General features: G+C 58.6%; 77 protein-coding genes (1 of these 77 running past the window's edge). 23 read left to right on the top strand and 54 right to left on the bottom strand.

Features of this window, described 5'->3' with window-relative positions; all coding sequences use genetic code 11:
- From SB822_RS40290 to SB822_RS40170, 25 genes are all read right to left on the bottom strand, one after another.
- Positions 1-8: the 5' portion of a hypothetical protein gene (locus tag SB822_RS40290; protein WP_410857302.1), read on the bottom strand. The gene continues 367 nt to the left of window position 1, outside the view; 8 of the gene's 375 nt are visible here — the first part of the coding sequence; it begins with the start codon at positions 6-8; its stop codon lies off the left edge, out of view.
- 105 nt (positions 9-113) lie between these two features.
- The gene (locus SB822_RS40285; protein WP_410857301.1) at positions 114-2777 is read right to left on the bottom strand and encodes a DNA polymerase; all 2664 of its coding nucleotides are present in this window, start codon (positions 2775-2777) and stop codon (positions 114-116) included.
- 8 nt (positions 2778-2785) lie between these two features.
- Positions 2786-3298 carry a hypothetical protein gene (locus SB822_RS40280; RefSeq protein WP_410857300.1) on the bottom strand — a complete coding sequence of 171 codons (513 nt, stop codon included), beginning with the start codon at positions 3296-3298 and terminating at the stop codon, positions 2786-2788.
- A 19-nt stretch (positions 3299-3317) separates the two neighbouring features.
- Positions 3318-4619: an ATP-dependent RecD-like DNA helicase gene (locus SB822_RS40275; protein WP_410857299.1), complete on the bottom strand. Its 1302-nt coding sequence runs from the start codon at positions 4617-4619 to the stop codon at positions 3318-3320.
- Positions 4620-4698: 79 nt separating this feature from the next.
- Positions 4699-5064: a hypothetical protein gene (locus SB822_RS40270; RefSeq protein ID WP_410857298.1), complete on the bottom strand. Its 366-nt coding sequence runs from the start codon at positions 5062-5064 to the stop codon at positions 4699-4701.
- Between the two features lie 103 nt (positions 5065-5167).
- Complete coding sequence (locus SB822_RS40265; RefSeq protein WP_410857297.1) at positions 5168-5512, bottom strand: hypothetical protein; 345 nt, start codon at positions 5510-5512, stop codon at positions 5168-5170.
- A 94-nt stretch (positions 5513-5606) separates the two neighbouring features.
- On the bottom strand, positions 5607-7520 hold the full coding sequence (locus tag SB822_RS40260; protein ID WP_410857296.1) for a hypothetical protein: 1914 nt from the start codon (positions 7518-7520) through the stop codon (positions 5607-5609).
- 1 nt (position 7521) lies between these two features.
- Positions 7522-10017, bottom strand: coding sequence for an ATP-binding protein (locus SB822_RS40255; RefSeq protein ID WP_410857295.1), 2496 nt, complete (start codon positions 10015-10017; stop codon positions 7522-7524).
- A 5-nt stretch (positions 10018-10022) separates the two neighbouring features.
- Complete coding sequence (locus SB822_RS40250) at positions 10023-10325, bottom strand: hypothetical protein (RefSeq protein ID WP_410857294.1); 303 nt, start codon at positions 10323-10325, stop codon at positions 10023-10025.
- A gap of 284 nt (positions 10326-10609) precedes the next feature.
- Complete coding sequence (locus SB822_RS40245; protein ID WP_410857293.1) at positions 10610-10960, bottom strand: hypothetical protein; 351 nt, start codon at positions 10958-10960, stop codon at positions 10610-10612.
- Positions 10957-11430 (bottom strand): hypothetical protein, encoded by a 474-nt coding sequence (locus SB822_RS40240; protein WP_410857292.1) that lies wholly within the window; start codon positions 11428-11430, stop codon positions 10957-10959. Before SB822_RS40240 ends, SB822_RS40245 begins: the two co-directional genes overlap by 4 nt.
- 3 nt (positions 11431-11433) lie before the next feature.
- Positions 11434-12006 (bottom strand): hypothetical protein, encoded by a 573-nt coding sequence (locus SB822_RS40235; protein ID WP_410857291.1) that lies wholly within the window; start codon positions 12004-12006, stop codon positions 11434-11436.
- 1 nt (position 12007) lies between these two features.
- Positions 12008-12334: a hypothetical protein gene (locus SB822_RS40230; RefSeq protein ID WP_410857290.1), complete on the bottom strand. Its 327-nt coding sequence runs from the start codon at positions 12332-12334 to the stop codon at positions 12008-12010.
- Positions 12335-12715: 381 nt separating this feature from the next.
- On the bottom strand, positions 12716-12931 hold the full coding sequence (locus SB822_RS40225) for a hypothetical protein (protein WP_410857289.1): 216 nt from the start codon (positions 12929-12931) through the stop codon (positions 12716-12718).
- A gap of 214 nt (positions 12932-13145) precedes the next feature.
- Positions 13146-13682 carry a dCTP deaminase domain-containing protein gene (locus tag SB822_RS40220; RefSeq protein ID WP_410857288.1) on the bottom strand — a complete coding sequence of 179 codons (537 nt, stop codon included), beginning with the start codon at positions 13680-13682 and terminating at the stop codon, positions 13146-13148.
- A gap of 3 nt (positions 13683-13685) precedes the next feature.
- Positions 13686-14825 (bottom strand): DUF2201 family putative metallopeptidase, encoded by a 1140-nt coding sequence (locus SB822_RS40215; RefSeq protein ID WP_410857287.1) that lies wholly within the window; start codon positions 14823-14825, stop codon positions 13686-13688.
- 165 nt (positions 14826-14990) lie between these two features.
- Positions 14991-15209 carry a hypothetical protein gene (locus tag SB822_RS40210; RefSeq protein WP_410857286.1) on the bottom strand — a complete coding sequence of 73 codons (219 nt, stop codon included), beginning with the start codon at positions 15207-15209 and terminating at the stop codon, positions 14991-14993.
- 9 nt (positions 15210-15218) lie between these two features.
- Positions 15219-15410 carry a hypothetical protein gene (locus SB822_RS40205; RefSeq protein ID WP_410857285.1) on the bottom strand — a complete coding sequence of 64 codons (192 nt, stop codon included), beginning with the start codon at positions 15408-15410 and terminating at the stop codon, positions 15219-15221.
- The gene (locus SB822_RS40200; protein WP_410857284.1) at positions 15407-15610 is read right to left on the bottom strand and encodes a hypothetical protein; all 204 of its coding nucleotides are present in this window, start codon (positions 15608-15610) and stop codon (positions 15407-15409) included. The genes SB822_RS40205 and SB822_RS40200 overlap by 4 nt, the downstream gene beginning before the upstream one ends.
- Positions 15611-15618: 8 nt before the next feature.
- Positions 15619-16677, bottom strand: a complete 1059-nt coding sequence (locus SB822_RS40195) for a hypothetical protein (protein WP_410857283.1) — start codon at positions 16675-16677, stop codon at positions 15619-15621.
- Between the two features lie 11 nt (positions 16678-16688).
- On the bottom strand, positions 16689-17357 hold the full coding sequence (locus SB822_RS40190; protein WP_410857282.1) for a hypothetical protein: 669 nt from the start codon (positions 17355-17357) through the stop codon (positions 16689-16691).
- A 63-nt stretch (positions 17358-17420) separates the two neighbouring features.
- Positions 17421-17618, bottom strand: a complete 198-nt coding sequence (locus SB822_RS40185; RefSeq protein WP_410857281.1) for a hypothetical protein — start codon at positions 17616-17618, stop codon at positions 17421-17423.
- A complete protein-coding gene (locus SB822_RS40180; RefSeq protein WP_410857280.1) occupies positions 17615-17989 on the bottom strand; it encodes an HNH endonuclease signature motif containing protein in 375 nt (124 codons plus the stop codon). Before SB822_RS40180 ends, SB822_RS40185 begins: the two co-directional genes overlap by 4 nt.
- A gap of 1 nt (position 17990) precedes the next feature.
- Positions 17991-18341 (bottom strand): hypothetical protein, encoded by a 351-nt coding sequence (locus tag SB822_RS40175; RefSeq protein ID WP_410857279.1) that lies wholly within the window; start codon positions 18339-18341, stop codon positions 17991-17993.
- Positions 18338-18694, bottom strand: coding sequence for a hypothetical protein (locus SB822_RS40170; RefSeq protein WP_410857278.1), 357 nt, complete (start codon positions 18692-18694; stop codon positions 18338-18340). The genes SB822_RS40175 and SB822_RS40170 overlap by 4 nt, the downstream gene beginning before the upstream one ends.
- Between SB822_RS40170 and SB822_RS40165 the strand changes: the two genes are divergently transcribed.
- Positions 18693-18854 carry a hypothetical protein gene (locus SB822_RS40165; protein WP_410857277.1) on the top strand — a complete coding sequence of 54 codons (162 nt, stop codon included), beginning with the start codon at positions 18693-18695 and terminating at the stop codon, positions 18852-18854. The genes SB822_RS40170 and SB822_RS40165 overlap by 2 nt on opposite strands.
- Before the next feature lie 61 nt (positions 18855-18915).
- On the opposite strand, the gene SB822_RS40160 is transcribed toward SB822_RS40165, so the two are convergent.
- The 29 genes from SB822_RS40160 to SB822_RS40020 all read right to left on the bottom strand — a co-directional run bounded on the left by SB822_RS40160 (position 18916) and on the right by SB822_RS40020 (position 31646).
- The gene (locus SB822_RS40160; protein ID WP_410857276.1) at positions 18916-19155 is read right to left on the bottom strand and encodes a hypothetical protein; all 240 of its coding nucleotides are present in this window, start codon (positions 19153-19155) and stop codon (positions 18916-18918) included.
- Positions 19156-19273: 118 nt separating this feature from the next.
- Positions 19274-19660, bottom strand: coding sequence for a hypothetical protein (locus SB822_RS40155; protein ID WP_410857275.1), 387 nt, complete (start codon positions 19658-19660; stop codon positions 19274-19276).
- The gene (locus SB822_RS40150; RefSeq protein ID WP_410857274.1) at positions 19660-20412 is read right to left on the bottom strand and encodes an ATP-binding protein; all 753 of its coding nucleotides are present in this window, start codon (positions 20410-20412) and stop codon (positions 19660-19662) included. The genes SB822_RS40155 and SB822_RS40150 overlap by 1 nt, the downstream gene beginning before the upstream one ends.
- On the bottom strand, positions 20409-20726 hold the full coding sequence (locus tag SB822_RS40145) for a hypothetical protein (RefSeq protein ID WP_410857273.1): 318 nt from the start codon (positions 20724-20726) through the stop codon (positions 20409-20411). The genes SB822_RS40150 and SB822_RS40145 overlap by 4 nt, the downstream gene beginning before the upstream one ends.
- A 451-nt stretch (positions 20727-21177) precedes the next feature.
- Positions 21178-22371 (bottom strand): DNA-directed RNA polymerase, encoded by a 1194-nt coding sequence (locus SB822_RS40140; protein WP_410857272.1) that lies wholly within the window; start codon positions 22369-22371, stop codon positions 21178-21180.
- Between the two features lie 79 nt (positions 22372-22450).
- Positions 22451-22705, bottom strand: coding sequence for a hypothetical protein (locus SB822_RS40135; protein ID WP_410857271.1), 255 nt, complete (start codon positions 22703-22705; stop codon positions 22451-22453).
- Entirely contained in the window at positions 22702-22920 is a 219-nt protein-coding gene (locus SB822_RS40130; protein WP_410857270.1) for a hypothetical protein, read from the bottom strand. The genes SB822_RS40135 and SB822_RS40130 overlap by 4 nt, the downstream gene beginning before the upstream one ends.
- 211 nt (positions 22921-23131) lie before the next feature.
- Positions 23132-23734, bottom strand: coding sequence for a helix-turn-helix domain-containing protein (locus SB822_RS40125; protein ID WP_410857269.1), 603 nt, complete (start codon positions 23732-23734; stop codon positions 23132-23134).
- Positions 23731-23865 (bottom strand): hypothetical protein, encoded by a 135-nt coding sequence (locus SB822_RS40120; protein WP_410857268.1) that lies wholly within the window; start codon positions 23863-23865, stop codon positions 23731-23733. Before SB822_RS40120 ends, SB822_RS40125 begins: the two co-directional genes overlap by 4 nt.
- A gap of 1 nt (position 23866) precedes the next feature.
- Positions 23867-24175 (bottom strand): hypothetical protein, encoded by a 309-nt coding sequence (locus SB822_RS40115; protein ID WP_410857267.1) that lies wholly within the window; start codon positions 24173-24175, stop codon positions 23867-23869.
- Positions 24172-24819, bottom strand: coding sequence for an AAA family ATPase (locus SB822_RS40110; RefSeq protein WP_410857266.1), 648 nt, complete (start codon positions 24817-24819; stop codon positions 24172-24174). Before SB822_RS40110 ends, SB822_RS40115 begins: the two co-directional genes overlap by 4 nt.
- A 302-nt stretch (positions 24820-25121) precedes the next feature.
- Positions 25122-25946 carry a hypothetical protein gene (locus SB822_RS40105; protein WP_410857265.1) on the bottom strand — a complete coding sequence of 275 codons (825 nt, stop codon included), beginning with the start codon at positions 25944-25946 and terminating at the stop codon, positions 25122-25124.
- Position 25947: 1 nt separating this feature from the next.
- Entirely contained in the window at positions 25948-26178 is a 231-nt protein-coding gene (locus SB822_RS40100) for a hypothetical protein (RefSeq protein WP_410857264.1), read from the bottom strand.
- Positions 26175-26393 carry a hypothetical protein gene (locus SB822_RS40095; protein ID WP_410857263.1) on the bottom strand — a complete coding sequence of 73 codons (219 nt, stop codon included), beginning with the start codon at positions 26391-26393 and terminating at the stop codon, positions 26175-26177. The genes SB822_RS40100 and SB822_RS40095 overlap by 4 nt, the downstream gene beginning before the upstream one ends.
- Positions 26394-26395: 2 nt before the next feature.
- Positions 26396-26575 (bottom strand): hypothetical protein, encoded by a 180-nt coding sequence (locus SB822_RS40090; RefSeq protein ID WP_410857262.1) that lies wholly within the window; start codon positions 26573-26575, stop codon positions 26396-26398.
- Positions 26575-26964, bottom strand: a complete 390-nt coding sequence (locus SB822_RS40085; protein ID WP_410857261.1) for a hypothetical protein — start codon at positions 26962-26964, stop codon at positions 26575-26577. The genes SB822_RS40090 and SB822_RS40085 overlap by 1 nt, the downstream gene beginning before the upstream one ends.
- Positions 26961-27107, bottom strand: a complete 147-nt coding sequence (locus SB822_RS40080) for a hypothetical protein (RefSeq protein WP_410857260.1) — start codon at positions 27105-27107, stop codon at positions 26961-26963. The genes SB822_RS40085 and SB822_RS40080 overlap by 4 nt, the downstream gene beginning before the upstream one ends.
- On the bottom strand, positions 27104-27436 hold the full coding sequence (locus SB822_RS40075) for a DUF4326 domain-containing protein (RefSeq protein WP_410857259.1): 333 nt from the start codon (positions 27434-27436) through the stop codon (positions 27104-27106). The genes SB822_RS40080 and SB822_RS40075 overlap by 4 nt, the downstream gene beginning before the upstream one ends.
- Entirely contained in the window at positions 27426-27794 is a 369-nt protein-coding gene (locus SB822_RS40070) for a hypothetical protein (RefSeq protein ID WP_410857258.1), read from the bottom strand. Before SB822_RS40070 ends, SB822_RS40075 begins: the two co-directional genes overlap by 11 nt.
- Positions 27795-27809: 15 nt before the next feature.
- Positions 27810-28052 (bottom strand): hypothetical protein, encoded by a 243-nt coding sequence (locus SB822_RS40065; RefSeq protein ID WP_410857257.1) that lies wholly within the window; start codon positions 28050-28052, stop codon positions 27810-27812.
- Positions 28053-28065: 13 nt separating this feature from the next.
- Positions 28066-28362: a hypothetical protein gene (locus tag SB822_RS40060; RefSeq protein ID WP_410857256.1), complete on the bottom strand. Its 297-nt coding sequence runs from the start codon at positions 28360-28362 to the stop codon at positions 28066-28068.
- A 71-nt stretch (positions 28363-28433) separates the two neighbouring features.
- Positions 28434-28745 carry a hypothetical protein gene (locus SB822_RS40055; RefSeq protein ID WP_410857255.1) on the bottom strand — a complete coding sequence of 104 codons (312 nt, stop codon included), beginning with the start codon at positions 28743-28745 and terminating at the stop codon, positions 28434-28436.
- A 19-nt stretch (positions 28746-28764) separates the two neighbouring features.
- Complete coding sequence (locus SB822_RS40050) at positions 28765-29298, bottom strand: hypothetical protein (RefSeq protein WP_410857254.1); 534 nt, start codon at positions 29296-29298, stop codon at positions 28765-28767.
- Between the two features lie 150 nt (positions 29299-29448).
- Complete coding sequence (locus SB822_RS40045; RefSeq protein WP_410857253.1) at positions 29449-29853, bottom strand: hypothetical protein; 405 nt, start codon at positions 29851-29853, stop codon at positions 29449-29451.
- 122 nt (positions 29854-29975) lie between these two features.
- The gene (locus tag SB822_RS40040; RefSeq protein ID WP_410857252.1) at positions 29976-30308 is read right to left on the bottom strand and encodes a hypothetical protein; all 333 of its coding nucleotides are present in this window, start codon (positions 30306-30308) and stop codon (positions 29976-29978) included.
- Positions 30309-30388: 80 nt separating this feature from the next.
- On the bottom strand, positions 30389-30718 hold the full coding sequence (locus SB822_RS40035; RefSeq protein ID WP_410857251.1) for a hypothetical protein: 330 nt from the start codon (positions 30716-30718) through the stop codon (positions 30389-30391).
- Positions 30719-30729: 11 nt separating this feature from the next.
- Positions 30730-30954, bottom strand: a complete 225-nt coding sequence (locus tag SB822_RS40030) for a hypothetical protein (RefSeq protein ID WP_410857250.1) — start codon at positions 30952-30954, stop codon at positions 30730-30732.
- Between the two features lie 2 nt (positions 30955-30956).
- Positions 30957-31175 (bottom strand): hypothetical protein, encoded by a 219-nt coding sequence (locus tag SB822_RS40025; RefSeq protein ID WP_410857249.1) that lies wholly within the window; start codon positions 31173-31175, stop codon positions 30957-30959.
- 144 nt (positions 31176-31319) lie between these two features.
- On the bottom strand, positions 31320-31646 hold the full coding sequence (locus SB822_RS40020) for a hypothetical protein (RefSeq protein WP_410857248.1): 327 nt from the start codon (positions 31644-31646) through the stop codon (positions 31320-31322).
- An 837-nt stretch (positions 31647-32483) separates the two neighbouring features.
- On the opposite strand from SB822_RS40020, the gene SB822_RS40015 reads away from it, so the two are divergent.
- The 22 genes from SB822_RS40015 (at position 32484) to SB822_RS39910 (ending at position 52354) form a co-directional block, all read left to right on the top strand.
- Positions 32484-33305: a Gp49 family protein gene (locus SB822_RS40015; protein ID WP_410857247.1), complete on the top strand. Its 822-nt coding sequence runs from the start codon at positions 32484-32486 to the stop codon at positions 33303-33305.
- A gap of 80 nt (positions 33306-33385) precedes the next feature.
- A complete protein-coding gene (locus SB822_RS40010) occupies positions 33386-34063 on the top strand; it encodes a hypothetical protein (protein ID WP_410857246.1) in 678 nt (225 codons plus the stop codon).
- Positions 34063-35664, top strand: coding sequence for a hypothetical protein (locus SB822_RS40005; RefSeq protein WP_410857245.1), 1602 nt, complete (start codon positions 34063-34065; stop codon positions 35662-35664). The genes SB822_RS40010 and SB822_RS40005 overlap by 1 nt, the downstream gene beginning before the upstream one ends.
- Before the next feature lie 6 nt (positions 35665-35670).
- Entirely contained in the window at positions 35671-36375 is a 705-nt protein-coding gene (locus tag SB822_RS40000; RefSeq protein WP_410857244.1) for a hypothetical protein, read from the top strand.
- 2 nt (positions 36376-36377) lie between these two features.
- Positions 36378-39617 carry a hypothetical protein gene (locus SB822_RS39995; RefSeq protein ID WP_410857243.1) on the top strand — a complete coding sequence of 1080 codons (3240 nt, stop codon included), beginning with the start codon at positions 36378-36380 and terminating at the stop codon, positions 39615-39617.
- A 9-nt stretch (positions 39618-39626) separates the two neighbouring features.
- Entirely contained in the window at positions 39627-40694 is a 1068-nt protein-coding gene (locus tag SB822_RS39990; protein ID WP_410857242.1) for a hypothetical protein, read from the top strand.
- 12 nt (positions 40695-40706) lie between these two features.
- Positions 40707-41774: a hypothetical protein gene (locus SB822_RS39985; RefSeq protein WP_410857241.1), complete on the top strand. Its 1068-nt coding sequence runs from the start codon at positions 40707-40709 to the stop codon at positions 41772-41774.
- 13 nt (positions 41775-41787) lie between these two features.
- Entirely contained in the window at positions 41788-41979 is a 192-nt protein-coding gene (locus SB822_RS39980) for a hypothetical protein (protein ID WP_410857240.1), read from the top strand.
- A gap of 12 nt (positions 41980-41991) precedes the next feature.
- A complete protein-coding gene (locus SB822_RS39975; RefSeq protein WP_410857239.1) occupies positions 41992-42309 on the top strand; it encodes a hypothetical protein in 318 nt (105 codons plus the stop codon).
- A gap of 7 nt (positions 42310-42316) precedes the next feature.
- Positions 42317-43924, top strand: a complete 1608-nt coding sequence (locus SB822_RS39970; RefSeq protein ID WP_410857238.1) for a hypothetical protein — start codon at positions 42317-42319, stop codon at positions 43922-43924.
- Positions 43921-44337, top strand: coding sequence for a hypothetical protein (locus SB822_RS39965; RefSeq protein WP_410857237.1), 417 nt, complete (start codon positions 43921-43923; stop codon positions 44335-44337). The genes SB822_RS39970 and SB822_RS39965 overlap by 4 nt, the downstream gene beginning before the upstream one ends.
- Complete coding sequence (locus tag SB822_RS39960) at positions 44334-44519, top strand: hypothetical protein (protein ID WP_410857236.1); 186 nt, start codon at positions 44334-44336, stop codon at positions 44517-44519. The genes SB822_RS39965 and SB822_RS39960 overlap by 4 nt, the downstream gene beginning before the upstream one ends.
- An 18-nt stretch (positions 44520-44537) precedes the next feature.
- Complete coding sequence (locus tag SB822_RS39955; protein ID WP_410857235.1) at positions 44538-45158, top strand: hypothetical protein; 621 nt, start codon at positions 44538-44540, stop codon at positions 45156-45158.
- Positions 45159-45175: 17 nt separating this feature from the next.
- Positions 45176-45337 (top strand): hypothetical protein, encoded by a 162-nt coding sequence (locus SB822_RS39950; RefSeq protein ID WP_410857234.1) that lies wholly within the window; start codon positions 45176-45178, stop codon positions 45335-45337.
- A 113-nt stretch (positions 45338-45450) separates the two neighbouring features.
- On the top strand, positions 45451-45786 hold the full coding sequence (locus tag SB822_RS39945; protein WP_410857233.1) for a hypothetical protein: 336 nt from the start codon (positions 45451-45453) through the stop codon (positions 45784-45786).
- Entirely contained in the window at positions 45768-46031 is a 264-nt protein-coding gene (locus SB822_RS39940) for a hypothetical protein (protein WP_410857232.1), read from the top strand. Before SB822_RS39945 ends, SB822_RS39940 begins: the two co-directional genes overlap by 19 nt.
- The gene (locus SB822_RS39935) at positions 46015-46629 is read left to right on the top strand and encodes a glycoside hydrolase family 108 protein (protein ID WP_410857231.1); all 615 of its coding nucleotides are present in this window, start codon (positions 46015-46017) and stop codon (positions 46627-46629) included. The genes SB822_RS39940 and SB822_RS39935 overlap by 17 nt, the downstream gene beginning before the upstream one ends.
- Positions 46616-47146, top strand: coding sequence for a hypothetical protein (locus SB822_RS39930; RefSeq protein ID WP_410857230.1), 531 nt, complete (start codon positions 46616-46618; stop codon positions 47144-47146). The genes SB822_RS39935 and SB822_RS39930 overlap by 14 nt, the downstream gene beginning before the upstream one ends.
- Positions 47146-49458 (top strand): hypothetical protein, encoded by a 2313-nt coding sequence (locus SB822_RS39925; RefSeq protein WP_410857229.1) that lies wholly within the window; start codon positions 47146-47148, stop codon positions 49456-49458. The genes SB822_RS39930 and SB822_RS39925 overlap by 1 nt, the downstream gene beginning before the upstream one ends.
- A 10-nt stretch (positions 49459-49468) precedes the next feature.
- Positions 49469-49813, top strand: a complete 345-nt coding sequence (locus SB822_RS39920) for a hypothetical protein (RefSeq protein ID WP_410857228.1) — start codon at positions 49469-49471, stop codon at positions 49811-49813.
- Positions 49810-51102, top strand: a complete 1293-nt coding sequence (locus tag SB822_RS39915; RefSeq protein WP_410857227.1) for a hypothetical protein — start codon at positions 49810-49812, stop codon at positions 51100-51102. The genes SB822_RS39920 and SB822_RS39915 overlap by 4 nt, the downstream gene beginning before the upstream one ends.
- Positions 51103-51115: 13 nt before the next feature.
- Positions 51116-52354 carry a N4-gp56 family major capsid protein gene (locus SB822_RS39910; RefSeq protein WP_410857226.1) on the top strand — a complete coding sequence of 413 codons (1239 nt, stop codon included), beginning with the start codon at positions 51116-51118 and terminating at the stop codon, positions 52352-52354.
- Positions 52355-52580 lie beyond the last annotated feature (226 nt).

Here is a 52580-nt window from a genome sequence, read left to right as displayed (position 1 = left end):
TTGTTCATGATCTGTCCCGTAGGAAAGGAGAGGGCAGCCAGTGTAACTGGCTTCCTCTAAGTTATATCTAATAAATGGATATTAACCGACCAGGCTACATAACTACAAGTAGTTTACGCAGCAGCCAGAGCAGTCTCGATTGTCTCGACCAGAACGGCCTCTGACGCCCCATTGGGGAGGGTGATTTCCGAGTCCCAGGAGGGATAGAAGATGGACAACTCTCCCCCCAACTTAACTTCAGGGTGCTCGATGTCCGGGTGATCCTGCCATTGCACTGCCTTCACCAGGTGTTCGTTGGTGTAGAGGAGCGCATCGATGTCGTCCCGGATCAGGTAATAGCCGGCATCGTGGATCTGGGCGCAGGGCCGGATGTCCAGCCGGTGCTTCGACTGACGCACCTTCTGCATGAATTCCATGTTGGCCCGCGAGTTCAGCAGGCACCAGCTCTGCCCGAGGGCATTGCCAGCCGTCCGGCCTTCGGCTTCCGCTTCATGCGGCGTCTTGCTGGTGCCACGGATAACCTGAGCCAGGAGGGGCGTACGGACCCGCAGACCAAATGCTGCCGTGACATACCCGTCCTTCGAGGCCTGGTCGAGCTTGGCCTGCACCCAGTCGATCGACACCTTGTAGAGCGCCTTGTACTTGCCCTCGATCATCTGGGCCTTCTCCATCGAAAAGCCACAGTTGGTCATGAGCGTTTTCCAGGTGCCCTGGTAGGTCAGGGCGAACGTCGGCGCCTTCGATTCCTGCCGCAGGTCTTTGTACTTGGTCTCGATCGAATTGATCGACACCACGGTATTCACGATGCCCACCATCTGGTCACCGAAATACGCGTAGGACCGCAGACAGTGACCGTCGTAGCCGTCGGTGTAGACCTTCAGCTTCTCCGGATCCTTGGTGGTGAGCGCCGAGATCCGGTCCTCGAGCGATGCGAAGTCCAGCCCCGAGAACAGCCAGCCCGGCGGGGCCATGAAGCAATACTTGATCAGCTTGCCGAGCGACAGCTTGCCCTTCTTGGTGAACTGCGCCAGGAAGGGGTACATGGCAAGCAGTGCCGCCGAGATGAGCATCGCCACATTGGCCGGCAGGTTCTGCATGTTCGGGTTATTCGATGCCAGGCGGCCAGAGACCGTGCCGCCAAGAATGTAGTTGCCGAACAGGTAGTGCCAGCCGTCCGGTCCCAGCTGGGCATTCTTCATCGCCGGGATGAATGTGCCCAGGATCTTGTCGACGGCCGCATGGTCAATGAGTGCCGCCAGCAGATCCAGCACGTCTTGATCCTTCGTGTGGTTCTGCAGTTTCTCCAGCGTGTCACCATCAGCCGATGGCTGCCCGGTGTTCGTGTAGGAAATGACGGGCAGGCCCAGCATCGTGTACAGCAGATCCTGCATCTGCGGATAGCTGCGTGGATTAAACACGACATCATCGGGCACTTCGGCCAGTGTGATGCGCTTCTTCTTCCACTCGGCGTGCTTCTTCTCGATGTACTTTTCCTTCAGACGGTACTCGAAGCGCTGGATGCACTGGGTCTGCTTGATGCGGCCGACGGCATCATCATAGACAGCCTGAAGGGCTGCCTCGACTTCCAGCACCCGCCCCATGTTCAGCGGCATGCCGGTGAGCTGCATCTGCACGATGTCGAGCGTGGCCGGCTGGAACAGCGACTGATACACGTCCAGTTGCTGGTCGGCCACCATCGTGGCGTAGTGCTTGTCGTGCACATGCCAGGTCGAGAGCGAGTCGATCAGGTTGTACTTGAGCAGCACTGGCAGCGGAATCTTGCAGATGTCCTCGATGTCGGTCTGGGCATAGTTGCCGGCGAACTCCTGTGCTTGCACCTTCAGGCCCAGCTCATTGCCAGCGCACGAGTTGGTCGCCAGGTAGGTGATCAGTTTCGTGCAGTCCCACTCGCCTTCACCGAGCATCACTTCGAGCCCATTGAGCAGGCCTTCCGTGTCGCAGATGTGGCCCATGAAGAGCTGGTAGATCAGCACATAGGCGTCGTAGGCGATGTTGTGGAAGAGCTTCTTCCTGCGCAGCTGGATGAAGAACGCACGCAGTAGCTCACGCCGGTGCTCGTTCCTCGCCTGCATGCCGTAGGGCGCCTCGGTGGCACCCTCGATGGGGACATAATCGACCGGGAAGGCAATCCCTTCCCCCTGGTTCCAGGCGAAGCTGATCGTGCCGATTCCCGCGTCGTAGTGCTTCAGGCTGAACGCCTCGATGTCGATGGAGAGCGGTACGTCCATCTCCAGCAGCTTCACGAGCCAGGCCTCGATCTCGGCATCGGTCGTCGGATAGTCCGCAAATCGGATGATGCCGTGCCCGGGATCCTGGTAGGCATTCGTGGCGTGCGCGACGATCGCTTCCATGGCCCGTGCGATCTTCGTCTTGACACCTGCCGGATCGTAGAAGATCTGCCGGTAGCCGGGAGCGAAGATCACCTTCTGTTTGCCGAACTTCGAGTCGAGCACGTAGCCCAGATTCGCATCGACCTTGGCCACCCCCGTGAGCACCTTGAAGTAGCCGCTGTCGGTGCAGAGCACGTACTGCACCTTGTAGTCGTCGAGCGCCGGCTGCACACATTCCGTGATGTACTGCTTCATCTCGGTGACGGACGTTTTCTTGCCGTTGAAATGCAGGTCGAGCACCATGCAGTCCTCGGCGTCGACACCCGACTCCGTGAAGTACGCCTGGCGGATGTCGTCCTTGCGGATCTGACCCACCAGCAGGCACAACGGATATTCGGGTTGCTCGGCGTAAAAGTGATGGCGCATCTTCGTTCTCAGTAAATCAGTCGGGTCATTGCGTACATCTCGATCTTCGGCAGGATCTTCGCGTACTGCCTGAAGTCCCGGTCCGATCGCAGGAAGAACTGGGTGTTGAACTTGCGCGACATGCCCTGAAATACCGGAACCAGGGGGACCAGGCACTCCGGCAGGGCATCCCTGGTTTCCTGCAGCTGGTCCGGACCCAGCATCACGTGGCTCAACAGCCGGAACAGCATCTGGCCGATCTGGTCCTTGTCGAGGTTGACGGCCTTTCGATCCTTTAGCCATCGCTCCATCTCCTCGTTAAGGGACCAGGCCAGCATCGGGTAGGACTTGTAGAGCATCCGGGATTCGCTGTGTTGGTAGGTCTCCCCGGCGAACATGAAACCCCGTGTCATGTTGTCTTTCAGGATTTCTTCGTTCTGCTCAACCAGCCGGTCGATGCCTGCTTTCAGGCGCCGCTCTTCCGGCTCGAACAGCTTCGTCTTGATCGCGTCGATAAAGCGATAGATCTGGTCATCAGCCATGGTTTCCTCACTGGCTCGGCTACTGCGTCAGGCCGCCGTACTTGGTAGCCAGATCGCCGTAGAGCACCACACGCTGCCTGGCACGACTAAATGCCACGTACAGCAGCCGTGCGGCCATGTTGGGGTTGTGACAGGAGCTCAGGTCGCCGAGGTCGATGAACACCGTGTCGTAGGTGCTGCCCTGTGCCTTGTGCACGGTGGCCGCATCACGCTGGCGCAGATCCGGGAAGTTGCCCTTCAGGTGGTAAAAGCGTTCCCAGTTTTTCTGCGACTTGTACCACTTGAGGAGCTGGTTGAAGTGGTCCCGGTCGACGGGCAGCTGCACGTTGAGGTACGCGCTGCCATAGCGGTTCTTCAGCGTCACTTCGCGCACTTCGAGCTCGACGTTGGCACCGAGCGGAACCATCTCGGTATCGCCCGACTGGTAGGCAATCTCCAGTTCCTCCTCGACCTTCATCATGCCATTGTTCAGACGAATGGCGGAATTGTTGATGAGGAATTCACCCTGCACGAAGTGCTCGGGCAGCTGGCGCAGCGACCGGATGTGATCGTTGTACTGGACGACCCGCTTGTTGGTGTAGGCGAGGATCCGCTTCTCATGCGTCTGCTGCGTGAAGTTGAGGCCTACCTCGTACTCCATCTGCTCGTCGGAGAGGTGATCGATGACACCCGGCACGATCCGGATCGGCAGGAATTCACCCGTCTCGACGGTGTTGCGCAGTTGCTGGTTGATCGCCTGCAGGTGCGGGTTGTTGGTGCGCATCGGCTCGGTGAGCTCGAAGAAGGGCAGCTCATCCAGGTAGATGGGTGAGACCGTCTCCATCACGGGGCCAAGCTGGCAGTGGTCGCCGACGTAGACGATCTTGCAGTTCTTCGTGCCATCGAGAATGTGCATGCGCAGCGTGGTGTCCGTCATGCCCGCTTCGTCGATGAAGATGATCTTCTTCTCGTGTACCTTCCAGCCCTTGCCCTTGGTGATGTAGGTCTTGCCGCTGATGAAGTCTTCCTTCAGCGTCAGGTTCATGAACGAGTGCACGGTTTCCGCCGGGCGGCCCGTGGCTTCCGCCAGCACTTCAGCCGCCTTGTTGGTGGTGGCCGTCATCTGCACTTCGGTGTACTCGGCAGGAATCCCCATCATCTTGCAGGTCTGCAGGTACTGCGGCATCACCTTGTCGATCAGGTGGCCCATCAGGTGGGTCTTGCCCACACCGCCGGGGCCGGAGATGTTCAGCTCCTTGTCTGGGCCAAACAGGAATTCGAAAAAGCCTTCAGCGGCTTTCTGTTGCCCCTGGTTCAAGGGGGCGAAGTCAAGTCGATCCACATTGCCTCCAGGCAATAGAAAGCCCTGCTCCCAAGCGAAGAGCCAGGGAGCAAAGCAGACAGCGGTAGAAGAGGGGGATTTAGTCCGCGAGAACAGCGATGCGCTGCGGGACGAACTGGGAGAGGTCCGGCTTGTAGAAGTCCGGTCCTTTCATGATCTTGCCGTTGGCATCGACGACAGCCTTGCCGTCAACAAACTTGGAGAAGTTGGAAGCGTTGACCTCATCCATGGCCTCCACCAGCGGGAAACCGAGATGCTGGGCAACGCCAGTGCCTGTCACGATCTGATCGCAGATAGCGTCGAGGAACTCCGCACGGTCATTGGGTTCAACCGTGATCGCATTGTCGGCGCCTTTCAGATACGTGGCCAATGCCTTCAGTGCTACCTTCGCGTCATGCAGCAGGTGGATAGCGGTGGGGGAAACCGGGGTGATGGCATCAAGCATCTCTCCGACTTCTTCGAAATGCACACCTGTCTGAGTGTGGAACTGTTTGCTTGTCGGATTGGGACGAGCTTCCTGGAACCATTGGAGGGTAGCACTCAAGGTATTAGCTGGCAGACTTCTCGACTTCATGTTCGTGTTTGTTCCCGTTGGATTTGGATAGGAACTCCTTGACCAGGAGGTTCCGCATGAAATCCTTGACGGAGATATGCGGCCCCAATTGTTCAACGAGCCAGTTCTGTTGCTGAGGCGACAGTGAGAGGAAGATGTCCTCCATGAAAGTCCGCCTCGTATCGGCTGGGGCAATATTCAGTGCCTTCAACCGAAGGGTGATCGTGGTTGGATGGCAATCCAGTTGCTTCGCAATGGTGGACAACGACAGTCCAACACTGTTCAGGCGGATAATGTCCGCATCTGAGGCCTTGCGATTTGCTCGATAAACATTAGACATGAGAACTCCACTCCCTAAAAATAACCTCTAGTTTGCCATTACTAGAGTTAACTTGAAAGAGAGCGGAACTTACCGAGTGTTCGCTAGACCACACTTACGGGGTCAGTTTCTTTTTGATCCGATAAATCTGATCCTTCGAGAGCCCCGTATTTTCGGCCACCTGGACGCTAGGCAGGCCTTCCTTCAGCTGCTCGATCGCCAGTTCCACCATCGACAGGGTGGTCTTACCCCCATCCTGTTTTTGGGGAGTAACCGGTTTGTCACGGTTTTGAACCGGTTTCGCGGTCTTTTTGACCGATTTTCCGGCAGCCTTTACCGGCTTGGACTTCGGAGCAGGTGCACCGGCATTCAGGAGCTTGTCGACCTGCTCACCAATGTCATCCGGCAGACCGAGTGCCGCCCAGCTCTTGCGAGCCTGCTTCTTGAACGCCAGCAGTTCACGGGCCGCCGCCACTTCCTGCGGCCAGGTCATGGCCCTGGTCATTGCTTCGTGGAGCAGGGCAGCTTTCCCTACCTGGTTCGGCTTCTTCGGTTTACTGTCGCCTTCTTCGGTCTTCTCCGTCGAATTTGACATAACCTTATTTATCACCGCCGTGTCCGCCACCAGTTCCCGTGCCTTGACGACAGGCGCCACCGGCGCTTTTGCCTCCAGCACCTCCTGCATGTCCAGCGTCTCTGCCTTGCCGAGGATCGGAGCCGGCAGCTGGTCGGCCGATTTCACGTCGACGTCGGTGTACGTGATGTTGGTGCCGCGATGGCCACCGATCTCGACGTGCTGGATGATGCCGATGTGGTTGCCACGCAGCACGTCGTTCAGGATGCGGGCACCGTCCGGATCACTGGAGAGCGAGCCCCCCGAGTTCACCAGCGTGCGCAGCTTCTCCGGCAGGTTCACAAGCACGTGGTAGCCGCATACCCGCATCTTCGTGAGGTCGTATTCCGGCACGGCGAACACATCCTCCGGACGGACCTTGGCGATGACCGTCACGTCGCCGCTGAAGTTGCGGATGTAGCCGAGCGTGGCCACATGCAGACCGTTCGAGCAGTCCTTGCGGCGGCTCGGATCCACCAGACCCGGCTTCATGAACACGTAGGAGCCGACCTTCTGGCGCACGTTGCCCGTGTGGCAGTCAGCGAACGTGTCCTTGCCCCGGCTGTTCAGCCGCTTGTAGATGACGATGCTGCCGTCATCGGCAATGGGCAGGTCACCCTTTTCGATGAACTTCATCAGGTCTTCGACCGAGTGGCCCCGGTCGTCGATGATGGCCGACAGGCGTTCGATGAACTTCTGGAAGCCGGCGTAATCCTGCAGCTTCTGCGCCGAACGCAGCTGGCGGGCCAGCTTGTGCGCATCGGGAATGATCGCCCCGCTCGTCTCGTGCACGGCGACGATCGTTTCCTTCTCTTCATCGAGCGGTGCATGGAATGCCGGATCGGCCGTGCCCACACTGTTGCCGACAAGCTGCTGCATACGCGTACGGGCTGCGTCCAGCTTCTGGTCATTGGTCAGGACTGCCTGGGCCTGACAGGTAGTTGCGTTCTGCTCAGCCGCCACCGGAGCCGCATCAGCCACAGCCGGCGCTGCCACCTTGAGATCGGCGTCATTGGTTGCCGGGTGCTGCGGTTCATCTTCCTCCTTGGCTCCAGCCGGCTGGCCGGGGAATACGCCGATGGTCAGCGGCGAGATATGGGCGACTGCCTCGTCCACCTTCTCAGGGGACTCGGTGTTCACGAGTGACTTGAGGAAGCTCTTCGCCACACGCAGGAACTTCACGACACCCTTGGTGCCCTTCTCCGCATCCGCGAATTCCGTGCGCTGCACGAAGATGGGGGTGATGTCGACCAGTGCCGGCTCGTTGTTGGCGAGCTTGTGCTTCGACTGCTCGACGATCTTCGGCAGGCGTGCATCACCCTGCGCAATCATGTGCGTCGAGCCGTCCTGCATGTACAGCACGGCATGACGCGTATCGACCGAGAGAGCCACGATCGTCACGAGGTTGTTGTTCATTTCAGTTTCCGTTTTTGATGGCGCTCATGACGAGCGATTTGATGGCCGCCTTGCGGTCGGGGTACTTCTTGATCCACTCCAGCGTGTGGGAACCAGAGAACAGACGCTGCATCAGGGGATCCTGGCGCAGTGCCTTCAGCTTCTTGATGGCGGGCAGTTCGACGAGCTGGTACTTCTGGATCACTTCGCTGTAGTGCGTGAGCTGGTCCATCGTCAGCTCCGGGATCCAGGCCAGAAAAGCACTCCCGGAGACGTGTTCAACACGCTCGCGGAGCTGTTCCAGCTGGGGATTGTTGACGAGCTTGTCCAGCCCAGGCAGCCTGATGCCGAGGTAGTCCAGCAGTTCCAGATGGTCCGGATGGGCATGGTACTGATCGAAGAGCGCATCCCTGCGTTGCTTCGTGCAGTAGTCCTGATACTCCTTCGAGTGAACGCGGTCCCACATCTTCCGGGCGAGGTACTTGTTGGCTTCGACAGCACCGCGCTTGATGGCCATGTTCTTCTCAGTACCCGTGCGAACGACTACTGCACGCTTGCGCTCATCATCGGTCAGGTCCAGATAGTTACCATAGGCGCCCAGTCCGCCATGCTGGGCCAGGCTACCAACTTCCAGGTAGAACAGCGGTTCATCCGTCGTCTCGACATCCTCCTTTTCCAGCAGTTTGATGGAGCCATGGCCCATCTTGCGGGTGCCGTCAGCGTGATAGATGCTGGTCAGCGAGATCAGGGCATTGGCTGTACGCTTGCCCGCAATACCCGGCAGCGTGGCCGTGGCTGCCTTGTCCCGGCTGCGGTTGCGTGACTGCTCCAGCAGCTCGTGTGCTGCATCATCCCAGTCGTGGTTCAGCGTCAGGTCAACCACCTGGTAGCCGTGGTCCTTGAACGCTTCGATGATGGCGTCCTTGCGCTGGTCCTTCGGTGCGATCTTGTAGACCCACGAAGCCGAACCAAACGTCAGGAACGGGCAGTCATTGATGCTGTCTTTCAGGCGGCGCGTACGCTGCGTGATGAACACGATGGGGTTATCCACGAGCTGAGCCAGCTGGGGAAACGATTCCCCACCTGGCATCTTGTCCAGCCAGTGTGTCCGGCTGTCCCGGTCGTAGAAATACTTGCCTGCGTACTCCATCTCCTTCTGCTTGAGTAGCTGCGGATGGGCCTGGAAAACACGGGACAGCGGACGCATCACATAGCGTCGCAGGAAGGATTGTTCCAGCGACACACGGTGCGACCAGTGACAGTTCTTGATGCGCCGGCGCAGCTTCTGGAAGTGAACCGTCGCTGCCTTGTTGGTGAAGACGTGAATCTTCTTGAAGCCACGGTGTTCGGCCGCATTGAGCAGCGGCAGATATTTCGTGTACTTCGCCACACCGAGCTGGGAAGCCAGATAGCGACGCACCGAATCCGGCGTGATCGCTTCCCGCACGTCCTTGTAGTAGGTGAGCGTGCTGTGATACTCGCCCTTCTCCAGGTACTCACAGGCTTTCTGGATCGAACCAGGGATCTGCCTGATCAGATCCTCTTCGATGCGGGCCACGAGTGCCACGCACAGATCCGTGATGCCATCTTCCGTCATCCGGCTGGACGAGAGCGATTCACGGTTCGGGGTCAGTGCCAGCGTACCGGGCGCGGCCTGCACCACCATCTTCCTGAAGCCGACCATCTCCATGAACTCCTTCAGGAGATCAACGGCCTTCTGCGTGCCCGGTGTTTCGAGCATCGGGTAGATGACAGCACCGTAGCGTACGTAGAGTTTGTGCTGGCCCATGTAGTGGGTGTGCCACTTTTCGTGATCCACGTCATAGCTACCCGGTGTGGTATCCAGGTTGATCCGCTCCAGACGTTCCACGCCCATCGGCTCGCCGGTAAGGGCTTCGACCGTGCCCTGATGCTCGAGGTCCACCAGCATGTCGCCGTGCATGGCGACGTAGTGGATGTAGTGCTTCATCGTGCGCACGTCAGCTTCACGCAGCTGGAAGCGCACGGTCAGGCCGCTACGTTCCGTCGGCATCTCCATCACACGGGTGATGGCGGGCAGTCCGTCAGCTTCGACGCTGGCACGCACCAGGTTGTAGATCACCTTCTTTCCCTGGTTCTCGGAGATCACCCGGAAGGATTCGGTGTACGCCCACGGCGACTTGCAGCCCAGTCCGAAGCCACCCGTGACAGCCTTGTTGGTACGCTTGGTCGAGCCGCCGAACGTGCCGTAGACCGCTTCGAACATGTCCTCCGGAATGCCGTAGCCGCTGTCTTCAATGACCAGCTCGCCCTCGGCGGTGATGGTGACCTTGACGGGTACATGCGTCATGCCCGACTCGATATGCGCATCCCATGCGTTGCACAGCACTTCGCGGATGCAGGCCAGCTGCTGGTTCGAGTACAGGTTGGTGGAGAGCATCATCAGGAACGATGCGTCCTGCACCATGGCCATGGCGGTGGTCTTTTGCGCTCCGAGTGTGGCAGCGGTGGCTTCACCCTGAATATCGGCTACTTGCATGTTGGTTATCTCTTTTTCTGTAGTGGCGTGAAATTGAATCTGGCCACCTCTTTCTTGAGGTGGTCCTCGTAGTCACCATCGACGATCCAGCTTTCGGACCAGGCTCTATGCCCGTTCTCTTCCTGGTAGGAGATGGGTGCCAGTCCGTAGTGCATGAATGGCGGATTCGGGCTCTGCCTGACCGGCAGCAGGACCAGGCCGTGCATGGCACAGCCCAGAATGAAATCGTTGTTCCAGTTGGCGCCATCGCCCTTCGGGATGTTCAGCACGATGTCGAGTGCTGCCCGGTACTGCTTCTCGCTCAGCATTGAGTTCTCCTAATCGGCTTATCGGGAGCATCCCGTGATGCACCGGATAAAACGACTGGGAAAAAAGCGGAGCAGACACGGGGGTATCTGCTCCACGAAAACACCTGGCTATTCCGAGGGCCGACCAGGTGTGAGAGCACGGTACTACAAAGATATGTCTAACAGTGGTGGAAAAAGAGGGGTGTCCTTCCGGAACACCCCTAACACGCACTGCTTTCCGGGGTATGCAGCCCCCAGAAACTACTACAAACTTGATTCTAACGTTAACGCGCGGAGACGTAAACTCATCTCTGCAACAGCTGGAACCAGGGACCAAGCGGGTTGCCTTCACGGGCTGCACGTTTTACCCGAACCTCGATATCGTGTTCCGTGCGATAGCGATCAGTACGCTGGGCCTCGGACAGTGCCTTGGGTTTCGGTTTGTCCTTGCCCGGTCCGAACCGGTAAACGGGAGCCAGGGGGCCTACCGTCCTGTACCAGTTCGACCGGTGGATCTCGCCTGCCTTGTGCAGCCGTTCGATTGCCTCATGGACACTTGAACGGGCCATGTCAGGCAGATGGAACTGGTGAACCTCGCTGACGGTCATGTCGCCCGTCTTCAGCGCATCAAGAATCCGCTGTCGGGTGGGAGTCACTGGTACTTCTCCTGGAGTGCACGCAGGTTGCGCATGGTCTTCGCAAAGCTGCCAACGAAGTGGGACACCTGCAGGTACACCTGGGACTGCTGTTTGCGGGTGGTGAGTGCCTGCAGATCGTCGGTCATGTTCAGGGCTTCCTTGACCGGATAGATCTCATCACCCAGACAGCTGAACTTCTGCAGCTGCTCATAGCGCTCACCGATGTTGATCAGCGCATTGAGTGCTGCTGTGAAGATGCCTTCCAGTGCCCTCTCGCCCTCTTCATCCGCATAGGAGGTGAGCGAGCCGCCGACCATCACACGGTATACGACGGTGAGGAATTCATTCTCGCCGCCACGGCCGTCAATGACAGCCTGCAGGTGGGCATGCGGAATGATCTTCAGCTCCAGTTCCTGCGAGGCGGTATGCCGGAACAGGGCGGGGAGCTTGACGGGTCGCTTGACCGACCGGTTGAATTGGGTACGCACCTACTAGAACCTCCGGTTCTTGTGATAGAACGGCAGCTTGGCCTTGGCCTGCTGCGTCTTGCGGTTGGCACGGGCACCATTCCTTGCTCTTGGCTCAGGCAGTGGCTCGACAGCCTTGATGGGCGACTCGATGAAACGGAAGCCGTCGATGCGGCCGATTTTCATGTCCAGCAGCTTGTCGCCGAAGTACCCGTCTTCCCGGTACGGTGTCGAGCGGGTCTGCGTGGGTGGTGTGTCCCTGTAGATCTCGCTCAGCCGTTTGATCGCTACCGGGTTGAGCTGACCGTCCGAGATGTCGTCGATGATGCACAGGACACCCCCGTCGGTGATGGTGCTCATCATCACTGCCGTATAGTCGAAACCATCCGCCCAGTCACAGGCAACGAACAGGCGCTCCATGATCGACTTGCCTTTGGGCCGGATCTGCGCACTGATCAGACGCTTTTCCATCTCTGCAAAGTCCACCCTGGTGAGTGTCTCAATGAACTGTCTTTGCCATGGCTGCAGATCTGCGAACGACGAGATGAAGCTCGTCATGTCCTTGGGCAGGACAGTTACATCAGGCAGATCACTCATGTCAGTCCTTGTGGGCAGCCAGCTTTCGATCGAGCGATTCGATCTCGGCAATGATCATGGCGGCGGCCTTGACCAGTGCATCACGAGGGTTCTTCGGCTTCCACCACTCGGCACGCCACGGCCAGTTGATGGGGGGCTTGCCTTCCAGTGCACGGAATCCGTCTCCCTGGCTCAACGGGTGCAGCATGTCGGCCGCATACATGCCGTAGCAGGTTGCAGCGGATGCGAGCGTGCCCTGGTCGTACTGGTCGTCGCCTCGGGCGGTGAAGTTCTCACCCGTCACCTGCCGGCGACGTTCGTTCAGTACGTCCTTCTCTGCTTGGGTCATTGTCGGTGCCATGTTGGTCCTCTCAGTAAACAGAAAAAGGGTGAAGACCTTTCGATCTCCACCCTTAGGGAATGGGCATATGGGAGTGCTCTGCTATAACCGCAACGGGCGCAAAGCACTCCTACATGCCTATGTGCAGTTCATGGTTCAGGTCTGCCCTAGCCATACTCATCCTGCTCCGGTCGCTCACGCGGTGAAGAGTAGTCAGGATTCACACGGTCCACTGCACGAGACCAGTGTTCTGTGGCGAGGGCAGCAGCCAGTACGATCAGCAGAAGAGCTGGGTACATAATCGCCTCCCTCAAACATAGTTCTAATTCTGGATGATCCGAGTCTGTCTGTCAATGTGTTCTAACAGACAGACCCCAAACAAAACACGAATCAAAGCCAATCATGGGCAGCCAGGAACGGCACTCCGCCACGGGTGACGGTTGTGTTCTCCTTGCCCTTACCAGCGCCCCGCAACTGTACGCTCAGGTTGATGGGAGTGCGCTGGCCACGAGTGAGTGCGCTGATTTCCATGTCATCAGGCAGCTCGTTGAGCAGCTTCTTCAGCTCCGCCACAGTGGCAGGTGAATGCACGTGATACCGTTCCATTTCTGGTTCCTTGTGTAAACACGAATCAGGGGCCTACGAAGAGTTGAGCTTCATGAGCTGGCGAGCGAGTACGTCGAGCCGATCCGTGTCGATAGTGTTTCCACAGCTGGCCTTGAAGGCCTGCATATCGGCCTCGATCTTGTGGTAGCAGACTCCACACATGAAGCGGTAACGCTTGCCCAACAGGGACCAGGCGTTGGCCTCGCCGCACTCCTTACACAGAGGCAATAGCTGCGACGGGTTCGTCTCGCTGGTTCTGGTACTTGCCGTCATAGCTGGCGGGCTCCGCAATCTGGTGAAAGACCACCTGGGCGATGCCAGCACCGGCAGGAATCACCAGGACGTCACTGCCGTGATAGACGAGCTCAAGGGTCAACCAGCCCTTCCACCCCGGCTCGATCAAGGTGTTGAACACGGACAGGCCACGGCGTGCCCAGCTCGACTTGTCATGCACAACGCCAATCAGGTCGTGCGGCATGTCGAACTCCTCGATGGCCGAGGCGATCGTGAAGCGGCCAGCCTGCTGGGTGAAGTGCGTGAGCTGCCCTGCTGCATCCCGCTCGATCACGGCCACCCGGCGGTCGCCCCGGTAATCCCCGTCGAAACGGATCTCCTGCTTGAGACGGATGTCGTATCCCGCCTCACCCAGGCCATAGCTCACGCCGTGCTCGGCCACCTTGAAGGACACCATGTCCTTGATGGGCGGCCGCCGATGCAATGACGACCACAGCTTTAAACCGTTGATGACCATCTACTACCCCCGAATGTTGATCACTTCGCCGAACGCAGGCTTGTGACCACCTGTACCCGTGACAATCCAGATCACGGGAATGTCGAGGTTGAGCGGCTCCATCGGCCTGCACTGCATGTCGGTGAAGATGATAGCAGCGGTCGGATTTTCCTCCAACATATCTCTACGTACGCACTCGAGAGACGTGCCGCCACGACCGATGATCTCGATCTTCTCGAACGGGTCATCCTCGCCCCACGTGTCTGTGCGCTGGATCCGGGTGTCGAACTGGACGATCGACAGCTTCTCCGGGTTGTACGTTTCTTTCACAAACTTGAGTTCAGATCCGAAACGCACGATGTCGGACTGGGTGATCGATCCCGACACGTCGATGTACCAGCGCAGGTTCTCCAGGCGCCCGTCGTCCGTGAAGCGGGACGGCAGGTACATATCGGTGTAGCGGCGGTTCGGGCGTGCCCACGTGTAGTTCTCGTCGAGCAGCTGTGTAAAGAAGCGCTGCAGCACCGTCTGCCACGGGATGATGGGGGCCAGGAACTGGTCCAGCACATCCTCGATGCCGCCCGGCACATTGCCTGCGCCGGCGAGCTTCGCCTGGTGGATGGCCGTCACCACCTTGTTGACCACCTGGTGCTTCTCGTCAGGCGTCAGCGGCATGATGTCGGGACCATCACCCGGTTGCCAGGCACCGAAGTTGTCGCCACCACCGTTCTTCTGCAGATGGTCGTAGACGTCTTCCTCGGCCATGCCCCGGTACTGCGCATCGAGACAGGGCTGCGTGCCTTCGAACGAGTAGCCCTCGTCCTGCAGATCGATGTTGATGATGTAGTCGCAGGCGTAGTTCCACACGTCCGGACAACGATCGCCACGGCGCAGCATGTGCAGACGGGCCACGTGCCAAAGTTCATGCATGAGCACGGCTTCACGCGTGGCAGGTAGCAATGACAGGAACCAGACAGGGTTCCATACGAAGTCGATACCGTTGGTGCCTGCCGTTGGGATCTCCTCGGTCCAGACAAAATTCAGGCTGCACAGGATGGAGCCAAGGAAGGCAGCTGTCTTGCCCAGGAAGACCTTGGACTTGGTGCGGTCCAGTTCCCGGTTCAGCTGCGTCATGTCAAATTTGCTGGTGTCAGCGGGCTGCATGTTTTCTCCGGAAGTGTCGGCGGGTGCTCCAGCGTGCCCAGCTAACAGGCCAGGTAGTGCAGAGGAAACCCAGCGTCAGCACACGGACCAAACCATCTCCGATTTCAGCCAGGCCATGCACTATGGTATTGATTCGACCCAGTGGGTTACGGTTGCGAAACAGCATCAGTCCACCGCCACTGGCTGTTCGACGAAGGTCACTTCCTTGTTCAGCTCGCACAGCTGCACCCAGATCTGGTGCTGGTCCTTCTTCTTCGGCTTGAAGTATTCGGTGACACGCTGCTTGGCTTCCATCAGCGAGCGTGCATAGACTTCAACCTTCTGGTGATTCAGGCCGCCGATGTAGCCATGGTCAGCCGGACCCCGTGTGTTGATGGTGATCATCGTGTCTCTCTAGCGAAGTGTGGGAATAACGGCCTGCACATCAGCGATGCGGTTGCGCATCTCCTGGCGGTCTTCGTCAGTGTAGTGGCGATGCTCCCAGCCTTCCATGCGCATCAGATCGTCCTGAAGGCTGGAGAGCAGTTCGTTGCCGATGTACTGCACCACATCGTCGCGGGATGCGAAGTGCTGGAAGGTGGTCATGCTTTTTCCTTAACGGGGAATTCGAGTGCCTCATACACCCGGTATTCAGCTTCCTGGTTCAGACGCTGCGTGAGCGCGAGCAGCTCCCTGGCATCCTCCAGTTGTGCATATGGCGTGTCATGAATCGGTTTCCATCCTTGCCGGGTCAACGTCTCAACGTTCCAGCCCAGATGGTTTGTCGCAATCGTCAGCGTGTCCATGGCCTGTCCTAACCGTTCAGGTAGCGGCTGAGCACGCCCATGGACCGGGCGAATGCCGGATGCTGGCGCAGCTCCGGATGCTGGACCATCACCGCGCGCATGAACAGGATGCGGAACGAGAGATCGAAGCGGTCGGCGTAGGTCGACAGCTCGTTGAAGTTCAGCTCGTTCACGCCTTCCATCAGGTGCGAGATCGTCGCCCACTTCGAGTTGTTGTCGACGGGCACGGGGGTGCCGTGCGGATCACGGATCACCTGGTCGATCTTCACGATGTTCTGATAGACCTGCGTGAAGGTGATGAAGTCCACTGCCACGCCCGAGGTTACGGTGCCCGCATAGAGCGGCGCCTTCGCTTCCGCGACGGGTTGGTCCTTGACCAGACGGTTCAGGAACTCCCACGTGCGCGGGCAGCAGAACGTCTTCTCGTTGTGGTCCGGGCGGAAGTCCATCAGCTTGGACGGATACTGCGACAGGTACGCGATGATGCGGCTGTCGTACTTCTCCTTCAGGGCCACGTCGTAGAGCCACTCCTCGAACACGACATCGAGCTCGAGGTGGATGACACGTGACTGCATGGCCGTCGACAGGTTGTTGACGATGGCCCGGTCAGTCGCCAGATTGCCGGCCGCCGTGATCACACACTGCTCGTGCAGGTGATGCTGGCCGACCATGCGATCGAGGATCAGCTTGTAGGCAGCGGCCTGCACCGTCTTGGCCGACGAGTTGAACTCATCGAGAAAGAGCATCCAGCCCTGGTGGGTCTCGTCGCCGTTCTTGTCACGCGGCAGCGGCGTGTTCTCCAGCGGAAACAGATCCGCGAAGGGTGCGAAGCGGGCCTGACCGTTCTCATCGAAACGGGGCAGACCGGACAGATCTTCGGGAGCCGAGGTGGAGAGCCGGTGATCGATGACCTTCAGGTTCAGGTCACCTGCCACCAGCTTCATGATGCTGGACTTGCCTACGCCCGGAGAGCTCTGGACGAACGGGACAAGGCCTGCGTAGAGTGCGTCGGTGATAAAGCCACGGAGTTGACGGGGGGTGCAGCGATAGAGGTTCGTGTCGGACATTTAGAGAGTCATCACTGGATGGCCTCCGCTGGCGGGTGAACGATCATCGCCGGCGCCTTGGAAGCACGAAAGGTGTCGTGTTTCTGGCACAGCGTGTCGTAGCACTGCAGCAGTTCTTCACTGCTGATGCTGCGGAAGTCCGGGAGGGTTATCGAGGGTTTGCTGTCTTCAAGACCAAACCGGGCACGGGCCTTCAGGGTTACCGAGTCCCCAAGAAAAACCGGCATCATGGGCGCAATGAGCTGCGTGTTACGGTGCTCACTGACCACATTGATCCAGGTGTCTGCAAACTGGTGCTGTTCGTTGGTCCAGCGCCACTCCGGGTGTTGAGCCAGGGTGGGACGATGAAAGTGCGAGACCTCGACGTTGCTCATCCACGTCTGCTCGCCATCGCCCATCACGCTCTGCGCCAGGTACTCGGCGCTCATACCTGACTTGCGCACCTTCTTCAGCCACGCCATACGCCACTTCGGCTGCTTGTGTCCTGCGAGCAGGAGCAGATCGCCTTCGATCAGTGCCGGATCCCCATTCAGTTCGAGCGACACCCAGCCGGTGTGACCACCGAATGTGCGCGGCTGTTGCTGGCTGGCGTTGTCCTCGCCGTAGATACGGCTGACACAGAAGTGAAGCAGGTAATCCACGAGCTTCTCGTAGGCGATGTCGTAGTGTTGTGCGTGCATGGCTTGCTCCCTCAAATTTAACTTGAGGGGAGTGTGCCAGGTGTTCGTCAGACCAACTGTGGGTTAGCGCACATTGGCGGCAGCAGTTACCGCATCACGCAGGGTGTCACCTTTGAACTCACGGCCATGATCATCTGTGATCTGCCAGAAGTGGACGAGGCTTGCAGTTCGCGTGTCCGGTATGTCAGTCCAGCCGGACAGACGCTCAATGCGGATGTTGGGGTTCAACTCCAACCAGTTCATCAGTTCAGTGTCGTTCATGCTGCCTTCTTGAAAGGAATGACGGTGGCAGCCCGTGCAACTCTCCTTCTCTGGTTCCGCAGGTGCGAGACCAGTTCGAGATGTGTCGGGTTGCAGCACAGCCGGTGATTGCACAGGTGATCGATCTGCTTCTTGCCGGGGATGTAGCCGAAGTAATGCGTGTAGACCACGAGATGCACGGCCACTGTCTGGGCATTCAGGGACATGCGGCCGTAGCCGCCGCCCTTGCCTTCGCCGCTCGTCGGTCCCTGCCAGATGTGGCAGGGTGACGGCTTGCCATCGAGGATGAAGCCACGGTCCTCAACGAGTACCCGCTCCATGATCCGGTCCAGGATCGAGGCACGGCGATCGAGAATGTCTGCCGTCTTCATGTCAGCAGGAACAGCTGAAGAAGTTGCCGCGATCCGTTTGCGGGATCTCGATGTCAAGGAACGCGGCGAGCTTGTCCCAGAACACCGGGTCGGTGCTCTCGCCTTCGAAGGTGCCGCCACGTATGAGGTAGTCACCCCAACGGTTGCTATCATCTTCGGTAGGCAAATGCGTCATCGCTGTCTCGATCAGCTCTTCGGCGGTGATGCCACCTCGACGGTTATACGTGTCGTCTTCCGCCCGCGCACTGAGGTTCGCGGCATAGCCCTTGATCCACTCGTATGCCAGTGCCTGCGGATCACCACACATGCGGCGAGCGTCATGCTCTTCGATGGGGTACGGGTGATCCATCATTCCCCCTTTTTGAAGTCCGGGTGATCCCAGACATGGCGCAGTGAAGTGATCATGCGCGGGTAGACGACGAGCCAGAAGCGCTGGCCTTCCGTCACGAACTTGTTGTTCGGTAGGAACGGATCGACCTTGCCCAGTGCCTTGACGTGGACTACTTCGCCTGCGAACTGGCGCTCACCGGCCTGGTATGCCTTGCCCTTGTAGATGCCGATGTCATCGTTCGGGCGAAGACGCTCGCCGGCTGTGATTGGCTCGACAGCCAGATGGATGGCGTCTCGTGCCTCGGGCTTGAAGTGGATCATGCCCAGCGTTTCGAGGGCGTCGGTTGCTACCGCACGTTTGTCTGCGTTGCTCATGTTAGTCGGTGATGTAAGTCAGGAGTTGATCGGGGCTGAGGAACACGACGATGCGTTTCAGCTCATCGAGCGTGATCTTCGGCCCGGTGCTGTCGCCTTCGGCATTGGAGCCAAGGACAAGACCTTTACCCGTCCAGGCCGCTTCCTCGCCAGGCTTTAATCTCGGCCAGCGTGTATTTACGCTCTTCGCTCACTCCTTCTCCTCTCGCCATTGGCGACGATCAATCCCTTTCCCAAAACCGCTCGAATGTTGCAAGTGGCAGGTTAGACGGCGGGCAGTTCGGCTTAAAGTAGCCTTCGAGCCACGCTTCGTGGATCTTCGCCTTGTCGCCGCCAGTGAGCCAGTTGATCATCAGCCACATTTCCTCGATGGCTTCGTAAGTGTCCCGGCCGTTCTCGATCAGGTCCGTGCCTCGGAACGTTCCATCATCGTTTGTAACGTGTCTGTAACTGCCTGCCATATATTTTCCCCCGCGCCCAAGCGCACATCAATTGCCCGCAGTCTGCGGCGCGTCTACCATTCACGGTTGTGCTCGACTTCCGTGATGGTCTTGGCCATCGGATCAATCAGGAATGCTTTCATAGGTCACTCACGTCCCCGGCGAGGAGCTTGTCTTTCGTCAGCATGTCTAGCGGACTGTCCCCGCCGTTGTAATAGATGCAGGTGTACGGTGTGATGGAGCCTTTTTCGATGTCGTACGCGTACTTGCACATCAGCGCTTCAAAGTCAGCCTGCGACTCTCCCCGCTGTGCCCTTGTAGGGCCGAGGGACAGACCGTAGAAGTTTTCCCGTTCACGCAGGGGCTTCTCGTAGTTGAAGTCGACGTACACCAGTTCGCCTGAGTAGCCGACACGAACGCCGGTCTTCAGCTCCCACTGGTTCTCGTTACCGGCTTCGCGTTCCTCTTCATCGACCTTGTTCTTGAGCACGGCGATGAAGCCACATTGTTTGACAGTGCTGCTCATCAGATGTCTCGCATGAAGTGTTGATGGACGGCGGAGTTGAGCAGGCGGATGCCGATGCCCAGTTCCTTGTTCTGCTTCTCCAGCACTGCAGCGATCGCCTTCGAGGCCACGCCGTCGTTCGTGTTGGGATACAGCCCCTTGTAGCGCTGGTAGAGCTCCAGCTTCGGGATCACCTTGCGCAGCTCGGACACGGGCACTTCCTCCGTGCTGAACACGAGCGGCACACGTCCGACGAATTCACGACGCAGGCCCACTTCCTTCAGCGCTGTCATGTCGACGATGCGCTGGTTGCTGTAGGCGCCGGCGAAGATGAACAGGCTGTTATCAATCCGCACGGGCTCATACTTGCCGTAGTCGGTAAATATTGAGGTGTACTTACCTTCAAGGGCCGTCAAAAACTCGTCCTGGACCATTGAACGGAAACCTTCGGTGGTTTCACCGTTGCGCTGAAAGAGCTTGTCGAACTCATCCACGAAGATGATGTTCGGCTCGTTCCAGTGTTCACGCAGCTTGCGCAGCGCCTTGGACAGCGAGTTGCCCGACAGGCCTTCGGCTGTCAGACCGGCGGCATTCACTTCGAGAAACGGCAGGCGCCGCTCCTGGGCAATCTGGTTGACCAGGTACGACTTGCCCGAGCCGCTCGGCCCGGTCAGATGGAAGTGCGGACGGATCAGGCCCTCGCTCTCGGCGAAGATGTTGATCACGTGCGAGATCTGCCGGACAACACGTTCCTGCTGCGGAAAGATGATCATTGGTGTACCCCGGTGTTCCAGAGTTGTTCGAGTTCATTGAGCCAGCGCAGGCGGTAGGCCTGCATGTTCTGCTGGGTGGTGTCGTTCACGCTTACGCCCGCCACGTTGCACAGCCAGGATTCGAGATACTTGTACTCACCCAGACGGGAGAGAATCATCGCCCGTGCACGGTAGCAATCCTCGGCTTCAACGCCGGCACGGTCACGTGCAGCCATCAGGGCGTAGCACAGGAAGCGCTCCTGTCCGTCTGCCATCTTCGGGTTGATGCCATCCCACACGAACTGCCGCGCTGCTGCAAACGGATTGATGCTCATCTCTTTTTCCTGGCTCCTTGGCCTCATGTTCTCGGCCCGCAAGTGAAAACGGCCCACCGATCGGGTGAGCCGCTTATGGAATTCTGAGGGGTTGCTCACCCCCAAGAAAAAATACCTGTTGACATCGGTATTTCTTACGTCCCACATGCAAGGCAGGAGCGAATTCTAACTAAATACCGACTAAAGAGTAAACAGTTGTAAAGAGGTTTGTTAGATATATATTTGGTGTAACGGTAGCGCTAAAATTGTGCTATGACAAAGGTTTATCGTGGTGAATTGGTGTTCCATCAGGATAAGTTGAGTGAGGCAGTCGGACTTACCGACCGGCAGCAAAATCAGGCAGTTAGGCTATTGCAAACGTTGTGTCAGGTGTAACTGCATGTAAATTCCGGCCTATTCCTCTGCGGAATCCACGGATTGATGTGGATTCCGCACAACACTATTCGCCCTTTCAGGACAATGCGTAGTTTGACTCCATGACCTCTTCCCACAGGGTGTCATCGGCCTTGCCGCACTCGACCTGGCGGCCGACCAGCTGGCTCAGCAGGAAGTCCAGCAGGCTGCTCTTCGCGATCAGCATCAGCTGGCGGTTGTACTGCTCGCGCAGGTCATTGGCGTAGTTCGGCAGGCAGCGGAAGCAGTCGTGGATCGTCATGATCTGGAACGGCTTCGCCGGCAGGCTGTTGAGCAGCTCACGGATCTCGACGGCATCGACCAGATCGATGTTGTCCACACGCAGGTGATCGAGAATACGGGCCGACAGGTAGCCGCTGGCCTTGAAGTAGTTCCACAACTTCAGGACCAGTTCGTCATCCTCGTCGGTGCCCGCCTCGCCCACACCATCCAGTGCATTCCAGACCCGTTGCACAACAGTTGTGTCGTAATTACAACGGCGGTTCATCTCCCTGACGATCATGCCGTCGATGGAGTGAATCGTATTCGCACCGAGGCTGCGACCTTCTGCCACAGGGGCATTCACGGTGCGGAACGTATCGAACGGCTCATTGAGAAAGTGCACCGTTTCCTTCACCTGGCTCATGACCTTGACGTGCACGTGGAAGTTGTCCGGGAGCACCCAGCTGTTGCACAGCGCCTCCGGATTCCAGATGTCGAGGAACGCCTCGTTGAGCTCCCATGCGGCCGGTGCCAGCGCTTTCATCGTGGCGTAGAAGATCGACAGCAGCGGGCCTTCGCCGAAGACCTCCTTGGGCACCGCCTTGGAGCCATAGAGGGAGGTCATGATGGCCTGCTTGGTGTCCTCACGCTTGATCTTGCCCTCTTCCCCGATGGCATCGACCATGGCCGTGTAGACGCCCGTGTACGCATCTTCCCGGCGGCCCGTGTTGATCACGTTGCACAGTGCGGCCGCGCTGCGGTCACCTGTCAATGCGGCGAGGATCTGCAGGCCCGAGCTGGTCGCATCGAGCGAGACCGGGTAGCCAGTGGCAATGCCCTGCATGGCCTTCTCGTATGCCTTCACGCCTGCGTAGAACAGGGCCGGTGTCTCGGCGGTGGCCAGCATCTCGTGCAGGCAGTCCTTGTGCTGCTCGAACCAGGCAAGGCGGACATCCCAGTCCTTCTTGTCCAGGCCGTAGTTGGAAGCGATGTCGATCATCAGGTACTGCATACCGGTGAACTTCTGCATGATGGGCTCCTTGAAATTGCCGGTTTAGAAATGAAAAAAGCCACCATGAAAGGTGGCTTTTGTACGACGAATGCTTTTGTTACTGGCCGAAGATTCGACGCTGGGTCTCGAGGTGCCGATCCCAGACTTCCTTGCTCTCCTCGTCCATTTCGTCATAGCCGACGATGCGAGCATTGACGATGGCGGGGGCTGGTGCCAAAGCACGTAGCGCAGCCTGATAGCCTGCGATGAAGCTGGGCCGGGCGTGCAGTCCTGGCATGCCCACGATGAGCTTCTGCTCGGCGAGGTAGGCTTCCCATGCCTCGATGGCGGCTGATTCCTTTTCCTGGCTCACTGCTTCTCCAGCCTGCGTATCCGCTCTTCGTGCCGGTCGAAGTTTTCCCACTGGGCGGCGATGGCCTCCTGCATGTTGAGCAGCTGCTTTTCAACGGCCGTCAGCCGTGCCTTGACCTGCACGAGCTCACCGTGCAGCCGGTCTTCCATGGCGTCCACTTTGGCCAGTACCTGGTCCAGCTTCACCAGGATGAGGTTCTTCGGTTCATCGCTCATAAGTTGTTCACAGGGTAGTCCACCGGATCTGTGGATAACTCCAGCCTAATCCAGTGTCTTGTTAACGTAAACATCTCTCTCGTTAGGGTGTCATGGGTGACACCTGTTGCCTATGAATAGGTGTCCTGGATGAAACCTTTCCATCATTGGAAGGTGTCTCCCACGATACGTGTCACGGGTGACACCTATTGATTGGTGTCACAGCTGACACCTATTCAGTCTTGCGGGCCTGCACTTCCTCCAGCCGCTTGCGCAGCCGGTCACGGGAAGCCGGATCCAGCTTGTCCATGTTCTCCAGCACGCTCTGCATGTTGATCTGACTGGACTGGTCGTTGAACTGGTTGAAGTGCACCGTCATGTTCTCGATGTTGATGATCTTGGCGCCCTTGAAGTCGCCCGTCATCATCACGTGCCTGAGCTCGGCTACCGCACTGCGGACACCATCGGGCACGTAATCCCACGTGGCGTCGGCCATGGGACGGCCCTTGTCGTCGGTAATGCCGATCTTCTCCCGCAGCGTGTAGACGTTCTTCCGCCCTTCCCTGGCTCGGGTGATGTAGCTCATCTCCTCCAGTGTGTCGAGCTCACGCAGCACCTGCGACTTGGACAGGCCGGACTTCTCCATGATCGTTTCGATCGAGGGGAATGCCCTGCCCGTCTTGAAGTTCGTGTGGCTCTTGATGATGGCGTAGATCATGAAGGCGTTGCCGCCCATCTTCGCTGCATCCCCGCTGTCGACCATGGACCGGAACATGTGAAACCACGTGGTCTCGGCCTGGAACAGATCGAACTGCTGTTCTTCTTCGGCCGTCATATGCCCTCTTCCTGTGCGTCGCTCCAGCCCTGCTGCCAGTCATGCCAATCAGGGGAAAGCGGCGTGTACGGGTTGTCCGTCAAGTCCAGACCCTCGTCGAATGCGATACGGCCTGCGGCATACGCATCCATGTCAGATCCCTTCCTTCTTACGGCGGGCCAGCTCCCGCCGGGTGCCTTCCACCATCACCTCGGACATCGGAATGTCCGTGAGTTTCATGTACTCGCGTAGCTGCTCGTACAGATCCTTGGGCACATTGACCGACATTTTCTCGGTCGATGGTTTCACGCGAAACATTGGACGGGCTTCTGTAACGGTCGTCACGTGATCTGTGGTTTTCGTTACGGGATCCGGATTGACTACTGCCGAGCCACCAGGGGCTTTCTCGGCCATCTTCTGCACGAAGTCCGGCACGGGTGCGAATTCCCTCTTCTGGCTCATGCGAAGACCCTCCCGTACAGTTCCAGCAGCTCGTCCTGTGCTTTCTCGGTATCCCGGCTGCGCTTCATCTCGGTGACGCCACGGCCTTCAGCAGCGGCCCAGCTGAAGGCATTGCGCTTGACGATCTTGTGCGGCTTGAGGCCGAACACCTCCTCCAGCTTCTCGAACTCCGTCTCGAGGTTGGCCGTGAGCGTGCTGCGATCGTCCGATGAGATCTTGTTCATGACAGGGATCACCTTGAAGGTTTTCCCGCTGGCGTGCATCTCACGGATCATGGTGGACATGGCCGTGAGCGACCAGACGTCGAACTGCCCCGCTTCGGCAGGCACCACCAGCACGTCACAGGCGCCGACGGCGTAGATCAGTTCCGGTGAGTTCTTCCCGCCGACATCGACGATGACGGTATCGTGGGCATCCCGCTCGGCCATCAGGTCCGAGTAGATCGCACCTGTCATCTTGGCCAGCAGGATGTTGGGCGTGACTTCCTTGTGGCGGCGGAGCATCCCCCACATGTAGCCGTACTCATCCGTGTCGGCGTCGATGAACTTGACGGCGTGGCCCTGTGAAGCCCGGTGGGCTGCCAGGTTGGTGGCGATGGTGGTCTTCCCCACCCCGCCTTTGCGTGTTGCAACGGCAATGAGCATGCACAGACTCCTGAATATGATTAGGTTGGTCTGTGCGTAAACTAGCCTGGGCACGGGAGAACTTCAAGTGCTACATGAAGCGGTATGGATAACCATACGTCCATACGTGAATATGGCCATCCATACGTCCATACATCAGACGGGACGACGAACCTCGTTGATGGGATCCCAGCGATAGCGTGGGACAGGTAGGGGTTGGGTAGCGTGCAGCTGTACCAGACAGTCAGCACACAGGCCGATCTGTCCGACTTCCAGCACGTCCCCGCAGTGGTCACACTGCTCCTGCATGTCTGCGAGTGTGGTCATTGCACCACCTCCGCATCCACAAACTCGATCACGGCTTTATTCCAAGGTGTTCCCTGGTAATTCGCATGATGTCCCTGACAGTACGTTCGACCACGCTTGTCGTACTTGTGGGTGAAGTAGAACTCATTCCCCTCAGCAAGGAGCGTGCTGATGACATCACGAGCAGTGCGGTCGTATTTATCGAAGGCCCTAACTCGTCGATCGAACTCTTCTCGGGATTCGCCTTCCTTGGGCTTGTCAAGATTCCTCCACTGGTTCTTGATCATGGTGGCCGTGTCGAGGTTGATGGTGAACTTCACACGGTTCATGCGGTTAACATGGTCGAGACAGACATCATCGTCATGATGGTTGTGCTTGAGGATGATGCTGCCGCCCGTGAGCAGGTAGCCCGACATGGCGTTGTGCTTCACTTCCTTTGGCTCAACGACCATCGGCAGCGGATACTGGAAGCGGTCCAGCTCGGCCTGCACGTCGGCACTGATCGTGAACTTCACGATGAAGATGCGGAGAGCAGGGGACCAGTCCAGCAGATCCGCCATCGCACACTGCAGCAGCAGGTCGGCACATTCCTGGCTGGTCTTCGTGAGGTAGCGCAGGCAGCCGATCATGGTCGGCAGATCCGCACGTTTGTGGAGGGCCATCTGGGCCAGCAGCTCGATAACGAAGTCACCGGGAATGGCCTTGCTCTCGGCATATGCACGGAAGTTCACTTCCTTGCAGCCCTCGAACTCGGCCCGGATGCGTTGCATGAGCTGATTCTTGCTGAAGAGACGCTCGAGCTCGATCTGATGGTCCTTCTTCGTGTCGACGACTTGTTCCATGTCACTCTCCGAGTTTGCGGGGTATGCACCGGCGAACGGTGGTTACGAGCTGATAGCCCAGGTATTCCATCACCAGCTCGAGGGTCTCGATCTTGGTGTTGTGCTTCAGGTCGAGGATCCGGTCGATCTCCTTGGGTGCCAGGCCTGTCATGCGGCCCAGCTGTGCCTTGGAGAGACCCTGAATGATCAGCTGCTCGTAGATGAGCGCCTTGGCATCCCTGGCGAGACTCACACGTACCCCAGCTCTTCGAATTGCGTGATCTTCTTCACGAGACGCACAGTCGGGTGCACACCCGGCTTCTTGTTGCGCTCTTCCAGCCATGCCTTGGCTTCTTCTCGCGTCTCGAAGGACTTGATCGGCCGGTTGCCTTCGCTCATGAGCACCAGTTCTTCCTGGTTCAGCGGGTTGGCATTGAACAGATCCTTCTGCATCTGGATGGACAGCATGTTTATTTCTCCGATACTTCGTCGAGGTGCTTCAGCTCGCTTTCGCAGGCGTCACAGTTAGCGTTATCGAAAATGCCAGAGACTTCCCATTGCTGGGTCTCGAAGCACCAGCGGACAGCGGCATCCTTGCTTACGTCCTCGCTGCCGCAGTTGGGGCAGCACATGCGCAACTTGCCGGCCATCAGAATGTCCCCCAGAACTTGGGTTTGTGGATCCCGTCTTCCATGTGCTGCTTCCACGCTTCATCGAACAGCAGGTTGCTCGATGCCCACATGAACATGAAGGACATGTCCTCGTCTTTCAGACCAGCCAGGCCGCAGCCGATGCGGGTGACCTTGAACGTCAACTCCGGATGGCCCTTGGCATACGCCAGGAAGCCCTTCACGTAAGCGCGAATGGTTTCCTTGGGCAGCGTCTCGATGTTCTGGTCCTTGGTGGGAATGGCGAACGAGTCACCGTAGTGGCCATAGCCCATGCCCCAGCGTGCACCGTGCTTCTTGTACGCTTCGAGTGCTGCGCCGGCGCCATGGCGTCCAGCTTCATTGCTGCCGAATACGAAAATGGATTTCAACTGTCTTCCCCCTCGCGCTCGATGCGCTCCTGTTCTGTCGCTGCGTCGTTCATGAGCTGCGAGAACTGTTGTGTGGTCAGGCCATAGTGCTTCGCCTGTTCTTCGATGATGGGATCAAGCCAGCAGTGATAGTCGTCGTTCATGTGTTGGCCTCGATGGCTTTCTGGATTACCTGGATGATGATGTCGCCATGACAGGCCTTGGGTGAACAGAAACACTCAAGACAAACGGGCTGAGCGGTGTCATCCATGACCAGACCTGCAATACGCTCCAGTTCAGCAACGACTGCGGGCTCACCCGCTTCAAGTTGCTGGTACAGCCACTGTTCATACTGCTGGATAGCCTGCTCTCTGGTACGCCCATCCTCGATCGGAAACGGATTACCGAGAGGAGAAGGGCGGCCAATGTAAACATAGCGACGGTTGGGCCAATGTCCGTGATACTTGTTGGTGGTTCGAATCTCATTCAGCATGTCTTCTGGCCCACTTGATACGTTGCAGATTCTGGTGACATGTGCGTGTGTCTGCTTCGTGATTGAATTCATTCAATGAATCATTGAATGGATGCAGACCGTCCATGTAACGACTACGAAACTGTCCGTACATCTCACTACGTATTGCCTGGTATTCATCACCCAACAAGTTCATGCCGACGGACAGAGCCCATATACGCAGGTTGCCGCACAGTCCCCTGTTGCGATGGAAGATGATGCGTTCAGGTGCACCGTCATCAATCCATGCGGTGTACGCACGGTAGAACTGGGTGAGGAGCTCCGACTGTTCAGTCGGTAAGGGCTCCTGAAAGTATTCCTTGAGCGGCGTCGATTGCATCTTTGCTCCTATCGGTTATTCGTCATCCCAGTTGCAATCAGCAACAGAGTGCTCGTTGCCATCCTCGTCGAGGACGACCATCTCACCGTCTGCACCTCGCTGGGTCTTTGAGTCATCCCAGTACATGTCGGAACCACCTGCGTAGTCAGGCTCCAGCTTGCCGTCAACAAGGTTCCAGCCATTCACGACGGCACAGCCCGGTACGTGTTCCAGTGTGCCGATGATGCGTTTGCCATTAGGCGCCTTGAGTTGTTTCATGTCCTCTCCTGGCTCACCAGTCGTACTGTGGCAGCTCGTCGATCGCATCGCCGACCGAGTCGAACCGCACCCATTCGTGACCATTGGCCTTGGCCCAGTTGCGCAGCGTGTTTACGTTGTCGCTCATGTGGCCCGGATCGTCGCCTTGATTGAAATAGGCGAAGTAGCCTTCCGCGTACTCGGCGCAGATATTCACGCCAGTGAGGTCCGCATTGAACTGGGACATGTTGCTCAATTCGTTGCGGGTTTCGAGCGTGAGATGGGCTGTGGACAGGACAGGAATAGTCATTGTCCAGATGTTTTTGATCATGTTCTTCTCCTTGGCTCAACGAGACGCGAGGGATTGGCGCAGCGACAGCGCAGCCAATCACGAGTCACATTTCAGTGGTGGGTAATGCGGATCTCAGGCTTGACAGGATCATTCGCGGCCGGTGCCTCGAACTTCTTCCAGCGCTCGACCTTGGGAACAGGACATCGTTGCTGGATCACGCGCACAATGCGCTCAGCGATCGTCCTTTCTGCCGTGTTCAATCGTTCGAACCCCCTGCCACTGCGCACATCGCACATGGCAAGCGGATAGTGGGTGGGTAGGGCATAGAAGGCCTGATACAGCTTGATGATCTCTTCGTCCATCATCTGCTGCTCGGTCATCTGCAATACTCGAAGCACTTCCTTTGAGTCCGGATTGGACATGGGTTTTCCCCTTCTTATTTCATAGGCAGGCCTGCTTGAACGTATCGACGAACGTCGACATGGCCTGTTGTTGGTCGTCAAACGCGATGTTGAAACTGGGAATCCCATACAACGATGCGAGACGGACGGCATTGCCTGTACCACCTTGAGCTGTGCGCTGCTCAGCCCAGTAAGCGACGAACTTCACGGGATCGTTGAGCTCCGGTCCCAGGATGATGGAGACGTTGCGCATCATCAGCTTGCGGCCGCCATCACTGAGCCTGTCCCAGCCCGGATGGGTGACTCGGGCCACGGTCACCAGGGCATCCGTGTTCGGGCTGACATGAAAGCCTTCACCGCCCCCGTTGTTGAAACGGTTCCATGGCAGGTAGATCTCCCGCATCTGTGGCCGGTGACGGCAGGCCCATGCCTGGTCAGCGCCCTGTGCGTGTCCCGAGCGGATCATCCATCCCTGGCTGTCGAGCTGCGCGCCGACATTGGCCATCATCATGCAGACGTCGGATGGTGTTTGGCGCGGTCCGATACCCGCATATTTGAGTGCCGTAATGCCCATGAATGGCTATCCCGTAGTGTTTAGTGCGTCTTCGTCTGAATAGCCCCGAATCGGTCAACTTGACCTTTAGAAGTTGGGCCTATCCATTAGAATTAAGTTTGAGGAGCCAGATTGTAGCCTGGCTCCTCGTGAAAGTGTTTACGCCCCGATTTAGGCGAACTGCAGCTTCGCAGCGAACTTGTTGGTCGCATCGACAGCCACCGGCTTCTCTTCCTTGACGCGGCGAACCTGCGCCTGGAGCGTGAACACCATGTCTTCGCCCGGTTGCAGCTTGTTCGCCGCCGACATGATCTGATCGAGCAGATCGTTGCGTGCAGCCTGCAGCTGGGCGAACTCCTCGTTGCTGGAGTTGGTCTTCAGACGTTCCATGGTGTCCAGCGGAATGCCGACCGGCAGCGAGACGAACACGTCGTCCTTGCCCTCTTCGGGCTTGGCCGTGCCTTCAGCGACGAAGCCGAGGTTCAGCCAGAACTGCGCCTTCGGTGCTTCAGCGCCGTTGGCCTTTGCGTTGCCATTGCCCTTGTTTGCGAACTGGAGTGCGAAATCGATTGCCATGATGAGTGTCCTCAAAGATATGTCGAGAGATTGAAAGGAAAAGCAGAGAGGTTGGATCGCACGGATCATTGACCATGCGAACCCAACCAAAAGCGCCGCAGGCGCAATATCAGATGAACAACTCAGGCGTTCAGGAACTGGCGAAAGCCCTTGAGTGCCATTGCCCTGTTCGGGCATTCAATGGACAGCCCAACTTCGCCATTGCTGAAGTCGACCCAGTAGCGCCAGGTTGACTTGCCAGCAAGCCGGACGATGCCAGCCTTGACTATGTGACGCTTGCCGAATATGCCTTTCGGCCCTGTGTGCCACAGGCCTTGGTGCCTGGGCAGTTCACCAGTGACACTGGCGAGAGCTGCCTTCTTCAAAATGGCATGCGGAGCATCCAGGTGCGTGTACCGGGTGCCGGATACCGTTGGCGGCATTTCGCCGGAAAAGGGTAGAAAACCGAGAGCCATGATTATTCCTTTTGGTTCAGTGAGTTAACAGGCCTGCGGCCGGATGATCAGTTCAAGTTCGGCCAGCAATTCGTCAATGGTCATGCCGCTTCTCCGAAGTAGCGCTGGATCAATGCCTTGCGCCATTTGTTGGAACGGATCACAGCGTTCATGTGGCCGACGATCGATTCCCGCTCGATCTCCTCCAATGCGCTGAGCTTGAGCAGGACGAACTCGTCAGTCATGGATGGGATCTGGCTGTAAACGCCATTCAGTGCACGGATGGCCCGTGTCCGGATGGCACCGACATCGCTGTCATCCCGTGCTTCCAGCAAAGCTTCCCGCACGTTGTTCATCAGCGTCTCCGTGCTGGACAGGAGTTCAGCTACGAGAACCGGATGGTGATTGATGGTGCTGGGCAATGCGCTCATGAATGGTCTCCTCAGAGTTCGATTTCATTGATCTCTGCGATCTCACGGGCTGCAGCAGCCACGATGGATCGCTCATCCCGGCAGGACAGCCGGATGTAGTTACGGTCGTCCTGCTCGCAGTATTTCCAGAGGTAATTCAGGCCAGTGCGTGCATCGGCTGCATGCCGCCAGTCACGAACCTCGGACTGGATACGTGCACGGGCGCGAGCAATAACGAGGTCATGACAGACGATCATGATCAGATCCTGAAGTAGCGTTGATTGATGGAATCGACGTGAAGCATCCAGGCCAGAGCCAGGAAGATGAGACCCGTGAGGTAAGCCCAGATGTCGCTCCAGGCTTTGTAGAAGGGCATGAGATACATGTCCTGTGCACAGCCATAGCCGATCAGGGCAATGCCCAGAATCAGGCACGAAGTGATCAGGATGCATTCGATGGTGATCCGGGATTTGTCCATGGTCTTTCCTCAAAGATATATCTAATAGCTATTGGAAAAAAGGACAGATGGAGAATTCCTAACAAGTAGGAATTTCCTATCTATCCTTTGTGTCTATCTTAGATGTAAGTTTTGGGTGTGGATTTCTCCACACCCTTTCGAGTCTTATGCAGCTTTTCGTTTTGCGAGTACAGCTGCAATACGATCGAAGTTACTTTGATACAACCTCTGGTGTTCAGGACTTTTGTCCATGAACTCTTTCAGCTTGATATGACGTTGCGTATCTTCCATTGCAACTTCTTCCTGGAGTCGTGTTTCAAACGATTCCATATCGACCAGACTACGGATTTCCTGCTTCTCAGCAGCATCCGATACATACTTGTCCAGCATGTTCACTGCCTTGATACCACTACCTAGCACAGTCGAAGCAGCTACGGCTGCATTGCTTACTGTGTCGAACACCGTACCGATCGTCATGCGTGCTGTTGCCATGTCATGCTCCTTAACGTTAAGTGGCTGATATGCCAGCAGCGCCGCAGGCGCCGTGTACTGTGTATAGAGCCGGGGTATGAGTACCACCCTCCGTTCGATGACCGGGGGGGTGTACCTGTGTATGGTGGCCTGACGGCCCCCTACCTGCTGTGAGAAGTAACTATGAACATCTGCCAAACCCGATCTGCCTAAATTTTGAGCAGCACCATCCCTATACAGAGATAAGTTTGAGGTGGGGTGGGTTCGTACCCACATGCAACTAACCGTCTCTTTCCCCTGGCTCAAGGGGTAAACGTCCAGCGCTGGCCTGCAAAAATATTGGCCAGAACCGGATTCTATTAGAGATAAGTTGAAGGTCAGTTCGAAATGAACGGCACTGAGCCTGGGTTCAGCAGAGGGTGAGCGGGGGAGAGTTGCTGCAGAGGAGGAAGAAACCCTGGGTGAAACCGGATCACTGACCCAGCCAGGCCTGGGGTTGCATCACTGTCTGGGCACTGAGCAGGCTCAGTGAAGGAGGTCGACAGCTGCAACTGTGGAAGTTATTGGCCCCACTGTCCACTGGGGTCAGACGAAGCATCGCAAGAAGAAGCAAGCAAGGCACCCTCAATCCACACCCGGCATGGCAACCAGATGCGAGTCCAGGTTAACACAAAGACTGATTCGTATACAGAATTTGGTGTTCCTCCCCCTTCCTGTTGTGAAACAACCATAGCTTTCGCCCTCCCATTCCCATATGGAATAGAGCCGGAATCAAAATACTGTAGACGAATCCTAACATAGACTTTAGACTGCGTTTAGTCCAATTGTGGACTACCGCACAGACGGAGATCGAAAAAGATGAATGCACCCATTACGGAAGCCCAGCTGCAAGCCGCCGCCGTTGCTCCCCGCGTGACTCTCGACCAGGTGATGGCTGCGATCGAAGGGGAGAGCTACACGCTGCTGCCCGACGGCACGACCACCATCGCCCAGCTGTCGATGGCCAACGGCCGCTTCAGCGCGGTGGGCAAGTCGAGCTGCGTGAGCAAGGACAACTTCAACCCGGACACTGGCCGCGAGCTGGCGAAGAAGGATGCCGTCGGTCAGATCTGGCCGCTGCTGGGTTTCTCCCTGGCTCAGAAGCTGGCAATGATCGACGCCGCAGGGCCGGCGACCGGGGCGATTGTCACCAAGCTCGGCGCACGGCCGCTGACCTATGTCGGCACGAAGGTGGTCCGTGCGGTGCCGATGAACCGTCTGACGTACAACGAGCTGCGTGGCTGGACAGTGCCGGCAGATGAGAATCCGGACGATGCCGGCTACCTCGTCGAGTACGTCGATGGTGGCAAGCCGAACGTCGAAGGGTTCACTGGCTACATCTCGTGGTCCCCTAAAGACGTGTTCGAGTGTGCATATACACTCGGCGCGGAGCCGAAGCCGACCACGTTCCTGGACCGCCTGAAGGTTGAGGCTGAAGAACTTGAAGCGAAGTGGGGCAAGCTGCGCCTCTTCATCGCCACGCCTGAGTTCTCCAACCTGAACAGTCTGGAGCAGAAGGATCTGAAGGAGCAGGCCGACCACATGGAAGATTACCTGTGGGTGCTCAAGCGCCGGATCAAGCGGGCGACCTCGGTAGCAGCTGAAACCAGCCCGGTAGCACTCGGCCACCCCGTCAAGTAATACAACGTATTACGGCAGATTCCCAACGCTCGGGAATCTGTCTTTTGACATTATTCCGATACTGTCAAGAAAGGAACTCCATGCTGACCAAGGAAATCGTTGAGCGGGCGGTGCCCGCCAACCTCAAGAGTGCAATTACACAGTCACTCGTCGACAACGTGAACAACGCCACGGCGGACCCGCTCATTGCCGAGCAGATCCGCAACAACTTCGTCTCGTACGTCGGCGTGCTGAAGGACGGCAAGTTCAAGACCGAGGACTACCTCAGTGCCGTCTGTTACGTCAGCTACAAGCTGATGGGCGACTCGAACCGCGATGCCTACTTCAAGACGTTCCCGCAGCGCTACCAGCTGCTGCTGCAAAAGGGAACCAGTGAGAAAGACATCAGCTCGTACGTGTCGGCCTACAACAAGGGCAAGCTGGTCAACCTGATCATGGAGCAGAGCCTGGTGCCTACGTGGGTGCTCAACCAGGACGTCCACCAGCGAGCTATCAACCGGCTGGCCCACCTGATGGATTCGGCCCAGAGTGAGAAGGTGCAGGCTGATGCCGCGATCGGACTGCTCACGCATCTGGCCAAGCCGAAGGAAGCCGGCCCGCTGATCAACATCGACGCGCGTGAGACGAGCGGCATGACCGAGCTGAAAGACCTGCTCGGCAACCTGGCGGCCAAGCAGCTCGAACTGATCCAGGCGGGGGTGACGGCCAAGGAGATCGCAGCGCAGCGGATCGTCGATGTTGACGCGAAGGTGGTCTGATGGCGGCCTCCCTCATCAAGCAGGAGCTCGATGAGTGGCTGGACCAGGTGAGTTATCAGGAACTGAACTCCCCCAGCTACACACCGAGCACCTTTGCCCTGACGTTCATGAACTTCATCAAGCTCGTGAACGGAGAGCAGGGCGAGTCGCACAAGACACCACCCGTACACCTGAAGATGCTGGACAAGGTGGTCGAATCTCCCAGCAGCTACATTGCCAATCTGTGCTTCCGGGGTGCAGCGAAAACGACTCTGTTCATGGAGTATTTTTCACTGTTCCTCGGTGTGTTCGGGTTCATCCCCGGCTTTGGCAAGGTCGAGGGGATGATCTATGTGTCTGACTCGATGGACAACGGCGTCAAGTCCGCACGAAAGAACATTGAGTTCCGGTACAACAACTCTGAGTTCCTGCAGGAGTGGATTCCGAACGCGGTCTTCACGGACAACTACATCGAGTTCCAGAACAAGGAAGGTCACCGCCTGGGCATCAAGATGTTCGGTGCTAAGACTGGCCTGCGGGGGACGAAGATCTTCGGCAAGCGGCCGGTGGTCTGTGTGCTCGATGACCTGGTGTCCGATGACGACTCGAAGTCCAAGGCCGCCATGCAGGCGATCAAGGACACTGTTTACAAGGGGGTGAACCATGCACTCGATCCGACCCGTCGCAAGGTCGTATTTAACGGAACCCCGTTCAATAAGGATGACATCCTTATCGAAGCAGTTGAGTCGGGTGCCTGGGACGTTAACGTATGGCCCGTGTGCGAACGCTTCCCCTGTGAACCCGAAGAGTTCTGTGGCGCCTGGGAGGATCGCTTCACCTACACCTATGTGAAAGAGCAGTACGACATGGCAATGAAGACCGGGAAGCTCTCGGCCTTCATGCAGGAACTGATGCTGCGCATCACGTCGGAAGAGGAGCGGCTGGTCCAGGATGCGGAGATCCGCTGGTACAGCCGGACCAACCTGTTGGAAAACAGGAACACTTTCAACTTCTACATCACGACCGACTTCGCCACGTCAGAAAAACAGACGGCTGACTACTCCGTCATCAGTGTCTGGGCGTACAATTCCAATGGCGACTGGTTCTGGGTCGATGGCATCATCGAACGCCAGAAGATGGACAAGACAGTCGACGACCTGTTCAGACTGGTGCAGTTGTACAAACCGCAGCAGGTAGGCATCGAGATCACGGGACAGCAGGGTGGTTTTGTTTCCTGGCTCCAGCGAGAGCAGATAAACCGGAACATCTGGTTTAACTTCGCCTCGTCGGACAAGAACGGATCCTCCCCTGGCATACGCCCAATCACCGACAAGCTCTCCCGCTTCAATCTGGTAGTTCCTTGGTTCAAGGTGGGGAAATTCTATTTCCCTAGCGAGATGAAGCACAGCGTCCTCATGGGCATCGCCATGGGCCAGCTCAAGCTGGTCACATCAAGCGGCATCAAGGGCAAAGACGACTTTATCGATACCGTGTCCATGCTCGGGTATCTGAAGCCGTGGAAGCCCTCTGACTCCGCACCGGCGACGCCCACGGAAGTGCAGATCTACGAGGAAGAGCATCACGACGCAGAAGTCTCCGGACTCGCTGCCTACATCGTGTGAGGTGAGATGAATATCACGGAACTGTTTGCCGACCTCTCCTTCGGAGAGCTGTCGAGCCTGAACCTCGCCCAGGAAGGCACGGGCATCATTACCGACGCCGGCAAGGAGCGGATCATCCGCTTCGCCAACGAGGGGCTGCTCAAGCTGCACACCCGCTTCATCCTGAAGCAGAACGACGTGCTGGTCGAGATGGTGGAGTGGATCACCAGCTACCACCTGCTGCTGAAGTTCGCCGAGTCGCAGCAGGGCATCTCGCAGCAGCGGCACCTCTACATCAAGGATCTGTGGGAGGAGCCGTTCCAGGAGGACGTGATCCGGATCCTGAACGTGTTCGACAGCAACGGCTGCGAGCTGCCGCTCAATGACGAGGGCAACGAGCACTCGGTGTTCACCCCGCAGGGTGACCTGCTGCAGGTGCCGCACCCCATCGAGGGGATGGCGCTGTCGATCGGCTATCAGGCCAAGCATGTCCCCCTGACGCTGGCCGACCTCACCCAGGAGATCGAGCTGCCGGAAGTCCTGCACCCGGCGCTGCGTGCCTGGGTCGCCTGGCGCGCTTTTGGTCAGGTCAACACTCAGGAGTCCCAGGGGATTGCAGCCGGACATCGGGCGGCATTCGACGACGCCTGTAACGAAGTCACCGCGCAGGATCTGGTGAGTACGAGCCAGTCCCAGACCAATAACCGCTTTCAACGCAACGGGTGGATCTAACTATGGGCATGCGCAATACGCTTGACCTGAAGGGTGGTGGAGCGCCACCCATTGACAAGATGCTGGGGACGGCCTACGAGACGGTCTCTTCCCTGGTTCAGAAGTTGCCGGTCATCGAGTATCTGGAAAAGAACATCGATGGCTTCGTGTCGGATATCCACACTGCGCTGGATGCATCGCTGCAGTCCGAACAGACGGCGATTGCCAAGGCAGCGGAAGCACTCGCCAGCCAGCTGGCATCGGCAGCGAGCGAAGCAGCAGCCCATGCATCAGAACTCGCAGCAGCACAGAGCGCAGCCGATCTGGCAGCAGCGGTGGTGGCGGCAGACGCCAGCGCCACGGCAGCGCATGCCAGTGAGGTGGCGGCAGCGGGTTCGGAAGCCGGTGTTGCGGCCAATGCAGCAGCGGCGGATGTCTCACGGATTGCAGCCCAACTCTCGGAAGTCAATGCCGGAACCAGTGAGGCCAATGCCTCAGCCAAGGCAGCGGCTGCACTTGCTTCGCAGGTTGCTTCGGCACTGAGCGAAACCAATGCAGCTGCATCCGAAGCAGCGTCGGCCCTGAGTGCTACGGCTTCCCAGACGGCACAGGCTGCGTCCGAAGCTGCACGGGATGCCAGCGCCGCATCGGCAGGCGACGCTCTCACCTCGGAAAATCATGCGTATGCGAGCGAGCTGGCCTCGGCCGCCAGTGCGACAGCGGCCGCTGACAGTGCAGCCGTGGCGACAGCCCAGGCCTCCCTGTCCACGGACAATGCCAACTCGGCGGCCACCAGTGCTGTCCAGCTGGCGGCGGCACTTGCCACCTTCAATGCCCAGTGGCTGGGACCGCACGCTGCCGACCCGACACTGGACAACAACGGGAATGCCCTGCAGGTCGGTGCCGAGTACCTGAACACGACCCTGGTGCCGCCGCAGATCCGCGTCTACACGGCAAGCGGCTGGCAGGATCAGGATCTGTCGGCGGAGAACGCGTCGACCAATGCCAACCTGGCGGCGACCAATGCATCTGCTTCGGCGGCGGCAGCCAGTGCCAGCCAGACGGCTTCGGCGGCCAGTGCAGCGGCAGCGGCCCAGTCGGCGGCGGATGCCAACTCGCTGGTCAACAGTGAGCTCGTCCTCAACGTGGCGGCAGCGGATGTCACGCTCACAGCACCCCAGGCGGCGAACGGCATCTACAAGTTCACGGGCCAGCTCACGGGCAACCGGATCGTCACGGTGCCGGCCACGCCGCACCCATTCGTCGTCTTCAACAACACGACGAGTCCGGGCGGGCAGAGCTACACACTCACGATCGTGGCGCTCGGTCAGGCACCGTCTGTCCAGGTGCTGCGTGGCAAGGCCAACTCGCTCTTCAGTGATGCGACGGGTGTCTATGCCACGTCGGCGGCCGCCGGTGTCAGCTACAGCGGGGTGTATCCGCTCGTCGACAATGCCACGCTCGATGTCACGCACATCGGCGCACTGGTGGAGCAGACGGTAGCAGGCAAGACCACGACGCTGGCCAAGGCCTCGACCTACCCGGTGGGCGGCGGTGTGACGGTCAAATCACTGGTTGCTTCCTCCCTGGCTCTGCAGGCAGGCGACACGTGTGACGACCTGGCAGCACCATACGCGATGCTGGCCGAGGACACGGTTTACCTCGTGGCGGACGGGGTGTCGAAGTGGACGGTGGGCTGGTTCACGAACAAGAAGACGCCGGTGTTCGACGGCATGATCACGTCGAAAGCAGGTGGCGTCACGTTCCCGGACGGCTCGGTCCAGACCACGGCACAGGGCCTGACGCAGGCGACGGCCGTCCGCTACACGGTGGGAGCCACCGACACAACGGGCAGCTTTGCAGCGGGCGACACACGCCTGCGCACGGCAGGCTTCGCCTCTCCGTTCGTGACAGTCTTTCGCAACAGCGGACGCGCCTATGCGGGGGTGCATTACAACCTTGACGCGGACGGCGTCCACATCAACTGGCTCGATGGTGCGTTCATCGCTGATGACGATATCCTCGTCGAGACGCGCTTCCCGTACAACCCGAGCACGGTGTATCAGCCCAGCGACCAGCCGCTGACGGCCGCCCCCGGCGCGACGTTCATCCCGTTCGTGCACACGGTCGGCTTCGCCTATCTGTACAACATCGGCGTGAAGCTCACGTACGGCGTGCACTACACGGACGACGCGACAGGCTTCTACCTACAGGGCTGGGCGGTCGATTCGACGTCGGATCTGTCGGTGCTGAACTTAACGCCGATTACGATGGCGAACATGCTGGCGAGCACGAACCCGGTTATCACGTCGGGCGCTCTGCAGTTCCAAGATGGAACGCAACAGGGTAGCGCTGCGTCGGGTAAGAACCGGCTGATCAACGGATCGTTACTTGTCAATCAGCGCCAAGGCGGTGGACTGTTCACAAACGGTGCCGGTGGGTACCAAATCGACCGCTGGAATGCAGGAAACGGCAATGCCGGAGGCCAGTTCAATCAGACGATAGGGACGATCACTTACGGCGGCCGTAGGGTTGTCGCGTTGATCCAGACTGTCGCCTCTGCGGTCGGCTCACTCAGCACAGCAAACTACTGGCTGGGATTCCAGCAGCGTATTGAGGGATTTAATTGCTACGACCTGATCGGGAAAAAGGCGACGTTTTCGTTCATCTTCAGCACGAACGTCTCGGGAAACTATTCGGTATCGCTGTGGGACGCGAAAAACAATATCGGTTATACGACGTCATTCGCTGCAGTTGCCGGGGTGCCTCAGAAAGTAGTAATCCGGTTTGGCACGCTGCCGAATACCTTGGGGTTGGTGTCAGATAACACCATGAATATGGTGTTGTACATAGGGATGATTGGCGGGACCACCTATGTGACTTCAGGTGTGAACGCGTGGAACGCGGGTAACACACCTGTAGCTAGCGGCTTCACGAACTGGGGCACTACGATTGGCAACTTCATCGCCATCGGGGAGCCGCAACTGGAGGAAGGTGACAACCCTTCGCCGGTTTTTGAGCGGGAGTCGTACTCGGTAACACTTGCAAAGTGCCAGCGGTATTACTACAAGGACCGGATATTCCTAAGCTCAGCCCTGAGCAGCATAGGTCTGCCTGTGGCACTTCGAACTACCGTTGGCGGCGCAGCGGTGTCTGGCGGCGGCGCTGGATTCGTCATCGGTGATTCCGGATCAACCACTCAGTTGATTGCTCAGCAGACGGGTGCGTCTGGTCAGACGATCATCCTCGACTGTGAAATCTAAGGACCGCGAATGAATCTCACACAACGTATCTCATCGGCCCTCGCGATGATGTTCGGGGGCGGGGCGCAGTTGTCGAACCGGAATGGCTTCATTGATGGGGCGATGTCGCACTGGAACCAGTCTGTCGCCGCCCCGGCCACGCTGGCTGCTAGTCCTGGGACATTCACCGGACCAATCATGTGGCGTGCGGGCGCCGGCACAGGCGGGGCAGGGACGATCACTGTCGTCGATCTGCGCACGTCCGCCGACCTCGCGGCAATGGAAGGCGATGACACGAACAGTTGCTTCAAGATGGTCATCACGGCAGGGTCGACGGGGACCGTGGCGGCACGCTCGTGCGGGGCCTTCTTCCAGCACATCGAAAACGTCGCACGCTATGCCGGCAAGTCGGTCACGTTGCAGTTCAAGCTCAAGGCGGATGCTCCGATCACCATCCCGTCAGTCATCGCCTCGCAGGCGTTCGGCACAGGTGGGGCACCATCGGCGACAGTGGTCTTTGATAAGGCTGTGTCGTGGGCAGTGGGTACCAGCTTCAAGAAGTTCTCCGTGCGTCTTGACGTACCTTCGATCCAGCCGAAAACCCTGGGGACGGCAGGTGGTGACTACCTTGAGGTAGGTTTCTGGTTGCCCCCTGGTGTGACCACGACGGGCCTCTATATCGCTGAAGCGCAGATCGAGGCATGCAGCCCTGGTGCTAACCCGGCTACTGATGGTACTGGTGGTGCACCCACCTCGTACGAACACCGCGGTTTCCAGGCTGAGCAGGCCCGCGTAAGTCGTTTCTTCCGTGCGATCCAGACTAACGGTGCGTCATTCAGTGGTATTGCCACAGGTGCGTCAGACGCGTTTGCGTTTGGCCAGACGCTCAACCCGCCAATGCGTGCAACGCCTGCGCCCTCCCTGACTGGCTCCTGGTCGTATACGGCGCCGGCAGGAAACAGTGGTGCTGTAAGCGTCATCGGTGTTACGCCCGATATGTGGTATCTGCATGCGTCGGGGGGTTCGTACACCGCAGGTCAAACGGGCTACTTTGGATCATCTGCCGGGGCCTCCGTGATTCTCGACGCCCGACTCTAAGGAAAACGAACCATGTCTCTGAATCTTTCAAAAGTCGCACTCCTGCTGGCCGGGCTGTGGGGCGGGACGAACCCGGTGCCGCTCTCGAACCGCAACCTGATTGTCGATGGCGGCTTTGACATCTGGAACACCACGGTGTCCTCGACGCTCGCAACTGCGGGCGGCTATACGCAGGCGGTAATGCACCTCGCTGGCTGCGGGACTGGAGGCGCAGGCACATTCACCCAAACGGATCTTCGGCCCTCAGGCCCGGCGTATTCCGAGTCGGGTCGACAACTTGCCTTTGTTCACAATCAGACGACGGGCGCCACGGGTACGGTCGCAGCACGCACTGCAGGCTTCATCCTGCATCGCATCGAGCATGTAGCGAGAACTGCGGGGCGCTCTGCCACCTACCAGATCCGGCTGTGGTCGACGGGCGCCAATATCACGATTCCCAGTGTTATTGCGTCAATCTCCTACGGCACAGGCGGTGCGCCAAGTCCCGGTGTCAATTTCGACAAGGCAGTCAACTGGGTGGTGACGAGCACCCCCAAGAAGTTTTCGGTGCGGCTTGACGTCCCTGCGTCTACCGGCAAGACATTTGGCACGAACGGTGACGACTATCTAGCTGTCGGTATCTGGCTGCCACCCGGCGTGACGTTCGTACTTGTGGGTACGGAGGCCCAGCTGGAACTCAGCGACCCGAACAGTTCGCCGGCAACGGACGGCACCGGTGGTGCGCCCACCACGATCGAATATCGCGGCGAGCAGGCAGAACTGGCGCGTGTGAGCCGGTACTGGCAGTACCTGGTCGGCTATATCTTCGGCGTGGGGGCAGTGCAGAGTGCGACCACACTCTACTTTGAAGTCAAGTACGCGCCCAAGCGTGCCATACCTGCCCTTACTCCAGTTGGTGGATTCAGTATCTTCACCCCGCAGACAGGTACGATTTCAGCATCAGGAGGCGTGAGTAACGGCAGTGCGTCTACCGATTCAGCCTTCATGACCGCCACAGCCTCTGGCATGGTTGGCGGCCAGGCGGGTTGGTGCAGCAACGTGGGCAATGCCGGCGCAATCATTGTTGACGCCCGCCTCTAAAAGGAGAAACACCATGAGTGACATCCGTTTCAAGCAGCTCCGCGATCAACTCACGGGCGAGATCAGCGAAGACCACGTCCTTTACTGGGACGAGAGCGGCGTCGAGTACAGCATCCCCTTCGAGGGCATGTGGATGAGCCAGATCTACCAGGACTGGCTCACCGCAGGCAACACGCCGGAAGCAGCTGATCCGCTGCCGGTATAAAAGGAGCCCGCCATGGTGCCATTCAAACGCGGTCAGACCTTCGACTTCTCCGGTCAGGTCATGAACAAGGGTGTGCCGTATCCACTCTCTGGCTACACGCTGGAAGCGGACATTCGCACCCAGGCGAACTTTGCGTTCGTGCAGCACATGATCTGTTCGATCCTCGACGCAACGACGGGTATGATCCGGGTCTATGCGCCGGCGGACGATACGAAGAAGTGGCTGGCCATGCCGCACCTGCTCGACATCCGGCTGACGGATGGGGCAGGCAATGTGCTGATCTCCAACACCGAGGAGATCGATGTGCAGGACACGGTGACACAAGGGTGAACAGTGGATGAGTGACGTTCTCGATGACGTTGGGATCGAGATCAGGACATCCGGACTGGCCGTTGGACTGGGGACCGAAGTAATCACGCTTGGCCTCCAGTCCAACGCCCTGTCGGTGGCTCTCGAAGATGATCCCATCAGTGGTGTGTTGGAAACCAAGAATCTGGTCATCCGGCTCTACAGCCCGGATGGCTCGACGCTGGGTAGCGACTTCGCACCGTTCTTCAAAGGCGACCCAGGAGGACTGACACCGGCGGACAGGGATCTGCTGGTTCAGGCGATACAGGACACGGTGATTGCTGCCGCTGTGGCACAGGCCGAGCTGACAGCCAAGTCAGCCGCAGAAGCAGCGCTTCAGGCCGAGGTGATGGCACGGCAGCTGGCCGACAGCATCATGACGGCCAGTATCACGGATGTCTCAACGAGCCTGCAGACCAAGACGGATTCGATTGCCATCGACATCCATACGGTCGGCGCACGGATCGATGAGAACGTGGCGGCCATCCAGACCGAGCAGGTAGCACGGGCAGATGCCGAGTCGGCCATCTCGCTGCGCATCGATCAGGTGGTGGCGGTGTCAGCCGGCAACACGGCAGCCGTCAATACCGAGCAGATCGCCCGTACCGATGCGGACTCGGCGATCGGCATGCGCATCGATACCGTCGTGGCCAATGTCGGCCTGAATACGGCGGCCATCACCTCAGCTGAGCAGGCTCGAGCGGATGGTGACTCGGCGCTGAGTACCCGGATCGACCAGCTCAGTGCGACGGTGGGTTCATCGAGCTCCACGATCACGGATCTGCAGACGGCACTCGCTACGGCGAACCAGTCGAATGCGTCTGCCCTCCTGGCTCTGTCGACGACGCTGAACAACCATACGGCGACGATCCAGACCAATGCGAGTTCGATCGATGGTCTGTCGGCGCAGTACACGGTCAAGATCGATAACAACGGGTTCATCTCCGGGTACGGGCTGACGTCTACCCCGGTCAATGGTGTGCCTGTCAGCACGTTCACGATCCTGGCCGACAAGTTCAAGGTCACGCTGCCGGGCTACCCGACGGTGGTGCCCTTCATCATCCAGACGGTGAACGGGGTGCCGACAGTCAGCATCACGACGGCCGTCATCGGTGATGCGACGATCACCAACGCCAAGATTGCCAACCTGGCAGTCGACACCGCCAAGATTGCCGATGCCGCCATCACCTTTGCCAAGATTGGCACGGCGCAGATTGGTACGGCCCATATCGGTGTGGCCCAGATTGATTCGGCCCGCATCGGTGCGAACGCCGTGTCGACCATGGTCTGCTGGGGCGGGTTGACCAGCGGCGGTGGTGGCAGCCGGGGCTATGACTTCGGCTACACAGGCCGGGGCGGTGCGGTGATGATGATCGTCTCCGGGCTGAGCGGCAGTGCGCAGGGCGGTGGTGACACCGGTGCAACGAATGGGGGTGCCACAGCCTACTTCAATGGCTCGGCCGTCGGCATCAGCGGTTTTGGCAATGTGTGCTGCGCGGCCTCGCAGGTCAACGGTGTGAACGGCGGGATCAACGTACACATCGACGTGATCAATGCACAGGGCGTGACAGTCACCATCTTTGAGGCATTGCGATGAGCGACATCACAGAAGAAATACCAGAAGGCATGCAGGTAGAAGAGCATCAGCCCAACATCGAGTATGTGGTGGCGGATGCAGCAGGGCAGATCCAGTATTACGCCAGCGTGCCGCCTTTCATGCTGGAGAGTCAGACCGTGCCGGCAGGCTGTGAACTGGTTGAAGGGGTGGGGCAGGCCGAGACCCATTACGTGAGCAATCACGTTGTGGTCGAGCGGCCGGTGAGCTCCGCCACACTCGATGGCATGACGCTCAGGACGCTGCCGGTGCCCTGCACCATCACGATCGGGAGCACGGCGCATGCCTGCACGGACGATCACTGCGAGCTGGAATTCTCCCTTCCTGGCTCCTACGTAGTGGTCGTGTCCGCGTTCCCGATGCTCGATGCAACCTTCGAGGTGACCCAGCCATGAAGATCCGGCACGAGGTGGATCCGCTGCCGTTGCGCAAGGCGGCCTACATGGACATCGGCGACCAGCTCGATGCCATGATGAAGGGGCTGGATGCACTCCAGCAGAAGGGCCTGGTGCTGCCTGCAGAGACGGTCGCATGGATCGATCATTGCAAGGCAGTCAAGGACCGCTACCAGAAGTAATCACACGGAGAATTTTCGATGAACCCCTATTGCAGTAACCCCGCCTCGCTGATCGACAAGCGGCTGGGCAACAGCTACACGGCAGTGAAGGCGGTGTATGAAAACCTCACCGACATCCTGTATGTGGCAGCCAACCTCGCCAACCTGGTGCCCAAGGATGTCGAGCTGCAGGAAAGTGCGGACAGGATGTTCCTCCAGTGGCGTTACGCCGGTAGCGCTACCTGGACGAACCTCGTGCCGCTGGTGGACCTGCCGCAGGCCGAGTTTCAGGTGACGAGCGACTTCGTGCTCCAGTGGCGATACCGGGGGGCAGCGACCTGGGCGGATCTGACGAGCCTGAACAACTTCTTTGCGCAGGTGGTCGTGGCACCGGGTATCAGCAAGATTCCCCGTGCTGATGCCAACAGCAAGCTCGACACCGGCTGGCTCAAGCTCGACGAGATCAATGCGGCACCGGTGGCCAGTGCAGCAGCGGCGCAACAGTCGGCGGATACGGCCCAGCAGGACATCACGGCAGCCCAGCAGACCATTGCCACACTGCAGGCCGATCTGACAGATACCCAGACGCAACTCACAGCGGCCAATGCTGCACTGGTCGCACTGACTGCCCGTGTTGCTGCACTCGAAGTGGCGCCCTAACTTGAGGAATCCCTGGTATGAGCGATCCGATCGTAGTTGACAGCTGGCACACGCCAACCCTGGCGGAGTTCAAGGCCGCCAACCCGCACCTGCTGAATCATTCGAGCCGGCTGGTGGTGGACCCTGAAGTGGATGTGTCCGTGAATCCGGGCAACACTGTGGACAATCCAACAGACTAATCCGGTATCATGCGTTTAGTCCAATCCCAGTGACGCCGGCTTCGGTGTCACCAAGGGGGAGCACGAGCTAACCACGCTCTGCTCCCCCTTTTTTCGTTTACAGGCCCGAACACATGCCAAGCGAATCCCTTGACGTCAAGCTGGCCGTTCTGGCGGCCCAGTTCGAGTTCATCAAGAAAGAGCTGGAAGAAGCTCGCCTGGCCCGCAAGGGCCAGTACGAAAAGATGGAAGAGCAGGGCAAGACGCTCACCGAGATGGGTTCCCGTCTGGAAAACGTTGAGAAGTCCCTGGCAAGTCAGGCACCGACGATCGAAGAGTTCATCACCATCAAGCACAAGGTGGTCGGTGCTGGGCTCGCCGGTCGCTGGACCTGGATCGCACTGACGGCCGTTGTCGGGCTGCTGTGCTCATTCCGTGTGGAGATCTTCAAATGGCTGGCACGAAGCTGACACTCGTCGAGAACTGGAAGGACGCCCACACCTGGGCATCAATGTGGTGGAGTGGGGTGGGTCTGGTGGCGTCATCCGCCGATCTGCTCAATGACATCTGGACCAGTCTCGACCAACCCATGCAGTCCCGTGTTCCGTACGCACCCATCGTCGGGGTGGTGCTGTTTGCGGCCACCATGATCGGCCGGGTACTGGTCTGGTCGCATGACAAGGTGGAGGGCACCACCGATGCCGATCACCCGTAAGCACGTAGGCATCGGGGCCGTTGCCGCCTCCATCATCGCCGCCGTGCTCGGTGTCGAGGGTGGATACGTCAACGACTCCCATGATCCAGGTGGGGAAACCAACCACGGGATCACGAAACAGGTGGCGGTGGTACACGGCTATACCGGGCCGATGAAGAACCTGAGTCAGGAGCTGGCTTCCTCAATTTACTTCGAGGATTACATCCAGAAACCAGGCTTTGAGCCGTTCCTGGAACTGTCTCCGGCGGTCGCACAGGAACTGGTCGACAGTGCCGTCAATACTGGCCCGGCCCGTCCTTCCCTCTGGCTCCAGAAAGCCCTGAACAGTCTGAACAGAGGTGGGCGTGACTTCCCTCAAACTAATGTTGATGGTAAAGTCGGCCCTGGAACTATTCAGGCCTACCAGGCATTGCAGCGTCTTCGGGGAAGAGTCCAGGCGTGCGAGCTGGTAGTCAAGCTACTCGATGCCCAGCAGGCTGTGTATTACATGAGCCTCACGAATCTCAGCCAGTACACAACCGGCTGGGTATCGAACCGTATCGGCAATGTGCCGCTTGAACGGTGCAAGGAAGAGGGGGAAGCCCATGCTGCAACTTAGTGTGCTCGCCAGGATAGGCGTGTATGTCGTGCTGCCTGCCGTGCTCCTTCTTGGCTCAGGACTGTGCATATACACATTCGGCAAGGAAGACGGTGCGGCAGAGGTCCAGACGAAGTGGAATGCCGATGTCCGCGCCCGCAATGACGCCGTGCAGAAACTGAAGGACGCCTACCACGAACAGGAGAACCAGCATGCTGCAGACAGCCAGAAAGCCGCCGACGCCCTCCAGCAGGCGAGTGACGCTCATGCGAAGGAGCTTGACGCTGTGCGTGCTGAGTACGCTCGCAGCATGCAGCGCAGTGACACCCGAGCCGCAATTTACCAACGTGAAGCCGCAGGCGGCGCCGCTCAGTGCGCAAGTCTCGCAAGCCATACAGCCGAACTCGACCGCAGTCTTGTCGAAGGCCAGGACGTGGTTAGAGAGCTCATCGCAACTCTTGGACTGCGTGACGACCAGCTCGTGCAAGTAGGCAACCAGCTGCTGGCTGACCGCAATCTCCTGAACGGGCCGAACTGATGGCAACTCTCGATACACAAAGCACGCAACTGGCCGTCAGCCCTGCCGCCATGCAGAAGCTGACGGACTGGCAGAATGAACCCACCATCCAGACCCTGAAAGAGGATCTGGAAGCCGCCAAGCCGGCGCATGATGCGCAGGTAGCGAAGATCGAACACTGGCGTGATCTGCTGCATGTGCGCGGATCGGCCAAGCCGAAGGCTGTCAAGGGCCGCTCCCAGGTCCAGCCCAAGCTCATCCGCCGTCAGGCGGAGTGGCGCTACTCGGCACTGACCGAGCCTTTCCTTGGCTCCAACAAGCTCTTTAACGTCAAGCCCGTGACGTTTGAGGACACGAAAGCGGCTGAGCAGAACGAGCTCGTGCTCAACTGGCAGTTCCGCACGAAGATGAACCGGGTCAAGTTCATTGATGATCTGGTGCGCTCCGTGGTCGATGAAGGCACGGGCATCATCCGTCTGGGCTGGTGCCGGGTCACGACGAAGGTGCCACAGGACGTGCCTGTCTGGGCACACTACCCCATCCAGGACCAGCAGCAGCTGGACCAGTTCAAGCAGGTACTGCAGCTCTCGCAGGAAGATCCGAACACGTATGCGGCCAGTGTGCCGCCTGAGCTGCAGGCGGCCGTCGACTACTACAACGAGTCGCAGCAGGTCACGGTAGCGGTGCAGACGGGCACAAAGACGGTGATGGTCGACAAGCTGGTGGAGAACCGGCCGACGGCTGAAGTGTGGGATCCCCGCAACTTCTTTCTGGATCCGTCATGCAATGGCGATCCGTCCAAGGCGCTTTTCTGTGTGGCCTCATTCGAGACCAACCAGGCTGACCTGAAGAAGGCAGGCAAGCGCTACAGGAATCTGGACAAGGTGAACTGGGAAGGCAACACCACCGTCACCGATCCGTACCACGCTACCCAGACACCCGACACGTTCAACTTCCGGGATGCCACCCGCAAGAAGGTCGTGGCGTATGAATACTGGGGCATGTTCGACATCGCCGGCGATGGCGTGCTGGTGCCCATTGTTGCCACCTGGATCGGTGACACGCTGATCCGGATGGAGAAGAACCCGTTTCCTGACCAGAAGCTGCCGTTCATCATCATCCCGTACCTGCCCGTGAAGCGGGAAGCGTTCGGTGAGCCGGATGCCGAGCTGCTGGAAGACAACCAGAAAATCCTTGGTGCCGTCACTCGCGGAATGATCGATCTGCTCGGTCGTTCAGCGAATGGCCAGCAGGGATTTGCCAAGGGCATGCTGGACCCGTTGAACCGCCGCCGTTATGAAAACGGCCAGGACTACGAGTTCAACCCGAACCTCCCGATCCCGCAGGGACTCATCGAGCACAAGTACCCGGAACTGCCACAGTCAGCGCTTTTGATGCTGAACCTCCAGAACCAGGAAGCGGAAGCGCTCACTGGAGTGAAGAGCTTTGGCGGAGGCATTTCGGGTGATGCTTACGGTGATGTCGCTGCGGGAATCCGGGGCATGCTGGACGCCGCATCCAAGCGCGAGATGGCGATTCTGCGCCGCATTGCCAAGGGCGTCACCGAGATGGGTACGAAGGTCATCTCGATGAATGGCGCCTTCATGTCCGACAAGGAAGTGATCCGGGTGACCAATGAGCAGTTCGTACCCGTGCAGCGGGACGAGCTCATCGGTGACTTCGATCTGGAAGTGGACATCTCCACGGCCGAGGTGGATAACGCCAAGTCGCAGGATCTGGCCTTCATGCTGCAGACGCTCGGTCCCAAGGGTGACTGGGGCATGGTGCAGATGATCCTGGCCGAGATTGCACGCCTGAAGCGCATGCCCGATCTGGCGCACCGCATCGAGCAGTACCAGCCACAACCGGACCCGGTACAGCAGCAGATGCAGCAGCTCGAACTGCAGGTCAAGAAGTCCGAGTACGACCGCAACGAAGCCCAGGCCCAGCTCTTCCTGGCTCAGGCGAAAGTGGCCGGTGCCACGGCGGACAAGACCAATCTCGATTACGTCGAGCAGGAAACGGGCACCAAGCATGCACGGGATATGGAGAAGCAGCAGGCCCAGGCGGAAGGCAACCAGTCACTCGAAGTCACCAAGGCGTTGCTCAAGCCCAAGAAGAACGCCAATGGCTCCGAGTCCAAGCCTGATGTGCCCGCTGCAGTGGGCTTCAATGCCCTCACAAAAGCACAGTCCGGTGCTGGACAACAGGGTGCCCCAGACAGTACGATTACGCGAGATAACTTTGCGGGGCAAAACCCGCAACTCTCCCTGGGTTCCATGCACTTTCAACCCGGCATGGATCCCGCTCTCAATCCTAACTTGAATGTATAAGGACCAAACCATGAGTACGGAAGTCCAGCAACTCGAAGCTCAGTTGTCCCAGGCAAAGCAGGTCGCCGCTGAAAAACAGATGGCGCTCAAACTGTCGACCAACCGCGAGTTTCGCCAGCTCATTCTCGACGAGTTCTGCGTGAAGGAATGCGCCCGCTATGCGCAGCTGTCGGCTGACCCGTCGCTGCCCGCCAACGAACGTGCGGATTCCCTTGCACTCGCCCAGGCTGCCGGTCACCTGCGCCGCTGGCTCTCGGTGAAGATCCAGATGGGCAATGTGGCCGAGCGCGAGATCGCGGAAGTCGAAGCGGCGATTGAAGAAGCCCGTGCGGAAGAGGAGGGTGCACAGCAATGACCACACAGGCAACGGAAACGAATCCGCTTGCCCTCAGTGACGAAGACTTCCTGAATCAGACGCCACCGTCGCTTTCTGCACCGGTCAATGAACCGGTGCAGAAGACTCAGGAAGAACTCGATGCCGAGGCAGCAGCGGCAGAAGCCGACCGACTGAAGGCTGAACAGGAAGCGAAAGCTGCTGAAGAAGCAGCGAAGTCCACTCCTGTTGTTGCTGAAACGACGGAGACCCCTGGTAAACAGGGGGTGAATGGTGGTAATGTTCACACCAACCCGGAAGTTGACAAGGACGGCAAGCCCGCAACAGCTACTGCAAGCACGGATCCGAACGCAGCCTCGGGCACGAGTGTGGCGAAGACGGACCCGGCCCAGAAGAAGGATGACGCAGCCGCTACGCCGGCAGCGAAGTCTGACGAAGCTGGTACGCAGGCGACCACTGTCAACTACGAACAGTTTTACAAGCAGGTGATGGCGCCGTTCAAGGCGAATGGCAAGACGATCGAACTCCGTACTCCGGAGGAAGCGGTCCAGCTCATGCAGATGGGCGCCAACTACACCCGCAAGATGCAGGACATCCAGCCGCATCGCAAGACGCTGCTGATGCTGGAAAACGCACAGTTGCTGGACCCCGACAAGCTGTCGTTCCTGATCGATGTCAGTAACGGCGACCAGAAGGCAATCCAGAAGCTGCTGAAGGACAAGGGGGTTGACCCCATGTCCATCGATACCAGCGAAGATTCAAACTACCTTGGGGGCAATCACAAGGTCAGTGACGAAGAAGCGAATTTCCGCACCACCCTCTCCGATCTTGGATCGAGCGAGGAGGGCAAGCAGACGCTTCTGGCAGTCAACTCGACATGGGATCAGGCCAGTAAGGAAGTGCTGTGGAAGCAGCCCGACATCCTGACGACTATCCACCAGCAACGCGAGAACGGGGTCTATGACCGCATCTCCGGTGAAGTGGCAAGGCTGCAGGCTCTGGGGCAGATTCCAGCCGGTACTCCGTTCATCCAGGCCTACAAGGCAGTCGGTGACGTTATGCAGTCCCAGGGGAAATTCACGGACCTCGTGAAACCTTCCCCTGCTGGTTCAGCCGCAACTGTGCATACACACACGCCGGCCGAGCCAGTAGCGACGCGCGTTGCTGCGCCCAAGTCGTCTGTGGCGAACGGGGAACAGGCAAGTGCCGCTGCGGCTACGCGGAGCACTCCCGGAAAAGCCGAGAAGGTCGTCAATCCGCTCGCCCTGAGCGATGACGAGTTTCTCAAACAGATGCAAAACCGTGTTTAAGGGAACCTGACCCATGCTGAATTACAACGCCCCGAACGTAGACGGCTCCGGCACCAAGTCGAGCATCGACGGTGCTGGTTCGAACCAGATGACGACCTTCTTCTGGTTGAAGAAGGCCATCATCACGGCGCGCAAGCTGCAGTTCTTCATGCCGCTGGCGAACGTCACGAACATGCCGAAGAACTACGGCAAGACGATCAAGGTGTACGAGTACGTGCCGCTGCTCGATGACCGCAACGTCAACTCGCAGGGCATCGATGCCACGGGTGCCACGATCGCCAACGGCAACCTGTACGGCTCGTCGAAGGACATCGGTACGATCACCTCGAAGCTGCCGACGCTCACCGAAAACGGTGGCCGTGTGAACCGTGTCGGCTTCACCCGTCTGCAACGTGAAGGCTCGATCCACAAGTTCGGTTTCTTTCACGAGTGGACACAGGAATCGATGGACTTCGATTCGGACGACGGCCTGATGGACTACCTGTCGACCGAGCTGATGAACGGCGCCGTGCAGATGACGGAAGCCGCTCTCCAGGCCGACCTGCTGGCGGCTGCCGGTGTCGTGCTGTTCGCCGGTGCGGCGACGGCTGACGACGAGATCACGGGCGAAGACACGCCGGCTGCTGGCCCTGATCCCGAGATTCCGCCGTCGATCGTCTCGTACAAGAACCTGATGCGTCTCGATCAGATCCTGACGGACAACCGCACGCCGACGCACACGACCATCATCACGGGTTCCCGTCTGCAGGATACGCAGGTGATCGGTGCCACGCGTGTACTGTACGTCGGCTCGGAACTGGTGCCGCTCCTGAAGGCCATGAAGGATCTGTTCAACAACAAGGCCTTCATCGAGATCCAGCACTACGCGGATGCCGGCACGGTCCTGAACGGCGAGATCGGCGCAATCGACAAGTTCCGCATCATCCAGGTGCCGGAAATGCTGCACTGGGCAGGTGCGGGTGCGGCAGTCGGGACGAACCCCGGCTACCGCTCGTCGATGAAGGGTGGTGCCGAGCACTACGACGTGTTCCCGATGATCTGTATCGGTGAGGACTCGTTCACGACGATCGGCTTCCAGACGGACGGCAAGACCGTGAAGTTCTCGGTCCTGACGAAGATGCCGGGTCAGGCGACGGCGACGAAGGACGATCCGTACGGCGAAACGGGCTTCAGCTCGATCAAGTGGTACTACGGCATTCTGATCAAGCGTCCGGAACGGATCGGCCTGATCAAGACGGTCGCCCCGGTCTGAGCCTGAACTGACCTGCTGAACCAAAGGGAAGGGGGATAGCGATGTCTCCCTTCCCCTTGGCTCCCTCACAGGAATCAAGGAGTCACACATGAATCCCCTGCAAGAAACGGCAGCACCGACCGAACTCCAGATGCTCAAGTCCCGTGCGGACCTGATGGGCATCGTCTACTCGAACAACATCGGCCTCGACGCGCTGAAAAAGAAGATCGACGCGAAACTGGCCGGT

Source organism: Paraburkholderia sp. SIMBA_054 (assembly GCF_046534875.1).
GTDB lineage: Bacteria > Pseudomonadota > Gammaproteobacteria > Burkholderiales > Burkholderiaceae > Paraburkholderia > Paraburkholderia hospita.
This window is presented reverse-complemented; position numbering and strand designations above follow the sequence as displayed.

Excerpts from the sequence above, each read along its gene's own strand:
- SB822_RS40285 (WP_410857301.1), bottom strand. The coding sequence starts at position 2,777 with ATGCGCCATCACTTTTACGCCGAGCAACCCGAATATCCGTTGTGCCTG.
- SB822_RS40280 (WP_410857300.1), bottom strand. The coding sequence starts at position 3,298 with ATGGCTGATGACCAGATCTATCGCTTTATCGACGCGATCAAGACGAAG.
- SB822_RS40270 (WP_410857298.1), bottom strand. The coding sequence starts at position 5,064 with ATGCTTGATGCCATCACCCCGGTTTCCCCCACCGCTATCCACCTGCTG.
- SB822_RS40265 (WP_410857297.1), bottom strand. The coding sequence starts at position 5,512 with ATGTCTAATGTTTATCGAGCAAATCGCAAGGCCTCAGATGCGGACATT.
- SB822_RS40260 (WP_410857296.1), bottom strand. The coding sequence starts at position 7,520 with ATGAACAACAACCTCGTGACGATCGTGGCTCTCTCGGTCGATACGCGT.
- SB822_RS40255 (WP_410857295.1), bottom strand. The coding sequence starts at position 10,017 with ATGCAAGTAGCCGATATTCAGGGTGAAGCCACCGCTGCCACACTCGGA.
- SB822_RS40250 (WP_410857294.1), bottom strand. The coding sequence starts at position 10,325 with ATGCTGAGCGAGAAGCAGTACCGGGCAGCACTCGACATCGTGCTGAAC.
- SB822_RS40235 (WP_410857291.1), bottom strand. The coding sequence starts at position 12,006 with ATGAGTGATCTGCCTGATGTAACTGTCCTGCCCAAGGACATGACGAGC.
- SB822_RS40230 (WP_410857290.1), bottom strand. The coding sequence starts at position 12,334 with ATGACCCAAGCAGAGAAGGACGTACTGAACGAACGTCGCCGGCAGGTG.
- SB822_RS40225 (WP_410857289.1), bottom strand. The coding sequence starts at position 12,931 with ATGGAACGGTATCACGTGCATTCACCTGCCACTGTGGCGGAGCTGAAG.
- SB822_RS40220 (WP_410857288.1), bottom strand. The coding sequence starts at position 13,682 with ATGGTCATCAACGGTTTAAAGCTGTGGTCGTCATTGCATCGGCGGCCG.
- SB822_RS40215 (WP_410857287.1), bottom strand. The coding sequence starts at position 14,825 with ATGCAGCCCGCTGACACCAGCAAATTTGACATGACGCAGCTGAACCGG.
- SB822_RS40210 (WP_410857286.1), bottom strand. The coding sequence starts at position 15,209 with ATGATCACCATCAACACACGGGGTCCGGCTGACCATGGCTACATCGGC.
- SB822_RS40205 (WP_410857285.1), bottom strand. The coding sequence starts at position 15,410 with ATGACCACCTTCCAGCACTTCGCATCCCGCGACGATGTGGTGCAGTAC.
- SB822_RS40200 (WP_410857284.1), bottom strand. The coding sequence starts at position 15,610 with ATGGACACGCTGACGATTGCGACAAACCATCTGGGCTGGAACGTTGAG.
- SB822_RS40195 (WP_410857283.1), bottom strand. The coding sequence starts at position 16,677 with ATGTCCGACACGAACCTCTATCGCTGCACCCCCCGTCAACTCCGTGGC.
- SB822_RS40190 (WP_410857282.1), bottom strand. The coding sequence starts at position 17,357 with ATGCACGCACAACACTACGACATCGCCTACGAGAAGCTCGTGGATTAC.
- SB822_RS40185 (WP_410857281.1), bottom strand. The coding sequence starts at position 17,618 with ATGAACGACACTGAACTGATGAACTGGTTGGAGTTGAACCCCAACATC.
- SB822_RS40180 (WP_410857280.1), bottom strand. The coding sequence starts at position 17,989 with ATGAAGACGGCAGACATTCTCGATCGCCGTGCCTCGATCCTGGACCGG.
- SB822_RS40175 (WP_410857279.1), bottom strand. The coding sequence starts at position 18,341 with ATGATGGATCACCCGTACCCCATCGAAGAGCATGACGCTCGCCGCATG.
- SB822_RS40165 (WP_410857277.1), top strand. The coding sequence starts at position 18,693 with ATGTTAGTCGGTGATGTAAGTCAGGAGTTGATCGGGGCTGAGGAACAC.
- SB822_RS40170 (WP_410857278.1), bottom strand. The coding sequence starts at position 18,694 with ATGAGCAACGCAGACAAACGTGCGGTAGCAACCGACGCCCTCGAAACG.
- SB822_RS40160 (WP_410857276.1), bottom strand. The coding sequence starts at position 19,155 with ATGGCAGGCAGTTACAGACACGTTACAAACGATGATGGAACGTTCCGA.
- SB822_RS40155 (WP_410857275.1), bottom strand. The coding sequence starts at position 19,660 with ATGAGCAGCACTGTCAAACAATGTGGCTTCATCGCCGTGCTCAAGAAC.
- SB822_RS40150 (WP_410857274.1), bottom strand. The coding sequence starts at position 20,412 with ATGATCATCTTTCCGCAGCAGGAACGTGTTGTCCGGCAGATCTCGCAC.
- SB822_RS40145 (WP_410857273.1), bottom strand. The coding sequence starts at position 20,726 with ATGAGCATCAATCCGTTTGCAGCAGCGCGGCAGTTCGTGTGGGATGGC.
- SB822_RS40140 (WP_410857272.1), bottom strand. The coding sequence starts at position 22,371 with ATGCAGAAGTTCACCGGTATGCAGTACCTGATGATCGACATCGCTTCC.
- SB822_RS40130 (WP_410857270.1), bottom strand. The coding sequence starts at position 22,920 with ATGAGCGATGAACCGAAGAACCTCATCCTGGTGAAGCTGGACCAGGTA.
- SB822_RS40125 (WP_410857269.1), bottom strand. The coding sequence starts at position 23,734 with ATGACGGCCGAAGAAGAACAGCAGTTCGATCTGTTCCAGGCCGAGACC.
- SB822_RS40120 (WP_410857268.1), bottom strand. The coding sequence starts at position 23,865 with ATGGATGCGTATGCCGCAGGCCGTATCGCATTCGACGAGGGTCTGGAC.
- SB822_RS40115 (WP_410857267.1), bottom strand. The coding sequence starts at position 24,175 with ATGAGCCAGAAGAGGGAATTCGCACCCGTGCCGGACTTCGTGCAGAAG.
- SB822_RS40110 (WP_410857266.1), bottom strand. The coding sequence starts at position 24,819 with ATGCTCATTGCCGTTGCAACACGCAAAGGCGGGGTGGGGAAGACCACC.
- SB822_RS40105 (WP_410857265.1), bottom strand. The coding sequence starts at position 25,946 with ATGGAACAAGTCGTCGACACGAAGAAGGACCATCAGATCGAGCTCGAG.
- SB822_RS40095 (WP_410857263.1), bottom strand. The coding sequence starts at position 26,393 with ATGCTGTCCATCCAGATGCAGAAGGATCTGTTCAATGCCAACCCGCTG.
- SB822_RS40090 (WP_410857262.1), bottom strand. The coding sequence starts at position 26,575 with ATGGCCGGCAAGTTGCGCATGTGCTGCCCCAACTGCGGCAGCGAGGAC.
- SB822_RS40080 (WP_410857260.1), bottom strand. The coding sequence starts at position 27,107 with ATGAACGACGACTATCACTGCTGGCTTGATCCCATCATCGAAGAACAG.
- SB822_RS40075 (WP_410857259.1), bottom strand. The coding sequence starts at position 27,436 with ATGCTGAATGAGATTCGAACCACCAACAAGTATCACGGACATTGGCCC.
- SB822_RS40070 (WP_410857258.1), bottom strand. The coding sequence starts at position 27,794 with ATGCAATCGACGCCGCTCAAGGAATACTTTCAGGAGCCCTTACCGACT.
- SB822_RS40065 (WP_410857257.1), bottom strand. The coding sequence starts at position 28,052 with ATGAAACAACTCAAGGCGCCTAATGGCAAACGCATCATCGGCACACTG.
- SB822_RS40060 (WP_410857256.1), bottom strand. The coding sequence starts at position 28,362 with ATGATCAAAAACATCTGGACAATGACTATTCCTGTCCTGTCCACAGCC.
- SB822_RS40055 (WP_410857255.1), bottom strand. The coding sequence starts at position 28,745 with ATGTCCAATCCGGACTCAAAGGAAGTGCTTCGAGTATTGCAGATGACC.
- SB822_RS40050 (WP_410857254.1), bottom strand. The coding sequence starts at position 29,298 with ATGGGCATTACGGCACTCAAATATGCGGGTATCGGACCGCGCCAAACA.
- SB822_RS40045 (WP_410857253.1), bottom strand. The coding sequence starts at position 29,853 with ATGGCAATCGATTTCGCACTCCAGTTCGCAAACAAGGGCAATGGCAAC.
- SB822_RS40040 (WP_410857252.1), bottom strand. The coding sequence starts at position 30,308 with ATGGCTCTCGGTTTTCTACCCTTTTCCGGCGAAATGCCGCCAACGGTA.
- SB822_RS40035 (WP_410857251.1), bottom strand. The coding sequence starts at position 30,718 with ATGAGCGCATTGCCCAGCACCATCAATCACCATCCGGTTCTCGTAGCT.
- SB822_RS40030 (WP_410857250.1), bottom strand. The coding sequence starts at position 30,954 with ATGATCGTCTGTCATGACCTCGTTATTGCTCGCGCCCGTGCACGTATC.
- SB822_RS40025 (WP_410857249.1), bottom strand. The coding sequence starts at position 31,175 with ATGGACAAATCCCGGATCACCATCGAATGCATCCTGATCACTTCGTGC.
- SB822_RS40020 (WP_410857248.1), bottom strand. The coding sequence starts at position 31,646 with ATGGCAACAGCACGCATGACGATCGGTACGGTGTTCGACACAGTAAGC.
- SB822_RS40015 (WP_410857247.1), top strand. The coding sequence starts at position 32,484 with ATGAATGCACCCATTACGGAAGCCCAGCTGCAAGCCGCCGCCGTTGCT.
- SB822_RS40010 (WP_410857246.1), top strand. The coding sequence starts at position 33,386 with ATGCTGACCAAGGAAATCGTTGAGCGGGCGGTGCCCGCCAACCTCAAG.
- SB822_RS40005 (WP_410857245.1), top strand. The coding sequence starts at position 34,063 with ATGGCGGCCTCCCTCATCAAGCAGGAGCTCGATGAGTGGCTGGACCAG.
- SB822_RS40000 (WP_410857244.1), top strand. The coding sequence starts at position 35,671 with ATGAATATCACGGAACTGTTTGCCGACCTCTCCTTCGGAGAGCTGTCG.
- SB822_RS39995 (WP_410857243.1), top strand. The coding sequence starts at position 36,378 with ATGGGCATGCGCAATACGCTTGACCTGAAGGGTGGTGGAGCGCCACCC.
- SB822_RS39990 (WP_410857242.1), top strand. The coding sequence starts at position 39,627 with ATGAATCTCACACAACGTATCTCATCGGCCCTCGCGATGATGTTCGGG.
- SB822_RS39985 (WP_410857241.1), top strand. The coding sequence starts at position 40,707 with ATGTCTCTGAATCTTTCAAAAGTCGCACTCCTGCTGGCCGGGCTGTGG.
- SB822_RS39980 (WP_410857240.1), top strand. The coding sequence starts at position 41,788 with ATGAGTGACATCCGTTTCAAGCAGCTCCGCGATCAACTCACGGGCGAG.
- SB822_RS39975 (WP_410857239.1), top strand. The coding sequence starts at position 41,992 with ATGGTGCCATTCAAACGCGGTCAGACCTTCGACTTCTCCGGTCAGGTC.
- SB822_RS39970 (WP_410857238.1), top strand. The coding sequence starts at position 42,317 with ATGAGTGACGTTCTCGATGACGTTGGGATCGAGATCAGGACATCCGGA.
- SB822_RS39965 (WP_410857237.1), top strand. The coding sequence starts at position 43,921 with ATGAGCGACATCACAGAAGAAATACCAGAAGGCATGCAGGTAGAAGAG.
- SB822_RS39960 (WP_410857236.1), top strand. The coding sequence starts at position 44,334 with ATGAAGATCCGGCACGAGGTGGATCCGCTGCCGTTGCGCAAGGCGGCC.
- SB822_RS39955 (WP_410857235.1), top strand. The coding sequence starts at position 44,538 with ATGAACCCCTATTGCAGTAACCCCGCCTCGCTGATCGACAAGCGGCTG.
- SB822_RS39950 (WP_410857234.1), top strand. The coding sequence starts at position 45,176 with ATGAGCGATCCGATCGTAGTTGACAGCTGGCACACGCCAACCCTGGCG.
- SB822_RS39945 (WP_410857233.1), top strand. The coding sequence starts at position 45,451 with ATGCCAAGCGAATCCCTTGACGTCAAGCTGGCCGTTCTGGCGGCCCAG.
- SB822_RS39940 (WP_410857232.1), top strand. The coding sequence starts at position 45,768 with ATGGCTGGCACGAAGCTGACACTCGTCGAGAACTGGAAGGACGCCCAC.
- SB822_RS39935 (WP_410857231.1), top strand. The coding sequence starts at position 46,015 with ATGCCGATCACCCGTAAGCACGTAGGCATCGGGGCCGTTGCCGCCTCC.
- SB822_RS39930 (WP_410857230.1), top strand. The coding sequence starts at position 46,616 with ATGCTGCAACTTAGTGTGCTCGCCAGGATAGGCGTGTATGTCGTGCTG.
- SB822_RS39925 (WP_410857229.1), top strand. The coding sequence starts at position 47,146 with ATGGCAACTCTCGATACACAAAGCACGCAACTGGCCGTCAGCCCTGCC.
- SB822_RS39920 (WP_410857228.1), top strand. The coding sequence starts at position 49,469 with ATGAGTACGGAAGTCCAGCAACTCGAAGCTCAGTTGTCCCAGGCAAAG.
- SB822_RS39915 (WP_410857227.1), top strand. The coding sequence starts at position 49,810 with ATGACCACACAGGCAACGGAAACGAATCCGCTTGCCCTCAGTGACGAA.
- SB822_RS39910 (WP_410857226.1), top strand. The coding sequence starts at position 51,116 with ATGCTGAATTACAACGCCCCGAACGTAGACGGCTCCGGCACCAAGTCG.